Source organism: Pseudidiomarina indica, from assembly GCF_900104245.1.
GTDB classification, from domain to species: Bacteria; Pseudomonadota; Gammaproteobacteria; order Enterobacterales; family Alteromonadaceae; genus Pseudidiomarina; species Pseudidiomarina indica.
The window spans coordinates 57,672-115,342 of record NZ_FMXN01000007.1; the positions used below are offsets into that span (position 1 = coordinate 57,672).

Consider the following 57,671-nt stretch of genomic DNA (forward strand, 5'->3'; position numbering starts at 1 on the left):
AAGGAATTGTTGTACCCAGCACTCATCCCATGGATTTTGTTAGCTCTGACCGTGCCAACGGTCTTAGGCTTAAGCAAACTTTTTCGCTGGTCGCGGATGACCACCGGTGCGTTACTCATTATTGTGCCGTTGGGCAATACCTCCTTTGTTGGCTTCCCGATGGTGGAAGCATTTTTTGGCCCAGAAGGCATCCCTTATGCCTTACTGTATGACCAACTGGGGTCATTTTTTATCTTATCGATTTACGCGACTATTATTGTAGCTATTTACAGCCATGAACCCGGTGCTGCGACGCAACGACCGAGCGCAGTTGCGATTGCTAAGCGGATTGCCTGCTTTCCGCCATTTATTGCGTTAGTGGTCGCATTGCTGTTACGGGGCCATCCTTATCCCGCAGCAATTAGCGACTTCATTGATGCCTTAGCCATTACCTTGGTCCCAGTCATTATGGTCGCGGTTGGGTTCCAATTAAAACTACGGGTGCCCAAAGAAGACCACGCGCCCTTATTTTGGGCGCTGGGCTTAAAGTTGATAGCGATGCCAGCGGTTGCGTTGCTTATTTTGTACGGCTTTGGCCTGGATCAGTTGGTGGTGCAAGTCACCATTATGGAAGCCGCGATGCCTGCGATGATATCGGCTGGCGCCTTGGCCATCATGGCGGGGCTAGCACCCACGCTGACTGCTGCGGTGGTTGGCTACGGGGTGCTGCTGTGCTTTATTACGTTGCCTTTGTGGTATGCGTTGTTGCAGTTTTTAGTGCAGTAAATTCACCTTCCGCAACCCGTACCCGAAACTCTTGCTGCGGTGCGAGTTGATTCGGGTTGCGAACTACGTCTCCATCAAGTGTTTGCACGACTGCGTACCCACGTCCTATGGTCTCAAGAGGACTGACCAGTTGTAGATTTTGCATCAAATGAGCAAAACGCTGTTGCTGCTGTTTCACCGTGGCTGACGTGACGCGATAAAGGCGCTGCTGTAACTGTTCAAGCTCGTGCTGGTGGCGTTTTAATTGGCGTTCCGGATGCACCGTGGATAAACGAACCGCTAATTGTTGCTGGCGCAAAGTGGTTTGTTTCAGCGTTCGTTGCAGGCTGTATTGTGACCGTTGCAGCAGTTCATCAACGCGTTGTTGGTTCCGCTCAATTTGCCGTTGAGGATGTTGCTGCTGCAAACGATGGAACCAATAGCCTTGGGCCTGTTGGTGGGTACCCACCAACCGTTGCCACGCACGCAGGGCGCGTTGTTCTAGCTGGGCTAGCTGATGAATCCGTTCCCGTTGATCGCGGCTAATCAGTTCCGCTGCAGCAGAAGGCGTGGGAGCACGCACGTCTGCCACAAAATCGCTGATGGTGAAGTCCACCTCATGCCCCACTGCCGAAATGGTGGGAATGGGACATTGAAAAATGGCGTGAGCGAGAGCTTCATCATTAAAACACCATAAATCTTCGAGGGAGCCACCACCGCGTGCCAAAATCAGCACATCCACTTCATTACGGGTGACCGCTCGTTGCAGCATGTCGAGCAGTTCAGCTGTTGCGCTCTTACCTTGCACGGAGCTTGGATAAATAACCACCTCAATGCTGGGGTCACGACGGCGCAACACAGCTAGAATATCGCGCACTGCCGCGCCGGTCGGGGAGGTAATGACGCCGACTTTCCGAATCGTTGTAGGCAAGGCTTGCTTATGGGCTGGATCAAAGAGACCGGCTGCTTGCAGCTTTGTTTTGAGTTGTTCGTATTGCTGTTGCAGCAAGCCGAGTCCAGCGTCTTCCATATGCTCCACAATGAGCTGATAGTCGCCGCGTGGTTCGTAAATGGTGAGTTTTGCGCGCACCAACACTTGCATGCCGTGCTGTGGGCGCAATCGAATTCGTTGATTGGCTTGGCGGAACATGGCGCCACGAATTTGTGCCCGCTCATCTTTCAGCGTAAAGTACCAATGACCTGAGCTGGCGGCAGTGAAGTTGGAGATTTCACCAACGAGCCAAATGGAGCCAAAGCCCTGTTCTAATACCTGGCGAACTTCACTATTGAGCCCAAAAACAGTAAAGATATGTGCTTGCTGCATTCGCCTACCTCGGTAACAATAAAAAAAAGAGTTTACTGGAAAGCCATTTGCGAGTAAAATCTACCCGCAACATTAAGTCAGCTAGTGAGATGTTGCCATGCTACGAATTGCCCAAGAAGCCCTAACCTTTGACGACGTTCTGCTCGTCCCCGGACATTCTACCGTTCTTCCCCATAATGCCGATTTGCGCACGCGCTTAACTCGCACCATCGAATTGAACATTCCAATGGTGTCAGCAGCGATGGATACCGTGACTGAAGCGGCGTTGGCGATTGCTTTAGCCCAAGAAGGCGGTATCGGATTTATTCATAAGAACATGACCATTGAGGAGCAAGCTGCTCACGTTCGCCAAGTGAAGAAGTATGAAAGTGGGGTGGTGTCCGATCCGGTCACTGTGTCACCACATACGACCATTGGCGAAGTGCGAGCGCTAGCGCGGGAACACGGTTTTCATGGTTTCCCAGTCGTCGAAGAAAGCGGCGAGCTGGTGGGGATTGTAACGGGGCGTGACACTCGTGCAGAGCGCGACGATAGCCGCTTAATTAGTTCGATCATGACGCAGAAAGATAAACTGGTCACGGTGAAAGAACATACCTCCAGCGACGATATCTTAAATCTGATGCATCAACATCGAATTGAGAAAATCTTGGTGGTTGATGATGCCTTCCACTTACGTGGCATGATTACCTTAAAAGATTTCACCAAAGCAGAAAACAAACCCAACGCCTGTAAAGATGAGTTGGGGCGTTTGCGGGTGGGAGCTGCAGTAGGCGTTGGCGCAGGCACGGATGAGCGTATTGATGCTTTAGTGGATGCCGGGGTGGATGTATTGCTGATCGATACCTCCCATGGCCACTCACAAGGTGTGATTGACCGTGTTATTGCCACGCGTAAGCAATATCCAAACTTAGCCATTATTGCTGGAAACGTCGCCACTGGCGCGGGCGCGAAAGCGTTAGCAGATGCTGGCGTGGATGCTGTTAAAGTAGGGATTGGTCCTGGCTCAATTTGCACCACACGAATTGTAACCGGCTGTGGCGTGCCGCAAATTACGGCAATTTCTGATGCGGTTGATGCTCTGAAAGGCACCAATATTCCAGTGATCGCTGACGGTGGTATCCGTTACTCGGGTGATATCGCGAAAGCCATTGCTGCAGGGGCTGACTGTGTGATGGTCGGTAGCATGCTCGCGGGAACGGAAGAGTCCCCCGGTGAAGTTGAGCTGTACCAAGGGCGTTACTACAAATCCTATCGTGGCATGGGCAGTATCGGTGCCATGAACCAACGCCATGGTTCATCGGATCGTTATTTCCAAACCAGCAATGAAGCAGAAAAGCTAGTTCCAGAAGGGATTGAAGGGCGCGTTCCGTATAAAGGCCCGATTGCGGCCATCATTCACCAGCAAATGGGCGGATTACGCTCAGCCATGGGATTAACAGGCTGTGCCACCATTAAAGAAATGCGCACCAAGCCACAGTTTGTGAAAGTGACGGCGGCAGGAATGGGTGAATCCCACGTGCACGGTGTCCAAATCACCAAAGAAGCACCTAACTATCGGATGGGCTAAGATACCATGCAAGATATTCATGCAGATCGCATTTTAATTTTAGACTTTGGATCTCAGTTTACGCAGCTCATTGCTCGCCGCGTTCGTGAATTAGGGGTGTATTGTGAACTGTGGGCATGGGATGTCAGCGCGGAAGATATCAAAGAATTTCGCCCCAGTGGCATAATTTTGTCGGGTGGTCCTGAATCGGTCACTGCGCTTGACTCGCCACGTGCGCCTGAGTATGTTTTTGAAGCGGGCGTTCCTGTTTTAGGAATTTGCTATGGCATGCAAACCATGGCTGTGCAATTGGGTGGCCAAGTGCAAGGCTCTAGCGAGCGTGAATTTGGTTACGCCCAGGTTGAACGGATCGCTCCATGCCCGTTATTCCATCATATTGAGGACAGCGTGCACGCAAATGGCAATCCGTTACTCGATGTGTGGATGAGCCATGGTGACAAAGTCAGCGTGGTTCCTAAAGGGTTTCAAGTTGTGGCCCAAACGGAAACTTGCCCAATTGCCGCCATCGCCGATGAAACCCGTGATTTTTACGGTGTGCAATTCCATCCTGAAGTAACCCACACCCGTCAAGGGCTGCGCATGCTTGAGCATTTTGTGGTGGAACTGTGCGAATGTGAGCAGCGTTGGACTCCGTCACAGATTATTGATGACGCAGTGGCTCGAATTAGAGCGCAGGTAGGTGATAAAAAGGTGGTGTTGGGATTATCCGGCGGTGTGGATAGCTCGGTGACTGCCATGTTGCTACATCGTGCCATTGGTGATCAGCTTACCTGTGTGTTTGTCGATAATGGGTTATTGCGTTGGCGTGAAGCTGAGCAAGTGATGGAAATGTTTGGCGATCATTACGGCTTAAACATTATCCATGTGGATGCGGAAGACCGCTTCCTTGATGCGCTAGCCGGCGAGCAAGACCCTGAAGCAAAACGAAAAATCATTGGCCGCGTGTTCATTGAGATTTTTGATGAACAGGCCAGCCTCATTAACGATGTGTCGTTTTTGGCGCAAGGCACCATTTATCCCGACGTGATTGAGTCGGCAGGCTCAAAAACGGGCAAGGCCCATGTAATTAAGTCGCACCATAACGTTGGCGGCTTACCAGAAAATATGAAACTGAGCTTGGTGGAACCGCTGCGTGAACTCTTTAAAGATGAAGTGCGGAAAATTGGCCTCGAGCTTGGCTTGCCTTACGACATGTTGTATCGCCATCCATTCCCAGGCCCAGGCCTGGGCGTGCGGGTATTGGGTGAAGTGAAGAAAGAATATTGCGATATCTTACGTCGTGCGGACCACATCTTCATCAGTGAGCTGCGTGAAGCTGGCTTGTACCACGAAGTCAGCCAAGCGTTTGTCGTGTTCCTTCCAGTTCGCTCGGTAGGCGTGATGGGAGATGCGCGTAAATACGATTGGGTGGTGGCACTGCGTGCAGTTGAAACCATTGATTTTATGACGGCAAGGTGGGCACATTTGCCTTATGAGCTATTGGGCCGCGTATCGAACCGTATTATTAATGAAATCGATGGCATTTCCCGCGTGGTGTATGACATTTCAGGTAAACCTCCAGCCACGATTGAATGGGAATAAGCCGTGCTAAAAAGGTGCGCTAGCTGGTTGTTGTTATTGGTGTTAATTGGCTGTGCTCCTGAGCCTCAGCCAAGCCAGCTGGATGCCATCCAAGAGCGCGGCGTATTGCGGGTGGGCACCTTATTAGGGCCCACCAGCTATTATTTGGATGCCGAAGCCGAAGCTGGGCTGGAGTATCACTTAGCGCGTCGCTTTGCAGATCAACTAGGTGTTGAGCTCGAAATGGTCACGCGCTACAACATCAATCATTTATTTAATTTGCTGGCGCAGGGCGAAGTGGATTTATTAGCGGCTGGGCTGAATCGAACGCCACAGCGAGAGCAGCAATTTCGTTTTGGGCCACCCTATATGGAAGTGGCACAACGCATTGTCTTTAAACAAGGGGCACGGGATCGACCGCGCAGCTTAGCTGACCTTGATGCTGAGTTGGTGGTGGTCGATGGTTCCAGCCACCATGATTGGTTACTCGAATTAAGTGCCGAGAACCCGAACCTACGCTGGCGAACAACCGACGACTATGATGCCAACGAGTTGCTACGACAAGTCATTCAAGGGGAAATTGCCTACACCATCGCGGACAGTCACACCTTAGATATTCAGCGTCGCTATTACCCCGACCTCAGTGTTGCCTTCACCGTGATTGACCAAGCAGATATTGCTTGGTTGCTAAATCAACATATTGATGCCTCTTTGTACGCAGAAGTGATAAAATTCTTTGGTGAGTTACGTCACTCTGGACAATTGGTGCAGTTACTCGATCAACATTATGGCCATGTCAGTCAGTTTAACTACGTGGATACCAGTTTATTTATCGATGCGGTACAACGGGTGCTGCCTAAATATCGAGAGTTGTTCGAGCAGCACGCTGGCAGCTTGGATTGGCGCTTATTAGCTGCCATCAGCTACCAAGAAAGTTTATGGAACCCGCGTGCTGTTTCGCCAACGGGAGTGCGCGGGTTGATGATGCTCACCTTACCAACAGCGCAAGCCATGGGGGTGACCAGCCGCTTGAATCCTGAACAAAGTATTCAAGGTGGAGCTCGTTATTTTGAGCGGATGCTGCAACAAATTCCGGCGCGCATTGCCGAGCCGGATCGCACGTGGTTTGCATTAGCCGCCTATAATATCGGGTATGGGCATTTAGAAGATGCACGAATTTTAACGCAGCAGCAAGGTGGCGATCCGGATCGGTGGATTGACGTCCAGACTAGGCTCCCCTTATTGCGGCAGAAACAGTTTTACCGGCAAACCAAATATGGGTTTGCCCGTGGTGATGAACCAGTGCGATATGTAGGGAACATACGTCGTTATTATGACACCTTGGTTTGGCTTGATGAGCGCGGACGCATACCGGCTAAACCCATAGAAATCACTATTCCAGAGGGGAGTGGTGATGGAGTCGATTGATGCGTAAGTTAAAACGCAGGTTAGTTTCACCGGAGCGACGTCGTGCCTGGTTGCGCAAGCAACGCCATTTGCAGATTGATCGTCGACAAAAATGGTTTCGCTTAATCGAAAACGAATAAATATCCCCCCAATCATTATCGGAGACATGTTTGTGGAAATAGTACGCGGCGCCCCCGCCTTGTCTGAATTTCGAAACGAAAAGTTATTGCAGCGCATGCAACGTGCAGGTTTGCCTGTTACAGCGATCTATGCGGAGTTTGTTCATTTCGTTCATCTTGAACAAGCGCTCGATGACGACGCTCGTACTGTCTTGGGTAAACTATTGACCTATGGACCAGCGCTGACATCACATACGCCTGAAGGCGAATTACTCATTGTGGTGCCGCGGCAAGGAACGGTGTCTCCTTGGTCATCGAAAGCCACAGACATCGCTCACAATTGTGGGTTGACTCAAATCCAGCGAATTGAGCGAGGCACCGCGTATTACCTGAAAGGTGATTTCAGCGCTGAACAACTCAAGCAAGCGGCCGCGTTGATTCATGATCGAATGGCAGAAATGGTATTGCGTGACTTCCACGAAGGCGAGCGCTTATTCCATGAAGCAGAGCCAGCACCGTTGCAAAGTGTTGATATTTTGCAAGGCGGACGTGAAGCGCTAGAACGCGCTAACCATGAGATGGGACTCGCACTGGCCGATGATGAAGTCGATTATCTGTATGAGAACTTCTTGGCGTTGGAACGTAATCCAAACGACATCGAGCTGTATATGTTTGCCCAGGCAAACTCGGAGCACTGTCGTCACAAGATTTTTAATGCCGATTGGACCATTAATGGCATCGTGCAGCCAAAATCTCTCTTCAAAATGATTAAAAACACCTACGAAGTCACTCCGGACAACGTTCTTTCTGCTTATAAAGATAACGCAGCGGTGATGGTAGGTTCTGAAGCGGGACGATTCTATCCGCACCCTATTGGCAGCAATGCGGCAGGTGAATACAGCTATTTTCATGAGCCGATCCATATTTTAATGAAGGTGGAAACCCATAACCACCCGACTGCGATTGCTCCATATTCAGGTGCCGCGACTGGTTCAGGCGGTGAAATTCGCGACGAAGGTGCTACAGGGCGCGGTTCCAAACCTAAAGCCGGGTTGGTGGGCTTTACCGTTTCTAACTTACGTATTCCAGGCTATGAACAGCCATGGGAAGAAGATTTTGGCAAGCCAAGCCGAATTGTGAGCGCGCTCGATATTATGATCGAGGCCCCATTAGGTGGTGCGGCGTTCAATAACGAGTTTGGCCGTCCTGCGCTAACCGGGTATTTCCGTACCTATGAAGAACAAGTTGTCAGTCACAACGGAAAAGAAATTCGGGGTTACCACAAGCCAATTATGATTGCCGGCGGGCTTGGTAACATTCGTGAACAACACGTTGAGAAAGGTGAGATTCCAGTAGGCGCCAAGCTCATCGTGCTTGGTGGTCCTGCTATGAACATCGGTCTTGGTGGCGGTGCGGCATCGTCCATGGCGTCTGGGTCGTCCAATGAAGATCTGGATTTTGCTTCCGTCCAGCGTGATAACGCTGAAATGGAGCGACGCTGCCAAGAAGTCATCGACCGTTGTTGGCAGTTGGGCGATAAAAACCCGATCGCATTTATTCACGATGTGGGCGCGGGTGGCTTATCCAACGCCATGCCAGAGCTCGTCAATGATGGCGGGCGCGGCGGGCGCTTTGAGTTGCGTAAGGTTCCCAATGGCGAAGCAGGCATGTCGCCGCTGGAAATTTGGTGTAACGAAGCGCAAGAGCGTTATGTGTTAGCCATTGCTCCCGAAAACTTGGCGGTTTTTGATGAGATTTGCCGTCGTGAGCGAGCACCGTATGCGGTGATTGGTGAAGCGACGGAACAGCGTCAATTGGTCTTGAATGATGCCCACTTCGAGAATAAGCCAATTGATTTACCTCTGGATGTTTTATTAGGCAAGCCGCCGAAAATGCATCGTGATGTGGTGTCATTGCAAGCGCAAGGGGAACCTTTAGACCGTTCTGAGATGACCTTGAGTGATGCGGCAAAACGTTTATTGCGCTTACCAGCCATTGCTGAAAAAACCTTTTTGATCACCATTGGTGACCGCAGTGTGACGGGTTTAGTTGCGCGCGACCAAATGGTAGGGCCATGGCAAGTGCCGGTGGCCGACGTGGCGGTAACTGCAGCCAGCTATGATAGCTATGCAGGAGAAGCCATGGCCATGGGTGAGCGGACTCCGCTGGCATTGCTAAACTTCGCGGCATCCGCACGAGTGGCGGTGGGTGAGGCGCTGACCAACATTGCAGCAGCTGACATCGGTGATTTGAAGTTTGTGAAGTTATCCGCAAACTGGATGGCGGCGGCAGGACACCCAGGCGAAGATGCCGGCTTATACGAAGCGGTGAAAGCGGTGGGTGAAGAGCTTTGTCCAGCATTGGGAATTACTATCCCAGTTGGTAAAGACTCCATGTCGATGAAAACACAGTGGCAGGATGAGCAAGGCGATAAGTCGGTCACAGCACCATTGAGCCTCATTATTACTGCGTTCGGTCGAGTCCAAGATATTCGTCGGACCGTCACGCCACAGCTGCGCCTCGATAAAGGGGACAGCCACCTGCTCTTGATTGACTTGGGACATGGACAAAATCGCCTCGGTGGTTCGGCCTTAGCCCAAGTGTACCGTCAATTGGGCGATGTCGCGCCAGATGTGGATAGCCCGGAGTTACTTAAAGGCTTCTTTAATGCAACCCAACAGCTGATTCGTGATAAAAAGCTGTTGGCGTACCATGACCGCTCCGATGGTGGATTGTTTGCCACCGTGGCAGAAATGGCGTTTGCAGGACACTGTGGCGTTGATGTAGCGCTTGATTCGTTAGGGGACGACGACTTTGCGGCGTTATTTAGCGAAGAGCTTGGTGCCGTGATTCAAGTTGCGGCGGCAGATTTAGAAGCCGTCCAGCAGGTCTATGCAGAGCATGGGCTGGCCGACTGTGTGCACCGCATTGGTCGTCCGGTTGCAGAAGATGTGATTCGCTTCCACCGCAATGGTGAGGAAGTATTAGCTCACTTACGCAGCTTCTATCGTGGCGTGTGGGCAGAAACCACGCATCAAATGCAGCGCTTACGAGATAATCCAGCCTGTGCGGATGAAGAGTTCGAAGCCAAACAAACCTTAAATGATCCAGGATTATTTGCTGAGTTAACCTTTGATCTTAATGAGGACGTAGCGGCCCCTTACATTAATACGGGGCGTGATCCTATGGTCGCGATTGTGCGTGAGCAAGGCGTGAATTCGCAAACGGAAATGGCCGCGGCATTTGATCGCGCCGGTTTCGCTGCCATTGATGTGCACATGAGCGATATCTTATCAGGTCGAATCAGCTTAGATAAATTCGACGGGTTAGTCGCCTGTGGCGGCTTCTCATACGGGGACGTGCTTGGTGCCGGAGAAGGCTGGGCGAAGTCGATTCTATTTAACACTCGTGCGCGGGAAGAGTTTAGCCGTTTCTTTGAACGGGAGCGGACCTTCGCACTCGGGGTCTGCAACGGCTGTCAAATGCTTTCCAATCTGAAGGAATTAATCCCTGGTGCGGAAGCGTGGCCACACTTTGTGACCAACCGCTCAGAGCGTTTTGAAGCGCGCTTCAGTTTAGTCGAAGTCCAATCGAACCAATCACTGTTCTTCTCTGGCATGGCGGGGTCACGGATGCCAATCGCTGTTTCTCATGGAGAAGGGCGTGCAGAGTTTACTGGCACGAACTTAGCCACGGTCAACGAACAGGGATTAGTGACCTTGCGTTACATCGATAACTGGGGCAAGGTGACTCAAACTTACCCTGCAAACCCGAATGGTTCTCCGGAAGGAATCACCGGCTTAACCACCACCGATGGTCGCGTATCAATCATGATGCCGCATCCGGAGCGAGTGTTCCGCACTGTGGCGAACAGCTGGCATCCAGATGAATGGGGTGAAGATAGCCCATGGATGCGGATGTTCCGTAATGCACGGGTTTTCTTGGGCTAACTTCCTTCGTAATCTCATCCGACAAAACCCCAATCTGGTTATCAGGTTGGGGTTTTTTTATCGACGTCGACGGAAGAAATTACGGAGCAGGGATGCGCTTTGGTCGGCCAGTACCCCAGTAATGACTTCAACTTTATGATTCATGGCCGCATGGTTGAGAACCTCAACCGCCGTGCCAGCTGCACCAGTACGAGGATCAGCAGCGCCATACACCAAGGTTTTAACGCGTGCGTGGGTGATCAGGCCTGCACACATCGCACAAGGCTCTAAAGTGACATAAAGGGTGGTATCCACCAAACGGTAGTTGTTCAGGAATTGTCCCGCCGCCCGAATGGCTTGTACCTCGGCATGGGCAGAGGGGTCATTCAGGGTAATGACCTGATTAAAGCCTTCGCCAATAATTTCTTGCTGATGAACTAATACCGCTCCCACCGGAACTTCGTTGTGTTCTTCCGCCATGGCCGCAAGCTCAAGGGCTCGTGCCATAAAATACTCATGAGTCATTCGTGTTTATCAAGGTTGGTGATTCTTCAGGCTATGATAAAAAAAAGCCCCCGCAGATGCGAGGGCTTTCGTTTTTGTTTAACTAACAGTGTTCTTAGAACTTGTAGTTAAAGCCGATACGAGCTTGCCATACTGACGGCTCAACTTCACGAGTTTGACCACGGTCACCCAAGAAGTTCTCAAATACAATCTTGTTGTCTGCATCTAAAGAAGCGTCAACAACACGTTGGATTTGTGGGAAGCCTGGTTGATATAACACACCCCAATCGCTGTTCAACAAGTTACCTAAGTTTTCGATAACGAAGAACATGCTGGCTTTGTGGCCATCAGCAAATGCTGGCAATTGTTGCGTGATTTTCAGGTCAAACTTGTTCCACCAGCTGCCATAGAAAGCGTTACGTGGAGCGATTTCACCAGCATACTTATCTAAGCCTGACTCGTTAAGGAAGGCAAAGAATGCGTCGGTGTCAAAGCCATTAGCAAAAATAACGTTCGCATCGTCAAGGCCGGTAGGAACGTAGAGTAATTGACGACCAAACGCTGGGTCACCGAACAGGTCTGAACCGTTAAAGCCGTAGCTGTATGGACGACCTTTGTTCGCTTGACCGAACAAGCTGAAGCGTGTTTCGTAACCTGGGAAGAACTCAACACCATAGTTTACACGTAACGTGAAACGATGTGGGATTTCGTAGTTCGCAGGTGCTGCGGCGTAGTGGCCCATGTCGCTGGTTGCAGTTTGAACGAAGTTCGAGTTCGCAACAGACGAAGACATGCTCTGGCTTTCTTCAGACTCGGTGTACGCGTAAGCAAATGACCAATCTAAACCGAAGTCATACGCTTGGCTTAAGGCAAATGACACGTTTAACTGGCTGCCTGCATCAGGCGCGTTCGTTAACATGTAGTCACCTTCACGACCATTTGGGTTGTCATACACTGGGCGACCGTCAGATGCAGTACCTACTTGCTCGTAAGCAAGGTCAACTAGCATCGCAGTGTTTTTACGCTTGGTGTATAAGATGTCACCCATCAAGATCAAGTCGTTGTCGAAGGTGTAAGTTGCACCTAAGGCATACTTCCACTCACTTGGGATTTTGAAGTTCGGATCCAGTGAGTTAACTGGGCTGTTACCAGAAGCGTTGGTGACTTGGTCATACAATGATGATGGGACATCATACAATGGACGGCCGGCACCGCTTAACGGATCGTTGAACAAATCAATGTTACGTTGGTTCACTTGAATTTGAGTGATACCGTCGTTTTGGTAGTTGTTCGCGATCCAAACGTTCGGGTTACCACCAGAGTACAAGCCAATACCACCGCGAACTTCTAGGTTGTAGCTTGGTTTCCAGTTAAAGCCGATACGTGGTTGTAACAAGCCTTCGCCATCAAAGTTAGTGCGGTTGCTGTAACCATACTCGTTAATGAAGTTCGGGTTTTCACGTGGTAGGTCGCTGCTGGTATACCAGTCATAACGTAAACCATAGGTGATGGTTAGGTCATGTTCGAACATGTAGTATTCGTCTTGGAGGTATACAGTGTTGATAGCGTAGTCAAACGCACCAGCTGCTTCGCGTGGGTTGTGGGTGCCAGCAGCATTACCGTACCAAACGCGAGCGGCTAGACCGTTTTCGAAATCATCGATAGAGCTAAACTCGTATTCACCACCGCGGGCGTGCTGTACGAACATGTTGAACACAGACAATTCTTCACGCTCGAAACCACCGGTAATAACGTGATCACCAATGAAGTAGTTACCAGCGAATTTGAAGAACGTTGTGTCATAGCTAAGTTCGTTCGCCTGACGAGAGTCGTCTGCACCTAGGAATACACGCGCACCACCTGGAGTGAAGATACGGATTTCACCGATATCTTTTGGACCTAAAGTGATTTGGCTGTTAATGACTTCTGAGTAACCAGCACGAATCTCAGTTGAGAAGTTATCGGTCCAGTTTGAGTACAATTCACCAACCACAGAGGTTAATTCGGTTGCACGGTTATAGTAGTGGTTTGAGAACTCATAGGTATCGCTACCACCGTCCGACTCACGTAAGTTACCGCCGTCGTTCCAGTTATAGGTGATGGCTGCACGGTGTGCGTCGTTGATATGCCAGTCCAGTTTGATCAGGATCTTTTCGTCTTCAACCGGTGCAGAAGAAATCGGAGCACCTGGCTCGTAGCCGTAGACGTCACGAGCGATTTGAGCAATACGGTCTAATTCTGCTTGAGTTACGCCGGAAACAGGAGTACCTGCATTTGGATCATCAGATGCGCCGCGGTCAAACTTCACTGCGCCTTCGTATTTTTCATAAGCAGTAAAGAAGAACAATTTGTCTTCAATAATCGCACCACCCACGTTGAAGCCGTAACGACGCTCATTGAACTTGTCGTTGGATAATTTGGTGTCTTCAATTTTGTCACCACGTAAGTCTTGGTTGGTGTAGTCAAAGAACAAACCACCAGATAGTTTGTTTTGACCAGACTTAGTGACCGCGTTGATGTTACACGCGGTGAAACCACCGTATTTAACGTCAAAAGGTGCTAATTCAACGGCCACCTGCTCAATCGCGTCATATGCGAATGGCATCCGCTCAGTCGGGTACCCGTTAGTGTTCAAACCAAAGTTGTCGTTCATCCGAACGCCGTCAACAGTTAAGCTGTTGAAACGTGGGTTAGCACCACCACACTGAATACCGTCACCGTATGACTCGTCGATGTAGACACGAGGGTCGATACGTACGATATCTTTAATATCACGGTTGATGGCAGGTGACTCTTCTAAATCAGCTAAGCTAAAGTTAGAAGCTGGACCAGTACCACCGTAGTTGTTGTTCAGCATGACAGTACCGGTTACTGCAATGCGTTCAACGTTACTTTCAACCACAAGGTTCACGTTTTCCGTGGTACCCAAGGTTAAGTAGACTTCTTGTGTTTTTGTTGCGCCAGTTGCAGGGTCGGTTACCTTAACAACGTATGGACCACCAACAGCCAGACCACGGGCTGAGAAGGTTCCTGTTTCGTTGGTCGATAACGTACGTGACACACCAGTACGAGTGTCAGTAATAACAACTTCAGCATTAGCAAGTGTATTGCCAGTATCAGAAGTAATGACCCCACGCAGAGCAGAAGCTGTATCTTGCGCATAAGCAGCGGACGAAATGCCCATTGCGATCGCAACAGCTGCTGCAATACGGGTACGTTTAGCATTAAACATGTTGATGTTTCCCTTGGGTTGTGGTTTTACAGTAAGAACAAAAAATATAGAAAAGTTGTTTGAATGTGGCATTCAAAACAATATTAAATTTGTTGCGGGCGGTTACAGGGAGAGAAAACGAGCAGAATAGAAGTTGATCAAATAGCGAGGCACACCAATACGAACGATACGGATGCTGCCGATATCGTTTCAAAAAGGATGTGAAATTTCGCCAACAATGACTCATTTGATCGCCCTATCACCTAAACCATGATGACAACATGCCGGTTCGTTTTATAATGGCCTGGCGTCATCGGTGTGGATTTATAGCATCGTAGTGTGTCAAAAATATGACAGTATTTTACGCAATCTAAAAATAAATTGCATCGAATAAATTGAACCTTTCGCAAATTATGTTGTCCGAGGGGTCCCCAGTAAGGATGGTTTACTCCTATGAATCTTCGTTTAACCCTTGCGCTATCAGCGATTGCGCTTACTCTGGTCGGATGCGACATGCCCCCTAAAAAAGATCATCTTGTCGAACCTGTGGCATTACGTGTGGCTACCTTTAACGTTAGCATGGATGCCAGTAATTACCTCCCTTATGATCAACTTCAGGCTCAGGGTGCTCAAGCATTAAGCACAGCCTTAGCTGATCAACACCCACAAATTCAAGCGATTGCGGAAATTATTCAGCACGTTCGGCCTGATATTTTGGTGCTCAATGAATTTGATTATTTACCGGAAGAGCGGGGGATAAACGTGTTTATGCGAGATTATTTGCAGCAGAGTCAGCGCGGAGAGTCCCCCATCGAATACCCTTATGTTTACTTAGCGCCAGTGAATACAGGAGTGGCGAGCCCCTATGATTTAAATGGTGATGGCCTTGCGCAAGGGGTGGGTGACGATGCTTGGGGCTTTGGTTGGTACCCGGGGCAATACGGTATGGCTATCTTATCTAAATACCCTATTGTAGCTGAGCAAGCCCGCACCTTTCAGAATTTTAAGTGGAAAGACATGCCCGGAGCGTTAGCACCGGTGAACCCTCATACAAATGAACCTTTCTACTCAGCCGACATCTGGCAAGAATTTCCATTGAGCTCAAAATCTCACTGGGATGTTCCGGTGCAGGTGGGCGGTCATCAATTGCATGTATTGGTGAGCCATCCGACTCCCCCGGTGTTTGACGGTGAGGAAGATCGCAATGGCCGTCGTAATTTTGATGAGATTCGGTTTTGGGCGGATTATATTAACCCACTCTTGAGCTCCTATATTTATGATGATCAGGGCCAGCACGGTGGCTTAGGCGAGCAACGCGCCTTCGTGATTGCCGGAGACTTGAATGCTTCGGTTGAAAGCGCTGACAACGTGCCAGGTGCCATTGAGCAGCTCTTAGAGCATCCACTCATTGATGCGCGCGATATCCCTACCAGCCGTGGTGGGGCATTGCATACGCCGGATAATCCACTGGCAGCAACCCATACCGCAAGTTGGCGTAAACGTGTGGATTATGTGTTGCCTTCTGTGCATGGGATGGAGGTGATCCAATCGGGCGTGTTCTGGCCAACTCCAGACGAACCAAAGGCTCATTTGGTCGAAAATCGTGAAGCTTCCTCCGATCATCGCTTGGTGTGGATAGACATCCAATTGAAATAAATGACAGATTATTGGTGGTTTTCATAAAAGTGTCATAATGTAAATGGATAATCCGTACCGCCATAAGTCAAATTAGGTGATGCAGATGTCCAGAAAGATACTAATCGTTGAGGATGAGGCTCCAATTCGCGAGATGCTGAGTTTCGTCATGGAGCAGCATGGTTATCAAGCGATTGAAGCAGGTGATTACCAGTCCGCACTCGAAAAAATTGTGGAGCCATTCCCAGATATGATTCTGTTGGATTGGATGATTCCAGGAGGGACTGGCATCCAGCTCGCCAAGAAATTAAAAAGCGATGATTTTACCCGGGCAATCCCGATCATTATGCTTACTGCACGAGGCGAAGAAGAAGATAAGGTTCGCGGCCTGGAAGTTGGTGCGGATGATTACATGACCAAGCCGTTTTCTCCGAAAGAGCTGATGGCTCGAATTCGTGCAGTATTTCGTCGGGTATCACCCACTTCGTTGGATGAGCCGATTGAAGTTGAAGGGCTACGTTTGGACCCTGTATCACACCGAGTCACAGCGTTTAACGACCCGCTAGATATGGGCCCAACAGAATTTAGACTATTACATTTCTTTATGTCACACCCAGAACGTGTGTATAGTCGTGAACAATTATTAGATAACGTGTGGGGCACCAATGTTTATGTGGAAGACCGCACTGTTGATGTCCATATTCGACGGCTCCGTAAAGCGCTCGAATTACATGATCATAGTCGACTGATACAAACCGTACGAGGGGTTGGCTATCGTTTTTCGAAAAACTAATTCAGGTAAGTCGACCCTATGGATCGTCGCTTCTCAGCCATCTTTATTTTCAAAAGCCTGTTGTGGTTTATTGCCCCAATCGGCTTTTTAGGCTGGCTCTTGGGCTATTTTTGGCCAGTGTTAGCGCTTGCTCTGGTGGCGGTTCTGGCGTGGCATTATTTTTACCAATACAAATTAGTCGACTGGTTGTGGCATCGCCGCGCCATGCTCCCCCCTCGAGCTCCGGGCAGTTGGAGCTATATCTATGATGGCATTTATCGAACCCAACGCCGCAGTCAGCAACGGCGCCGTGCGTTGGTTCGTTTATTGCGTCGTTTTCGTGAAGCCGCTGAAGCGATTCCGGATGCAGCCATTGTGTTTAGCCGCACCGGCGGGCTGATTTGGTGTAATAAACTCGGGCAGTTCTATTTTGGTCTGAAATGGCCATCTGACGCAGGCATTCGCTTATCCAACTTGATTCGCCATCCTGAATTTATTGCTTACTTACGCCAAGGCGACTTCACCCATGAAATTCACTTGCCTTCACCGGTGAATGCTGACGTTGAGCTTGAAGTCCGAGTGATGCCGTATAGCGATGAGCAATTTCTACTGATTGCGCGTGATGTCACACAGCTGAAGCAATTAGAGCAGATGCGGAAAGACTTTGTCGCTAACGTTTCCCATGAATTAAAAACACCGCTGACGGTGTTGCAAGGCTATTTGGAGCTCTTGGAGCAATCGGATGCGCTGCCGCCGGCAATGTTGAACAAAGCAATCACCGAAATGCAGGGCCAAAGTGAACGGATGAGTCATTTGGTCAACCAACTGTTATCGTTATCGCGCATGGAAATCAGTCGTTATGACTTATTTGAGCGGGTGGTTGACATGCCGCAGTTACTGAATGTGATCGCGACTGAAATGAATCAATTGAATCAAGCGAAGCAGCATCAGTTAAGTTTTCATATTGACCCGATCAAGATTCATGGCTTTGAAGATGAGCTGCGAAGTGTGGTGATCAATTTAATTGCGAATGCCATCCACTATACGCCTGCTCAAGGAGTTATCGAAGTCAGTTGGCGGCAGGTGGGGGATGAAGCGGAATTTACGGTCACCGATAACGGACCTGGGATTGCCGCTGAGCACCTCGGCCGACTCACTGAAAGATTTTACCGAGTGGATAAAGACCGGAATAGTAAAACCGGTGGCACTGGGTTGGGGCTGGCGATTGTTCAGCAAGCCCTGGATCATCACCATAGCCGACTTGAAATTGAGTCGACGCCGGGCCAAGGCTCACGCTTTTCATTCCGTATTTCGCAAGAGCTAATCATTAAAGCATGAATGCTTTATGACGACTGTCATATTCATGTCACAAAGCGAAATTAAACTATGTTGAAGATGACAATATGACTGGAGTCAACAATGAAATTGAACGCTACTTTCCTTAGTTTAACGTTAGCGGGCTTGGTAAGTTTCAATGCGACGGCACAAAGTGTGACGGACGGCTTACCAGAGTACGAAAAAGTGAGCGGCCTGTCAGGCAACCTTTCATCGGTTGGCTCTGACACGCTTGCAAATATGATGACCTTTTGGTCCGAAGAATTTAAGCGCATGTACCCGAATGTGAACATGCAGATTCAAGCCGCGGGTTCTTCAACTGCGCCGCCTGCACTCACGGAAGGCACGTCTAACTTTGGGCCAATGAGCCGTGCGATGAAAGCACGCGAAATTGAATCATTTGAGCAACGCCATGGTTACAAGCCGACCCCTATTCGGGTTGCAATTGATGCCTTGGCGGTGTTTGTCCATAAAGATAACCCCATTCAAGGGTTAACGATTCCTGAAGTGGACGCGATTTTCTCAAGCACTCGGTTGTGTGGAGAAAGTGATGAAGTGCGTCGCTGGGGTGACTTAGACCTAACCGGTAGTTGGGCGAATCGTGATCTTCAGTTGTACGGTCGTAACTCTGTGTCTGGCACTTATGGTTACTTCAAAGAAGCCGCACTGTGCGACGGTGACTTCCGTAATAGTGTGAACGAGCAACCGGGTTCAGCATCGGTGGTGCAATCGGTAGCAACGTCTTTGAACGCCATTGGCTACTCAGGAATTGGCTATGTTACCTCTGGGGTAAAAGCAGTCCCATTAGCGGTTGAAGAAGGCTCGGAGTATATTGCTGCGACCACGGAAAACGCCTTGGCTGGCCAATATCCATTAGCGCGATTCCTCTACATTTACGTGAATAAACACCCGAACAAGCCGTTAGACCCAACGACGGGCGAATTTATCAAGTTCATGCTGTCGAAAGCGGGTCAGGAAATTGTCCTGAAAGATGGCTACATTCCAGTGCCTCAGGTTGTTGTGGAACAAGAGCTGCAACGCTTAGGCCTCCAGTAAAGAACGACCAAAACCCCGCGCCAGCGGGGTTTTTTATTGGACGGGAACTGGGCGTTGAATCGGTTGCTGTAGCGAAATCAGGGTTTCGGTGGCCTGTACTTCAGCAATGGATTGAATTTTATGAATAAGGAGCTGTTGTAAGTCGTCGATGGACGGCACCATCACTTTCACGAAGATGCTGTATTTGCCCGTGGTGTAATGAGCCTCAATGACTTCGGGCAGGGCTTGTAGTTTGGCTAAGGCATTTGGGTAGTCCCCAGCCCGTGCCAAATTAATCCCAATAAAGCAGCAGACGTCATATCCCAGCTTACGAGCATCCACCCGAATATGAGTGCCGGTAATAATGCCCGCCTGTCGTAGTTTTTCAACCCGCACATGAATGGTTGCAGGGCTCACGCCAAAGGATTTAGCCATCTCGGCGTAAGAAACTCGAGCATTATCCTGCAACGTGGAAATGATCAATTTATCTAAATTGTCGATCATCTACTTTACCTCCGGTTAATTGATCTTGTTTTAAATAATATCTAATGAAAGCCAATATATAAAGATTAAATATATTCCTTATGAGTAAGTTTGCCTGATGGTGTTGATTCATTGGTTTTAATTGGTAGATAGTATTGATATTGATAGGGTTGGCAGATGGATTTAGGAGATAATCATGCTACGGCAACAACAACGGGTTGCTCACATTAAGCAACGTTATACTGAGCTACTGAGTGACGCGTTAAACTTAACTGAAATTCAGGCACCGTTATTCGTGCCGCAACATTCAGGGTTACAGGATACGCTGAGTGGTCATGAACCTGGGGTGTTGGTGCATGTTCCTGCCAAGCAACAAAATTACGAAATTGTTCATTCATTGGCGAAATGGAAGCGCTCTGCACTGAGCTATTTTGGCTGCCCGACAGGTACCGGGATCGTCACTCAAATGAAAGCGATCCGTGCCCATGAACCTGAGTTAACTGGTCGCCATAGCATTCTTGTTGAGCAGTGGGATTGGGAACAAGTTATCGCTCCAACTGACCGTACCCTGACGAAACTGAAGCAAACGGTGTCTACTATTTATGCCAGTCTGTTACAACTTTATGCGGAGTTTGGACAAGCGGAAGCTGGCGTGGCTCCTGCCTCTGAAGTGGTTTTTATTCATGCCGAACAGTTACGACAAATGTACCCCCAATTAACTCCCAAACAGCGTGAGTATGAATTCACAAAATTACATCGAGCGGTATTTATTATCGGTATCGGTGCACCATTAGCGGATGGCACAACCCACGATCAGCGTGCGGCAGATTACGATGACTGGAGCAGTGGCGATGCACCGCTGCAGGGGCTCAACGGTGATTTACTGGTTTGGCATGCAGGGTTAGCCGATGCCTTGGAGCTATCCTCCATGGGAATTCGGGTTGATGCCGAAGCTTTAATCCATCAACTGACGTGCTGTAAGCGACTCAGTGATCTGCAACAACCCTGGCACCAGCAGCTGTTACAAGGCATGCTGCCTGCCTGTATTGGCGGAGGAATTGGCCAGTCCCGAGTGATTATGTGGTTACTCAACCTCGTGGATATTGCGGCAACACAAGCACCGGAAATCAGTACAGAAATGAAGGTCAAGCGGCCTGCTGCCGTTGAGGTTGCATGACACCTTGATGTCAGAAATATGACACCCCTGTAACAATACTGTCATAGTTCCTGAATATACTATAGTTAGTAAAAACTATGACCTAACTATTAGTATCAAGGGGCAGCCATGGCGGCATCACAGCGAGCACAGTTGGAAGCCAGTAATGTACGTTTAGTCAAAGATAAAGTCGCTCGTTGGGGAATCACCTTCGGCGGCGGTCTGGTACTGATCGCTCTGTTACTGATTTTCTTCTATTTACTCTATGTAGTAGCACCAATTTTCCGAAGCGTTAGTATTGACCCCATGCATAATTTTGCACTGGCAGGCTCAGGACAAACTGTCGCGTTAGGAATGGAAGAGCAGTCAGAAATTGGTTTTCGATTTGATGATACCGGTGAGCTGACATTTTTCGCGTTAAAAGAACGAATTGGAACCTCCTGGCAACCCGGTGATGTCTTATTGCAGCAGCAAGTCGCATCACAGCCTACAGCGTTCACAGCCACTCAACCACAAAATAAACGTTATGCTTATGCCTTGGCTGAAGGTGCTGTGCAGGTGGTGGAACCTAAGTTCCGCTCTCGCTTTGAACATGGAGTTCGTTATACCACCCCTTATATCGATCCAGCAGAGCACCCTGTTATCGCAATCGATCCTCAGCAACGGACGCTGGTGAAACTCGCCTATGAGTATCAGGGCAATTCGCAGCTATTTGCTGCGGTCACCGACGATCAGCGAGTGATTGTCAACTTACTGCAAGCCAGCCGTAGTTTTCTGACAGGGACCACCGAGTTAAAGCCTAAGTTTACTGAATTACCGTTGCAAGGCAGCGTGGATGATCTTTTGGTCACACCGGATTTGCGGCAAGTGATTGTGCGCCAAGGCAACCGCCTATCAATTTTTTCTGTATCACGAACAGGAACTGTGACAGAGCAACAAACCTTAACGGTTGATCGCCGTCAGTTCGGGCCTATCACAAGCATGTCGCTGTTAGCGGGAGCAAGCTCGATCATGATTGGTCATGATAATGGCAGGATCACCCAATGGTTCGAAGTGGCGACCGAAAATGGTCGTCAGTATAAATACATTCGCCAATTCCAAGCTGGGCAAAGTGCGATTGAAAGCATTGTTAGCGAGTTCTATCGACGCACGTTCTACACGATTTCGGCAACAGGTGAAGTCGGGGTGTTCCACACCACGTCAGAGGCTGATTTGTATTTCGAAAAAGTAGGGCAACTCCACGCTGAGCATTTGGTGATTGATCCGCGTGCGAATACCGTCCTTATTGAATCAAATAACCAGTTGCATACCTTTGAGCTACATAACGAACATCCAGAAGTGACGTGGAGCGGCTTATGGCAAGAAGTTTGGTACGAAGGGTATCCAGAACCGCAATACGTGTGGCAATCGACGTCCGGCTCCGATGCCTTTGAACCTAAGTTTAGTTTGGTTCCTATTTCGTTCGGGACCATTAAGGCAGCTGCTTATGCCATGATTTTTGCCGTACCAATTGGTCTGGCTGCCGCGGTCTATACCGCCTATTTCATGTCGCCGCGGGCGCGGAAAGTGGTGAAGCCTACGGTCGAGATCATGGAAGCCTTACCCACGGTGATTCTCGGCTTTTTAGCCGGCTTATGGTTAGCGCCCATTATCGAGCAATATCTGCCTGGCTTTGTTGCGACTCTCATTTTGGTACCCACATCAATTATTGTGGTGGCAGCGCTCACCAGCGTGTTGCCCAAAGAATGGCGGAATCGATGCACCGATGGCCGTGCCGCAGTGATTCTTGTCCCCATTGTTGTCGTTGTGGGGTGGTTATCATTTGAGTTGTCCCCTTGGGTGGAGCAGACCTTCTTTGGTGGTAACGTGCGAGAGTACATCACCAACGAATTGGGGATCACGTTTGACCAACGGAATTCGTTGGTGGTGGGCATTGCCATGGGCTTTGCCGTGATTCCGACCATTTTCTCTATTGCAGAAGACGCGATTTTCAGTGTTCCAAAGCACCTTTCACAAGGCTCACTTGCATTGGGAGCGACCACCTGGCAAACCCTGACCAAAGTTGTGCTGCTGACGGCCAGCCCAGGAATTTTCTCTGCGGTCATGATGGGGCTAGGGCGTGCCGTTGGGGAAACCATGATCGTGTTGATGGCGACCGGGAATACGCCAATTCTGGATTGGAACATTTTTGAAGGGATGCGGACGTTGTCAGCCAACATCGCGATTGAAATGCCGGAATCAGAAGTAGGCAGCTCTCACTACCGAATCCTGTTCTTGGCAGCCTTTGTGTTGTTTATTTTTACCTTTGCGTTTAACACGCTGGCCGAACTTGTGCGCCAACGGTTGCGTGATAAATATAGTTCAATGTAAGTGTGGGGATAGCCATGAATCATTGGTTTAAATCAGGAAAACCCTATATTTGGCTCACTGCTGGCGCAGTCAGTGTCAGCCTTATCGCAGTATTAGGGTTGCTTGCTCTCATTGCTTGGCGGGGATTGTCTTACTTCTGGCCCGCAGCAATTTATGAACTGGAAGTAACGGCGCAAGATGGCTCCACACAAGTCATCATCGGTGAAATTTATGATCGCGAAGAGGTCTCCTATGAGCGTCTTCAAGAGTCCGGTCTGGCGATTGCGGGCGATGGCGATGAGATGTTAGAGCGCTGGCTGCTGAAAGTTGGTAACCGCGAGTTGGTGCCCTTGGATTTTATGTGGGTGCTGGCGCCGCAGGTGGTCCGTCAGGATACTCCTAAAGATCTTGCAGTATTGGAACGTGCGAAAGACGGTAACTTTTATGGTTACATTGTTGATGTGCTTGAAAATGGGCAGTCAGTAGTGACCGCAGATCACTCCATTCGGGACGTGCTCGCAGAACGAATCGAACGAGCGGTTCAACTGAGTGAGCAAGCTGCCGATCTGCAACAAGGCGATATTGGCGCCATTAACTATCAACTGAATCGTTTGCGGTTGGAACGTCGTTCGTTGGGCTTAGAAGAACAATTGACGCCTGCGGAAGAACAACGGATTCAAGCAGAAGAAACCGCTCTGCAACAACAATATCAGGAACTTGAAAAAGTCCTATTCACCTATCGCGAAGAAGCCAATCGCGATAGTGTGGTGGTTCGTGATATGCGGGGAATCGATGTCGAAATTCCGATGTATCGGGTGCTGGATGTCGCTTATCCAAATGATATGGGCGTGTTCAGTAAGCTGGGGCACTTTTTCGGTCAAGTCGGTAAGTTCGTGACAGAAGATCCGCGCGAAGCCAACACCGAAGGTGGGGTGTTCCCAGCCATCTTTGGTACCGTGTTTATGGTGCTATTGATGTCGGTGATTGTGACTCCTTTCGGTGTTATTGCTGCTGTATATCTGCATGAATATGCGGGTAAAAACACCATTACTCGGTTGATTCGGATTGCGGTGATTAACTTAGCTGGGGTGCCTTCCATTGTTTATGGGGTATTTGGCTTAGGTTTCTTCGTATACATGGTGGGCGGCAGTCTCGACCAAATCTTCTACCCGGAAGCGTTACCTAGCCCAACGTTTGGAACGCCTGGGGTGATGTGGTCTGCCATTACCCTAGCAATTTTAACCTTACCGGTGGTGATTGTTTCCACCGAAGAAGGCTTGTCACGCATTCCGAGTAGCTTGCGTGAAGGAAGTTTAGCGCTGGGGGCAACGAAGGCTGAAACCTTGTGGCGCATTATTCTGCCGATGGCATCGCCAGCGATTATGACCGGGTTGATTCTTGCTGTCGCACGTGCGGCAGGTGAGGTCGCGCCGCTGATGTTGGTTGGGGTGGTGAAGTCAGCCCCAATGCTACCTGTGGATGGTAACTTCCCTTACTTCCACCTGGATAGAAAGTTTATGCATTTAGGCTTCCATATTTATGATGTTGGTTTCCAAAGCCCCAATGTGGAAGCAGCACGGCCGCTCGTTTATGCCACGTCATTACTGTTGGTGACAGTCATTGTCGGCTTGAACTTAACTGCCATTGGGGTCCGTAACCATTTACGTGAAAAATACCGCTCTCTGGAAAGTTAAGCGAGCAACGGAAAACAATTTGATTAGTGCAAAAGGTTGATACATATGATTTCGGTCACTCCAACTAGCAGTCATACCGAGAATTTAGACTTGGCAAATTTAACGGCAGAACAGACGGCGTTGTCGATTCGTCATTTAAATTTGCATTACGGGGACGCGCAAGCGTTGTACGACATTTCGATGATGATTCCCAAGAATCAGGTCACCGCGTTTATCGGCCCGTCAGGGTGTGGTAAGTCAACGTTGCTGCGTTGCATTAACCGCATGAACGATTTAGTTGAAATCTGTCGCGTATCGGGTGAGATTTTATTGCATGGAAAAAACATTTATGACAAAGATGTTGATGTGGCAGCGTTGCGACGTCAGGTAGGGATGGTGTTCCAGCGTCCTAATCCGTTTCCTAAATCCATCTATGAAAACGTGGTGTATGGCATGCGCTTACAAGGTGTCAACGATCGCCGCACGCTGGATGAGGTGGTTGAGCGCTCACTGAAAGGCGCAGCCTTATGGGATGAAGTCAAAGATCGGTTAAATGAATCGGCATTTGGTTTGTCGGGCGGGCAACAACAGCGGTTGGTGATTGCCCGAGCCATTGCTATTGAGCCAGAAGTGCTCTTGTTGGACGAACCAACCTCGGCCTTGGACCCCATTTCGACACTAACGATTGAAGAACTCATTACCGAGTTGAAGAAACAATTCACCGTCGTTATTGTGACGCATAACATGCAACAGGCTGCGCGTGTGTCGGACCAAACTGCGTTTATGTATATGGGCAAGCTCATTGAGTATGCAGATACTAACACGCTGTTTACGACGCCCGCACAAAAGCAAACGGAAGATTACATTACCGGTCGTTATGGTTAATAGGAGTCGGATATGGATAAACTGAATATGAGCCGGCATATTTCCGGTAAGTTTAATGATGAGCTGGAAGCGGTTCGTAACCAAGTGCTCAACATGGGCGGACTGGTGGAACAGCAGTTACGTGATTCCTTGCGTGCCATTGAAACCTCTGATCATGACTTAGCTGAGCAAATTTTGCAGCGTGATGCGGCGATTAATAAGTTGGAAATGCAAATTGATGAAAGCTGTGTGCAAATCATTGCTAAGCGCCAACCGGCGGCCAGTGACCTGCGTTTAATCATCGCCATTTTCAAAACCATTTCTGACTTAGAACGGATGGGGGATGAAGTTGAGCGAATTGGTCGGGTGGCGCTAGAAAGTTTCAGCAACGACCAGCAGGATTTCTTGGTCAGCCTAGAGAATTTAGGGCAGCAAGTCTTGGCCATGCTCCAAAAAGTATTGGATGCATTCGCTCGCATGGATCTCGATGCGGCGGTTGAGGTGCACCAAATGGATGCCCTGGCAGATCGGCAGTATGAGGCTTTAACTCGCCAGTTGATGACTTATATGATGGAAGATCCGCGCGGCATTCCGAAAGTCATGAATGTGTTATGGTCCGCCCGTTCATTAGAACGTATTGGTGACCGTTGCCAGAACATTGCTGAATACATTATTTTCTTTGTGAAAGGCAAAGACGTACGGCATGTGTCTTCTGATGCATTACGCCAGGCGTTAACAGGGCAACAGTAATTTCATGGAAAGACCCGCCTCGAAGAGAAGTTGAGGCGGGTGTTCAACAGGGACTAGGTGGGTTAAGCCAAGCTTAGGTCAAGGTCACTTTTTCGATGCCGTTGCTACCAGCAATCAGAGCGATATCAGCACCACGTTTGGCGAACAAGCCGTTGGTGACGACCCCGACAATCCCATTCAATTGTTGTTCGAGCTGGACCGGATCAACAATATCAAAGTTGTGCACATCTAAGATCACATTCCCATTATCGGTGGTAATGCCTTGGCGCCACACCGGGTCGCCCCCTAATTTCACGATTTCTCGTGCAACGTAAGAGCGAGCCATGGGAATGACTTCGACCGGAATTGGGAATGCTCCCAGCCGTCCCACCACTTTGCTGTTATCGACAATACAAATGAACTTATCAGCGACCGCGGCAATGATTTTCTCGCGCGTCAATGCGCCGCCCCCGCCTTTTACCATGCGCAAGTGCGCATCAATTTCATCTGCACCATCAATATAGACAGGTAAGTCCGCCACATGGTTGAGCTCTAATACCTCAATGCCATGGGCTTTGAGCCGTGCGGTTGACGCTTCCGAACTGGAAACGGCCCCTTCGATGTCGTGCTTACGTGTGGCGAGAGCATCGATAAAATAGTTCACAGTGGAACCTGTGCCGACGCCAATAATGGTGTTGGGCTCAATGAAATCTAAGGCAGCTTCAGCAGCTTGGCGTTTCAGCTCATCTTGGGTGCGGGACATGCTAATTTCCATGGTTGGGGGGAACATGGCGCTAAAGTATACCCAGTCACTGACGAAAATCCCATACTTTCGATGGGGTAATGACCATCGCTAATGGAATATCCCAGGGTTGCGTGGGTAAGTGGTCAATGAATTGTTGGTCATAAGCCAAGCCGATCGGCAACAGCTGATGTCGGCCTTGATACCAATGCTGCAAGGTGCGATCGTAATACCCACCGCCCATTCCCAAGCGGTTGCCTTGCGCATCAAAGGCAACCAGCGGGACTAAGATAATCTCTAATTGCTGGATGGGCACCACCTCTTGCACGTTCAGCTGGGGTTCAGGAATGCCGAATTGATTGGTGTTCCAGCGGGTCTGGGAATGGAGTTTAAGAAAGAGCAAATGGCCGCGTCGAAATGGATGCAACACCGGTAACGATATTTGATGACCGTGATGTTGCAGTTGTTCGTTCAGCACGGCAGTTGGCAGTTCCGCCTTCACGCTGTAGTAACTGGCAATGGTGCGAGGAACCTGCAGTTCAGGCAGTGCGAGCAGGTGCTCACTCACTTGCTGCGCGGCGAGTTGTCGTTGAGCGTTGGTTTGACTGGCTCGTGCGTTGAAATACTGTTGGCGTAATTGCTGTTGGCTCACGGCGCTGTTATCCTTTTGAAACACGACCGATAATAATAATTAGATAATAGAGAGTGCCTTTATGATACGCCAACTCACGCAGTTGTTAACCCTCCTTCTTATCAGCATGTCGACGGCACTTGCCGCTCCACCCAAAGCTCCGCCACGAGGCGACCAAGGCGAAGGACCTTTCCCACGTTTGATCATCCGCGGAGCCACCTTAATTAATGGGGAAGGCGCGCCGGCACGAGGACCGGTTGATATCGTGATTGAGCAAGATCGTATCGTGAATGTGGTGAGCGTGGGCTATCCAGGCGTTGCCATTCGGGAAGCTCAGCGTCCGCACGCCGAGCACGGTGATAAAGAAATCGATGCCAGTGGTCATTATGTCTTGCCTGGCTTCGTCGATATGCATGGGCATATTGGGGGGTCTGCGAAGGATATTCCAGCAGAGTATGTGTTGAAGTTGTGGCTGGCACATGGGATTACGACAGTGCGCGAGCCGGGCAGTTTCAATGGGCTCGAATGGACTCGCTGGCATCAATTACAAGCCCAAGACAATGCCATAGTGTCGCCCCGAATTATTCCTTATGTCGGTTTTGGTATGGGAGCCGAAAACCCTATTTTTAATGGGGAACAAGCCCGAGACTGGGTGCGTCAGGTGAAACAACAAGGCGCTGCGGGGATTAAGTTTTTTGGCGCCACCCCGAAAGTAATGGCGGCGGCCCTCGATGAAGCGCAGCAACAGCAGCTAGGGACTATGATGCACCATGCGCAATTAAACGTGATGCGCACTAACGTGCTTGATTCCGCGCGCTTAGGGTTGGACAGCATGGAGCACTGGTATGGCTTACCAGAAGCACTATTTACTGACCGCACCATTCAAGATTATCCGCCTCATTACAATTACAACAACGAGCAAGACCGGTTTAGTGAAGCCGGCAAGCTGTGGCAGCAAGCGGCTGCTCCTGGCAGTGAAAAGTGGCAGGCAGTACGTGATGAATTAATCGCGCTCGATTTTACCATTAATCCAACCTTAACCATTTACGAAGCCAGCCGCGATCTCATGCGTGAACGGCGCGCAGTTTGGCACGATGAATACACCTTGCCTCAGTTGTGGGACTTTTTTACCCCCAGTCGCTATGCCCATGGCTCGTATTGGTTTGACTGGACCACCGATGAAGAAGTGGCATGGCGTAAAAATTATCAGCTGTGGATGACCTTCCTCAATGATTTTAAGAATCATGGTGGCCGTGTGACCACCGGGTCGGATGCAGGATATATCTATAAAATTTACGGCTTCGGCTTTATCCGTGAATTGGAGTTGCTGCGTGAAGCAGGGTTTAACGCTTTGGAAGTGATTCAAAGTGCGACCTTAAATGGTGCTGAAGCACTCGGATTAGCCGATGAGATTGGAAGTATCGTGCCGGGGAAAAAGGCCGACCTGATTATCGTGAAAGAAAATCCGCTAGCGAATTTTAAAGTGCTGTATGGAACTGGCCATTATCGTTTAAATGAAAACAACGAGCCGATTCGTACCGAGGGTATTCGGTATACCATAAAAGACGGCATCATTTATGATGCGCAAGAGTTGCTTGCTGATGTGCGGCGGATTGTTGCGGCGGAAAAAGCGGCGCGTGAATCACAATAAGGGGTGACTACCCAGAATGCCGCTGCGGTGCCTTGGCCCTTGAACCCACTGGTTCAAGGCGGGGCGCAATAAGCGTGACTTAAGGCTTCTCGATACTGGTCGAGCTTGCACAATGGTCACGCAGTGAACCCCTAGATTACTAGCATCGGCTCAGGGACATCGGCTTGCTGGCGAACATCCCAGGTAGTCATAGTAACTAGTTTAACGTCTTGGTCGCTGCTCTGCCATGACTTGCTCGAGCGTTTCTTGCAGAATTTTTAGTTTTTCTTCGAGATCTGCGATGCGTTGTTGTAAACGCTGCTCATGTTGCGCAAATTCATGACACAAGTTTAATCCGGCCATGACAGCAATTTGCTCTGGATTCGATAACTTGGTGTTATTCCGAATCGTTTCTAGTTTCGCATTCAATCGGTCGGCAGCGTGCTGCAAGGCGACTTCTTGCCCGGCTGGACAATTAACCTTGTAATGACGTTCCATCAAACGAATATCCATGGCGCGTTGAGTCATGCCGAATCCTCTACAATAATACGAATTTAATCGATCTTATTTACGACTATTATGCACCGAACGGCGGCGTTTGTCAGCTAGCCTGAGAAGCTTTGCGATGTTAGGATGACAGGACTGAAACGAGAGAGTAAGAGATTATGTCAGAACAAGGGGGCGATCGAGCCCAACTGCTCAACTATGAGCACCTTTCCGAATTATTGGAGCAGCAAGATATTCTTCCCTCGGCTGCAGAAGTTCACGGCATCATGACCGGAATGATTGCGGGTGGGGCACAAATCCATCAGCCTGAATGGCTGGTATTGCTGAGTGACTTAATTCATGAGGGCGAATCATTCAAACCTCAGTCGCGTGATTTATTGCAACGTTTGGCCGAGTTGGTTATGACTGACCTGCAGGATACCGACCTGAGCTTTAACATCCTGTTGCCCAAAGACCATGAGTCTTTAGCCGAACGTTTAAATGCGCTCATTCATTGGGTGCAATCATTTTTGGTAGGGTTTGGAGTGAACCAAACGCACCTGACCGAGCTTTCCAGTGATGTTCGCGAAGTGATTGATGATTTTGTTGAAATTGCCAAGTTAGATTTTATGGTTGATGAGGACGACGAAGCCGAGCGTGCTTACTTTGAGGTAGTCGAGTATTTACGGATGTCGGCTCTGCTATGCTTTAACGAGCTCGGACTCCGCGGGGATTCCCCGCGAGACACGAATCGTACGCTTCATTAATCTCTGACATCGATATAACGTGGTGAAGAACATGCTCATTCCTTTAAGTGAGTTTCAGCAACGCCGTGAGCAACTGTTAAAGCGCCTTGCCGCAACTGGAACGAAAGCCATCGCCGTGCTTGCTAGCGCGCAGTTACAAACGCGTAGTCGTGATACGGAATTTCCTTTCCGCCAAGACAGTGATTTTTATTATTTGACCGGCTTCAATGAGCCCAATGCTTTGTTAGTGTTGGTACCTCATGCAGACCATCCGGTGCAATTGTTTTGTCAACCGAATGATCCCCAAGCCGAGGTGTGGCAGGGGCGTCGACTCGGTACCGAGCGTGCCGTGGCTGAGCTTGGGGTGGATTATTGCGCATCTATTGAGGATGTATCGCAACACTTACTGCGCCTGCTAGACGGGGTCGAGCGGGTTTATCATGATCACCAAAACGAACGCTTGACCCAACAGCTCTTGGGCGCAGCAGCAGAATTGCGCCAAGCACCGAAGCGCGGGTTACAAGCCCCGCAAGGATGGCTTGATTTACAACCTTGGTTGGCCGATATGCGCATGATTAAGAGCGAGCAAGAGCTTGCGGTGATGCGCAAGGCAGCAGCAATCAGTGTATTAGGTCATCAGCGCGCAATGCGCTTTGCACAGCCCCTGCGGTATGAATACCAAGTGGCAGCAGAAATCCATCATGAATTTGCTATGCATGGCGCGTTATCACCAGCGTACAATACCATTTGCGGGGCCGGTGAAAATGCCTGTATTTTGCACTACACGGATAACAATGCTCAGCTGCAGGACGGTGATTTGTTGTTGATTGATGCCGGGGCTGAATACTTAGGGTATGCGGGTGATATTACGCGAACTTTCCCAGTAAACGGCCGTTTTACCCCGCCGCAACGCGACCTTTATAACGTGGTATTGGCCGCACAAGAAGCAGCCCTACAAACGTTGCGGCCCGGCAGCGATTTGGCCGCAGCATTATCGGCCGCTGGCGCCCAACTCACGGAAGGGCTCTACGAGCTCGGAATTTTGCAAGGCTCCTTAGCCGAGCTGCAAGCCACACAAGCGTATCGGCCATTCATGATTCATGGATTGGGGCATTGGCTCGGGTTGGATGTTCATGATGTTGGCACCTATAGTTCAGCAGGGAAGAATCGTACTTTTGAACCTGGCATGGTGCTTACCATTGAGCCGGGAGTCTATATTCCGCATGGCATGCCGGGGGTTGATTCCCAATGGCATGGAATGGGCATTCGTATTGAGGATAATGTGATCATTACCGCATCAGGGTACGAGAATATGACCTCTGATGCCCCTAAAACAGTCGCTGAGATTGAACAATGGATGGCACCGTAAATTATCCCATCGTGATAGCTGGTGGCGGCCTGGTCGGCGCCTTGACCGCATTGCTTATCGCACGGCAACGGCGAGATTGGCCGATTTTGGTGTTGGAGCCCAGTGCGGCTGGGCCTGCTCAGGATAAACGCACCTTGGCGCTGGCGGCGGCGACGGTGCAGGTGTTGCGTAACTTGGGTGTATGGGAGCCGATTGCCCCGCATGGGTGTGCCATCGAGCACATTCACGTGAGTGATCGCGGCCACCTAGGGATGACTCGTTTGCATGCCCATCAGCATGGTGTACCAGCAATGGGTGAAGTGATTGCTGCCGCAACCCTGAACGAGGCTCTCTATCAAGCTTGTTTAGCCGAACCCAATATCCATTGGTGTGGAGGAGCTCGGTTCACTGCGGCGACACCTCATGAAGCATTGATTGACGTTAGCTACCAACAAGGTGAGCAAGCCCAGCATTGCACAGCGCAACTGTTGATCGGTGCTGACGGGCAACGCTCGCAAGTACGGCAGGATGCCGGCATACCGGTACAGGTGACCGATTATAAACAGTTTGGCATTATCGCGACGTTGAGTTTATCTGAGGACTTAAATGGCTGGGCGTACGAGCGGTTTACAGAATCCGGCCCGCTAGCCTTATTACCGCTGCCAAACCAACAAGCCAGTTTGGTCTGGAGTTTAACCCCGGACGTAGCTCAGCAAGTGATGAGCTTCACTGATGCAAAGTTTTTAGCAGCCTGCCAAACGGCGTTTGGCTATCGAGCGGGGGCATTTTTAGCGACCACGGAGCGGGTTCAGTACCCGTTGCAGCTACACTTAGCCGAACGTCACATCAGTCATCGCCGCGTGATTATTGGCAATGCCTCGCATACTTTGCATCCCATTGCGGGGCAGGGGTTTAACTTAGGGGTTCGTGACGCCATTGCCTTGAGCGAAATGCTCGTCCCCGCCGATGATCCAGGACGTTATCAGTATCTTGGAAATTATCAACGCCAGCGCCAGCAGGATTATCAGCATATTATTGGCCTCACGGATAGTTTAGTTCGTGGTTTTTCCAATCACTATGCGCCTCTTGTGATGGGGCGGAACTTGGCGTTGATGGGGCTGGATTGGTGTTATCCATTGCGCCATCGTTTTGCACGACAAACCATGGGATTTCAAGACGCATGAAGCAAACCAATAAACGTCAGGTCATCGCCGTGATTGGCGGTGGAATGATTGGGCTCAGTGCCGCCGTAGGCCTTCGCCAACAAGGGCACCACGTGTATTTGATTGAACGTGGAGCAGCACCTCAATTTGGCGACGAGCCAGAACTACGGGTGAGCGCATTGGCGCATCACAGTCGAGCCTTATTGAATCAGCTTGGTGTTTGGCAACAATTACCTCAGGAACGGCTTGGCCCTTACACGGGCATGCAAGTATGGGATACCGATAGCTTTGGTGCGATTGAGTTTCATGCCGCCGAAGTGGCGGTGGACGATTTAGGGGCCATTGTAGAAAACAAAGTGTTAGAACATGTGCTCTGGCAGCATGCGCTTGCGGTTGGGGTCCAATTGTTGGCAGGCGAAGAGGTTATCCAGCACCAACGGCAACAGGAGCAAATGGTATTAACCCTAGCATCACAACGGCAAATGACAGTTGATTATGTGATTGCGGCCGATGGTGCGGCGTCCCCAACCCGCGAGCGGGAAAAGTTACCCCTGACCTTTTGGAGTTATGAACAATCAGGCATTGTCGCAGTGCTGCGTACTGAATTACCGCATCAAGGGGTCGCCCGCCAAGTCTTTTTACCCACCGGGCCAGTGGCGTGGTTGCCGTTGGGAGATCCGCATTTAGTGGGACTAGTTTGGTCAGCCGATCAGCCAGCGGCAGAGCAATTACTGGCGTTGCCGGATACTGCCTTCATGCACCAACTACAGGCTTCGAGTGATCAGTGTTTAGGGCGCCTTGAATTGGTGTCTGCACGTGCTGCGTTCCCGCTAAAAATGCAATATGCCCAGCGCTGGGTAAGTGATCGCTTACTTGTTATCGGAGATGCGGCTCATGCGATCCATCCATTAGCAGGGCAAGGGGCCAATTTAGGATTTGGCGATGTGATCGACTTGTTGCAGGTGTTTGAGCAAGGTGTTTCACCACGCTCATTGCGCGCTTGGGAACGGCAACGCAAGGCCGCTGCGGTCACCATGATCGCAGCGATGGAAGGGTTTAAACGCGGTTTTTCAGGCAGTCATCCAGCGCTTAAATTAATTCGCGGGCTCGGCCTGAAAGCGGGGCATCATATTCGCCCGTTAAAACGCTTTCTTATTCAAACCGCACTGGGTCACTAGAACTAAATTCGTTCTTGAATAAACTGAGCCAGCTGGCGTGCTGACGGGTTGGTGCCATCCGCACGCCACATGACCACACTGACGTCACCGAGCTCTGGGAGCAGGGTGTGTCCGTACCGTTGAATACGAATCAGTCGATCGGGCACTGTGCTGTGGGCTAATACGGTAACTCCTAGACCACTTTCTATCGCGGCAGCCAGCCCCGTAAAGTCAGCATTGGTATAACTAATGCGGGCCGCAATATTTGCGTGGCGGAGCGTATTGAGTGCGCGCCGTCGATAGATGCAGCCGTCAGGGGCGGCGACTAATGGCAGGGCTTCCGCTGGCGTGACCGTGTCCGTTTCTCGGGCCACCCAAACTAATGGCTCTTTTTTTAAGACCACCAGCCCTGGACGTGTTAACGGTTTGTCGGGCTCTTTTAATGCAATCACCAGGTCAAAGTGCGCTTGTTCGTCTTGGAGTAAGTCTTTACTTAAGGCCGAGGTCACTGATAACGAGACGTTCGGATATGCATGGGCAAATTGGCCGAGCACTTGTGGCAGGACTTTACTGGCAAACTCGCTGGGAATACCTAACCGGACTTGCCCGGATACGGCAGGTTCAGTAAAGCGCGCAAAAATATGGTCATTTAATGCAAGTAACGAACGCGCCTGCTCTAGTAACTCTGTCCCGGTCGGGGTGAGCATAATCCGCCCGCGATTGCGCGTGAGTAACTGGGTTTCGAGTAACTCTTCCAGGCGTTTGACCTGGAGACTAATGGCCGGTTGCGAGCGGTTCAGTTGTTGCGCTGCTGCCGTATAACTTTGCAGTTCATACACGCTGATAAAGGCGCGTACGGATTCAAGAGGAAGATGCTGCATGACATGGCTCGAATGTGATATTGCGTTGATAAATATATAGTAGCGTATTATTTGCAATTTTTATAAACATATAAGTATTATTCATTTGTTGCAAGTATCGATGACCACTATAATTTAAGAATGGGTTTATCGATGCTTCAATGAGCATTCTTGTTTCTATTTGAAAGGACAATAACGACATGGCAAATCGCACACCTTTGTACGATGCGCACTTGAAAGCTGGCGCTAAGATTGTAGATTTCCACGGCTGGGATATGCCAATTAACTACGGCTCACAAATCGAAGAGCACCACGCAGTCCGTAAAGATTCAGGTGTCTTTGATGTGTCTCACATGACCATCATTGATGTGTCTGGCATCGACGCAAAAGCATTCTTGCGTTATTTGTTAGCGAATGACGTGGCGAAAGTAAATACGCCAGGGCAAGCGATTTATAGCACCATGCTGAACGAGCAAGGCGGCATCATTGATGACTTAATCGTGTATTACTTCAGCGATGAATCCTACCGTTTGGTGGTGAACTCAGCCACTCGCGAACGTGACCTCGAGTGGTTGCATGCGGTGTCAGCCAATTACAAAGTGACACTGACTGAACAAACACAATACGGCATGGTGGCCTTACAAGGTCCGAATGCTGCGGATAAATTACAGCAAGTGATTGGCGCAGAAGCCTTTGCAGAAGTTGCTAACATGAAGCCGTTCGTTTCTGTGCAAGTGGGCGATTACTTCATCGCAACCACTGGCTATACCGGCGAAAAAGGCTACGAGATCATTGTCACTGCTGATAAAGTTGTGGCCCTTTGGGACGCACTACTAGCCGTGGGTGTTCAGCCTTGTGGGTTGGGTGCGCGCGATACGTTGCGTCTCGAAGCCGGAATGAATCTGTATGGCCAAGATATGGATGAGTCGGTGACTCCGTTAGAATCCAACTTAGGCTGGAGCATTGCATTTGAACCGAGCGACCGTTTGTTTATTGGTCGTGATGCATTAGAGCAACAAAAAGCGGCAGGCCATGCCAAGTTGGTAGGGCTGGTGATGCGTGAAAAAGGCGTGTTACGTCACGGCTTAAAAGTAGTGACTGCGAACGGTGGTGAAGGGCTCATTACGTCAGGAACATTTTCACCGACTTTAGGTTTTTCCATTGCGCTTGCGCGAGTCCCGGCGGACATTGGCGAGACAGCAGAGGTGGAAATTCGTAATAAATTAGTTACAGTAAGCGTGGTAAAACCAGGCTTTGTACGGCAAGGCAAATCGCTGCTTGCTTAATCAATTAATAATCCGTTTTCATGAATGAGGAAGACAACATGAGCACTATTCCAAAGGAACTAAAATATGCATCAACTCACGAGTGGGTGCGTCATGAAGGTGATGGAATCTATACTGTTGGTATTACTGAGCATGCGCAAGATTTGCTAGGCGACATGGTATTTGTTGAGCTGCCTGAAGTAGGTGCTCAAGTTGCAGCTGGGGATGATGTTGCAGTGTGTGAATCAGTAAAAGCTGCGTCAGACATCTATGCACCAATTGCTGGTGAAATTGTTGAAGTAAACGAAGAGTTAGAAGACGCTTCTGAGTTGGTGAACAACGACCCATATGGTGACGGCTGGTTATTTAAAATCAAAGCTGAAGACCCAAGTGAAGTTGATAACTTGCTTGATGCAGACGGCTACCAAGCAAGCATTGACGAAGAATAACGACTTGTATTGTACCCAAGCCCCGGTCATCCATGCCGGGGTTTTGTGTTTCAATCGTCTTGTATCCACCCGCCAGTTAGGGGACTTGAAGTAAATGACTATGACTACGTTGAAGCAATTAGAAAACCACGGTGAATTCATTGCACGCCATATTGGTCCAAGTGCCGACGAAACCACAGAAATGTTGGCAGAGTTGGGGGTGAGTTCGTTAGATGAGCTCATTCACGATACCGTGCCTGGTGCCATTCGTCGTGACCCATTCTTGTCAATTGGTGCACCAATGACCGAGCGCGATGCGTTAGCAAAGCTAAAGAAAATTGCGCAAAAAAATAAAGTTTATACGTCATTCATTGGTCTGGGTTATTACGACACTCTTGTTCCTAACGTGATTCTCCGTAACGTGTTAGAGAATCCGGGTTGGTACACTGCGTACACCCCATATCAGCCAGAAATTGCCCAAGGGCGTTTGGAAGCCATTCTGAACTTCCAACAAATGACCATGGATTTAACCGGGCTTGATTTAGCCAGTGCCTCGTTATTGGACGAAGCCACCGCTGCCGCAGAAGCCATGGCCATGGCGAAGCGTGTAAGTAAGAGTAAATCAAACCTCTTTTACGTGGCCGATACCGTGTTCCCACAAACCATTGACGTGGTTAAAACTCGCGCCGAGCAGTTTGGTTTTGACGTGATTGTTGGGCCAGCTCAAGCAGCGGTTGAGCACGATATTTTTGGTGCCTTATTACAGTATCCAGACCGCTTTGGTCAGGTGGATGATATCGAGTCATTAATTGCCGCGATTCAAGCGAAACAAGGCATCGTTGCCGTTGCTGCAGACATCATGAGTTTAGTCATGTTAAAAGCGCCAGGCGAAATGGGCGCCGATATGGTCTTAGGTTCTGCCCAACGCTTTGGTGTACCAATGGGCTACGGTGGTCCACACGCGGCCTTCTTTGCAACTCGTGATAAATACAAGCGTTCACTGCCAGGCCGTATCATTGGTGTGTCGAAAGATAGCCGTGGTAACTTGGCATTACGGATGGCGATGCAAACCCGTGAACAGCATATTCGTCGTGAAAAAGCGAACTCCAACATCTGTACCGCACAAGTTTTGTTAGCCAATATGGCATCCTTCTATGCGGTGTATCATGGCCCCCAAGGCTTGAAAAGCATTGCTGAGCGCATCCATCGGTTGACTGATATCGTTGCGCTGGGCCTGCAAGAAAAAGGCGTTGAAGTTACGAACAAGCATTGGTTCGACACCTTAACCTTCCGTTTGGCAGGAGACACAGCAGCGGTCTTAGCCCGCGCTGATCAAGCAGAAATCAACTTACGCGTGGACGGTGATGGCCAGTTCGGCGTGAGCTTAGACGAAGCAAAATCCCGCCATGATGTGGCGGCATTATTTGCGGTGTTATTCGGTGACGATCACGGCCTTGATATTGATGCCTTAGATGCACGAGTGGCAGCGGGAGAAATCCAATCAATCCCAGCAGCCTTGCAACGTGAAAGTGCCATTCTTGAGCACCCAGTGTTCAACAGCTACCACTCAGAAACTGAGATGCTGCGTTATATTAAACAGTTAGAAAATAAAGACTTGTCCCTTAACCACAGCATGATTTCACTGGGTTCTTGTACCATGAAATTGAATGCCACGGCAGAAATGATTCCAATCACTTGGCCTGAGTTCGGTCAATTGCACCCATTCTGCCCAGTGGAACAAGCGCAAGGCTATGCGGAATTAATTCGTACCTTGTCTGATTGGCTCGTCGATATCACTGGTTATGATGTGATGTCACTGCAACCTAACTCAGGGGCGCAAGGTGAATACGCAGGATTACTTGCCATTCAGAAATATCACCAAAGCCGCGGTGATGCCCATCGCAATATTTGCTTAATTCCAAGTTCAGCGCACGGCACCAACCCAGCGTCTGCACAGATGATGAGCATGAAAGTGGTGGTGGTTGATTGTGACAAGAATGGCAACATTGATTTAGATGACCTGAAAGCCAAAGCGGCGGAAGCAGGTGACAATCTGTCTTGTATCATGGTCACTTACCCATCCACGCACGGCGTGTATGAAGAAGGGATCAAAGAAGTGTGCGAAATTGTTCATGCGCATGGCGGCCAAGTGTACTTAGACGGTGCCAACATGAACGCGCAAGTGGGCGTGACTTCACCAGGTTATATTGGTGCCGACGTTTCCCACTTAAACTTGCACAAAACTTTCTGTATTCCACACGGTGGTGGTGGCCCAGGCATGGGACCGATTGGCGTGAAAAAACATTTAGCGCCGTTCTTACCGAACCACAGCATGGTCACCATTGAAGGCACGGGAGCCAATAATGGTGCTGTTTCTGCGGCACCGTTTGGCAGTGCGAGTATTTTGCCCATTTCATGGATGTATATTGTCATGATGGGCAGCGAAGGCTTACGGAAAGCAACTGAAGTGGCGATTATGAATGCTAACTACATTGCAAGCCGCTTAAGCAAGCACTACCCAATTCTTTATAAAGGTCGTAACAACCGTGTTGCGCACGAGTGTATTGTTGATTTACGCCCGATTAAAGAAAGCTGTGGTGTCACTGAGCTGGATATTGCCAAACGCCTTCAAGACTACGGATTCCACAGCCCAACCATGAGCTTCCCTGTTGCGGGGACACTGATGGTGGAGCCGACAGAATCCGAGTCAAAAGCGGAGCTGGATCGCTTTATTGAGGCAATGATCAGCATTCGTGAAGAAACCAAGCGGGTTGAAGCGGGCGAATGGCCACAAGACAACAACCCATTGTATCATGCTCCACATACCTTAGCCGATATTGTGGATGCTGAATGGGATCGTCCTTACAGCCGTGAAGTGGCAGCCTTCCCAGTGGCCGCAGTGAAAGTCAATAAATTCTGGCCAAGCGTCAACCGCGTGGATGATGTCTATGGCGACCGGAATTTAATGTGTAGCTGCCCGACCATCGATAGCTATCGTTAATCGGCTTGCTTGAGTCGCTAAAAGCCCGCTGCGTGCGGGCTTTTTTGTTGCTCTTGCAGTAAAAAGTTGGGAATGCTCGTGATTGACAGGAATGTCTATGGATCGATATACTGCTTTGCTTTGTATGCATCTCGCCCCAATGACTTTCCATCATTAAGAGCTGTTGAAGCCCGCTGATCAGGGCACTCGGTTGCTGTGAGCAGCGAGTTTAAAAGGTGAGCAAAGCTCGTCTTTTTGTTGATCATACAACTATAGTAAAGAAGGTTAGAACAAGATAACGCTTAATAAATCAGACAGATGATCGTATCTTAGATTAAGCGTGTGGCGAGTAAGAGGCGATTATGGAATTACCTGTTCTCATAGAAACTCTGCGTGATGCCCTTGAGCATGACCAGACCGAACAGCTCATTGATAAGCTAGAGGACGTGCATCCGGCGGACTATGCAGCCGCGATCAGTAATTTCTCGAGTCCGGACTTATGGTCCTTATTAACCTTCTTACCGACCCATACCCAAGCGAAGATTTTTGGCTATTTGCCTCCTGAAACTCAGGTTCAGCTCGCGATTCGAGTGAGCCGCCGGAGTCTTTCACCTATTATCCGCCAAATGTCGTCGGATGAACGGGCTGACCTATTTAATCGCTTAACAGAAGAGCAAAAAGATGCCTTACTGCCGGCCTTGGCCCAGGCAGAGCGTGAAGACCTGCTCCTGCTAAGTTCCTATGAAGAAGGAACTGCGGGGTCGATCATGACTTCGGACTATGCGATTCTCCATCCGGAATTAACGGTTCGAAATGCCATTGATGTATTACGCCGTGAAGCACCCGATAAAGAAACCATCTACTCAGCCTATGTGGTCGACAACGATCGCAAGCTGATTGGTGTTATTACGTTGCGTGAATTGATTATCGCGCCCGCCAATGCGCGTATTCACGAAGTCATGAACCATGATCCCATTTTTGCGCAAACCTCCATGCTGCAAGAAGAAGTCGCGGCGTTAATTTCGCACTATGACTTACTGGCGCTGCCAATTGTGAATGAAGAGCAGCAAATGGTGGGTATTGTGACCTATGACGACGCCATGGACGTGGTCGAAGAAGAGACCACGGAAGACTTCCACAAGGCAGCCACCGTTGGTAAGTTAGAAACCAGCGTCAAACACGCTGGCATTGGCTTGCTGTATCGCAAACGGGTATTGTGGCTGGTGATTTTGGTGTTCGGTAATATTTTTTCCGGAGCGGGCATCGCTTATTTTGAAGAAACCATCGCCAGCTATCTCGCTTTACTGTTCTTTTTACCTCTGTTGATCGCCAGCAGTGGGAACGCCGGCGCACAGTCAGGCACCTTGATGGTGCGGGCTTTAGCCACGGGGGATGTGAACATTCGAGACTGGAGCTACTTACTTGGCAGAGAAATTCTCGTTGCTGGACTGTTGGGGCTAACCATGTCCGCTGCGGTGGTGGGGTTAGGCATTTGGCGTGGCGGCATGGATATCGCGGTGGTGGTGGCCCTGACCATGATGTTGGTCGTGGTTGCCGGAAGTTTGATAGGGTTATCCTTACCTTTCTTGTTAAGCCGTTTTAATCTTGACCCGGCCACAGCCAGTGGTCCCTTAATCACTTCCATTGCTGACGTGACAGGGGTTGTGCTGTACTTTTCTATCGCCACTTGGTACCTCGGCCTGTAATTTATATCCAGAATAAAATTAAAACCTTAGTCGCGTTTTGTCGCGACTGATGTGACCATCTTAAAATTTCAGCAATTTGGCTCACCTGCCTTGTGCTTTGTCACAGCTTTGCCTTTAATGGGACGACGATAACAATAGAGGAAGTCTCCATGAAGGGTATGAAAAAACTCATTTTAGCGGCCATGATTGGTGCCAGCTTTAGTGTACCTATGGGCGCTATGGCGGCCGTTGACGTGCCAGAAGCGCGCATTCAAGCGGATGAAGTGGTGGTCACTGAACACAGTGCCAACATTAACGGGCAGCGCTTTAAATATAAAGCAACCACAGGAACACAACCGGTCTTCAACGAAAATGGCGATGCGATTGCAGCATTGCATTTCACTTATTACGAGCGGCAAGGTGTTAAAAATACTGAAGAACGTCCGTTATTGATTTCATTCAATGGGGGCCCAGGTTCAGCGTCGGTATGGATGCATATTGCTTACACTGGCCCTAAAGCCTTACGGGTGGATGATGAAGGCTTCCCAATCATGCCTTATGGGGTGAAAGACAACCCGCATTCGGTTCTTGATGTGGCCGACATCGTATTTGTGAACCCAGTGAATACAGGTTACTCACGTGCGCTGCCGAAAAAAGATGGCACTCCATACAGCCGTGACGAACTGCAGAAAATGTTCTTTGGCGTCAATGCGGATGTTAAATATCTTGCCGACTGGATCAACACCTTCGTGACCCGCCATGAGCGCTGGCGTTCACCAAAATATTTAATTGGTGAAAGCTATGGCACCACGCGTGTTTCAGGCTTAGCTCTGGAATTACAAAACCGCCAATGGATGTACCTGAATGGCGTGGTATTAGTGTCACCCACCGATATCGGGATTGAGCGTCAAGGCCCTGTGAAAGCCGCTAACCGCCTTCCGTACTATGCGGCAGCAGCTTGGTACCACAATGCCTTAAGCAGTGACTTGCAAAGCAAAGACTTGCTGGATGTGCTGGCTGAAGTTGAACAGTACACCTTGGATGTTTATTTACCAGCGCTGGCCAAAGGTGCTCACCTTTCTGCGGCAGAGCGTGATCAAGTGGCGACCCAAGTGGCCAAATACTCCGGATTAGATAAGCAAGTGGTGTTGGGGTCTAACCTCGATATCAGCACGTCATTTTTCTGGAAAGAATTATTACGTGATCGAGGCCAAACCGTGGGTCGCCTAGACTCTCGTTACCTCGGGATTGATCGCGATAATGTGGGCTCACGCCCTGACTACAATGCGGAGTTAACGTCGTGGCTGCATTCCTTTACGCCAGCGATTAACTACTACTTACGTGAAGAATTGGGTTACAAAACCGACGTGAAATACAACATGTTCGGACCGGTTCATCCGTGGGATCGTAGCAATGACAATACCGGTGAGAACCTCCGTCAAGCCATGGCACAAAACCCGTACTTGAACGTGTTAATCCAGTCTGGTTATTACGACGGTGCGACGAACTACTTTGATGCGAAGTACAACATGTGGCACCTCGATCCAAGCGGTAAAATGGCAGATCGGATCGACTTCAAAGGCTATCGCAGTGGTCACATGATGTATTTGCGAGCAGAAGACCTGAAGTTGGCGAATGACGATTTACGCCAATTTATCCAGGCAACAGTGCCTGCCAAAGGTCAAGCGGCTAAGTACTAAGTTAGCGGTCGATTATCGGCATACAACGCCCACCCCTGGTGGGCGTTGTAACATTTCAACAAGGTTTTGTTATGAGAAAATTATCTGCACTGACCCTTGCCATGACCTTGGCATGTGGCTTTTCAACCGTGGCATTCGCGAGCTCGTCGTGGAATGTCAACGAACCTCTTGGTGAATTCAAAGAAGTTCAAATCAAGACCAACGAAGGGACTTGGATGAACGTCGATATGAGTCCCGACGGTAAGTACATTGTTTTTGATATGCTGGGTGATATTTACCGAATTCCAGCCAGCGGTGGGGACGCGGAATTATTAATTGGCGGCATTGCTTGGCAAATGCAGCCGGTGTATTCCCCGGACGGAAAGTATATTGCCTTTACCTCAGACGCTAACGGCGGCGATAACATCTGGATTATGAATGCGGATGGCAGCGAACCACGGCCGGTCACCAATGAAACCTTCCGGCTATTGAATAGCCCAGCGTGGAGCCCCGATGGCGAGTTTATTGTGGCTCGTAAACACTTCACTGCACGTCGTTCATTAGGTGCTGGGGAAGTTTGGATGTACCACCGTTCTGGGGGTTCGGGCGTGATGTTAACCGAACGTGCGAACGATCAAAAAGACCTGGGGGAGCCAGCATTTTCACCGGATGGTCGGTATATTTACTTCTCTCAAGACGACACCCCAGGAAAAACCTTCCACTACAGTAAAGATTCATTGGAAGGCATCTATAACATTAAGCGCTTTGACCGTGAAACCGGTGAAATCAAAGTGATTCTAGGCGGTGCGGGTGGTGCAATTCGTCCGACCCCATCACCGGATGGTAAATACTTAGCCTATATCAAGCGCGAAGACTTCAATAGTGTGTTGTATCTCTATGATCTACAAACCGGAGAGAAAACGCGCTTATACCAAGACCTTGATCGTGATATGCAAGAAACGTGGGCGATTCATGGCGTGTATCCCACCATGGATTGGACCCCGGACGGCAAAGCACTCGTTTTCTGGGCGAACGGTAAAATCATGCAGTTAACGGTGGCAGATCGCAGCACTCGCGTGATTCCGTTCAGCGTTGAAACCACCAAGAAAGTTCAACACGCATTGCAGTTCAAAACCCATCTGGAAGATGACCAATTTAAGGTCAAAATGTTACGGATGGTGCAAGTGGCACCCAATGCGAAGCAGGTGGTTTATGAAGCCTTAGGTAAGCTCTATGTTCGTGACTTACCGAACGGTGAACCAAAACGCCTGACGAAACGTGATAGCGCTTGGGAACTGTATCCAAACTTCTCCCGTGATGGTCGAAAACTGGTCTACGTGACCTGGAATGATCAGCAGCAGGGGCAAATTATTGTCCGCGACCTGCGGTCCGGCAAAGAAACCGTGCTGCCGACTGGTAAGGGGAAGTTTGTTGAGCCTGTCTTTACGCCAGATGGCCAAGCCATTGTTTATCGTAAAATTCGTGGCGGCTATATTACCCCCGATACCCATGGCTTAAACCCAGGGGTTTATCATTTGCCGCTCACGAAGAATGCTACGCCTCGGTTAATCAGTGAAACGGGCAGTTCACCGCAGTTCGGTGACCGCAGTGACCGCGTGTATTTGATGGCATTCCGTGGTGGTCCATCACTGATTAGTGTGGATTTAACCACCCGTGAATCACGCACCTTGTATACCTCTGAGCATGCAACTGAGTTCCGCATTTCACCGGACGGTCGCAATCTTGCCTTTGCGGAGCGGTTTAAGGTGTTTGTTACTCCGTTTGTAGAACGGGGTGCACCAATCAAAATCAGCCCAACGGATAAGCAGTTCCCAGTTGAGCAGTTGTCCGTGCGGGCCGGCGAAAACATTTCGTGGACGGGCGATGGTCAAGCTCTTTATTGGTCGTTGGGACCTGAGCTGTACCATACGTCGGTTAAAGGACTGTTTGGCATTGATGGCGATGGGGCACTGAGCAAGGTGGAAAATGGCCTTGATATTAGTTTCACAGCGCCGGTTGCAGTGCATGATGAAACGGTGGCCTTTGTTGGTGGTCAGGTTGTTACCATGAACGGTGACCAAGTGATCGAGCAGGGCACCGTGTTAGTGCGTGGCAATAAAATTATTGCGGTAGGTGCCAGCGCCGATGTGCAAGTACCAAGCAATGCTGTGGTGATTGATACCACCGGGAAAACAGTGATGCCAGGGCTGTTCGATGCGCATGCTCATGGACCGCAAGGTGATAATGAAATTATCCCGCAACAGAACTGGAAAACTTATGCGACTTTAGCATTTGGGGTGACGTCGATTCACGATCCATCCAACGATACCAGTCAGATTTTTGCGGCCAGTGAATTGCAAAAAGCCGGTTTAATCGCTGCTCCGCGAACCTTCTCCACGGGAACCATTTTGTATGGTGCCAATGGTCCGGGCTACACCGCACACGTGGATAGCTTAGACGACGCGAAGTTCCACTTAGAGCGACTCCAAAAAGTTGGGGCGTTTTCGGTGAAAAGCTATAACCAGCCACGCCGTAACCAGCGTCAGCAAATTATCCAAGCAGGACGTGAGTTAGGCATGATGGTGGTACCGGAAGGGGGCTCACTCCTCCAGCACAACCTAACCATGGTGGTGGATGGCCATACCACGATTGAGCACTCGATTCCGGTGGCAAAAGTCTATGCCGATATCGAGCAATTGTGGAGTCAGACGGATGTCAGCTATACCCCAACCTTGGGGGTTGCCTACGGCGGGATCTGGGGCGAGAACTATTGGTATGCTGAAACCGATGTTTGGCAGCATCCAAAGCTGTCGAAATTTGTTCCGCAAGATGTGTTAGTGGGCTCAGTGCGCCGTGAAAAAGCTCCGCATAATCACTACAACCACTTCCATAACGCCGCGGTGGCGAAGCAGTTGCTTGATTTGGGCGTGAATGTGGTGGCCGGTGCTCACGGTCAGCGTGAAGGCTTGGCTCAACATTGGGAAATTTGGATGATGGTGCAAGGTGGCATGAGCCCGCTTGAGGCATTAGCCACTGCGACCATTAATCCAGCCAAAGAGTTTGGTATGGCAGACTACATTGGGTCACTGGAAGTTGGCAAATTGGCTGACGTGATTGTCATCGATGGTGATCCACTGACTGACATCTCGGTGTCTGATCGTGTGACTCATACCATGGTCAATGGTCGCTTATACGATGCAGAAACCATGAATCAGTTGGTGCCAAAAGCCAAACCACGGCACCCATTTTTCTGGGAATAAATATCGAACATTGTCGATGATTGGTGTTTCATAGAAAAATAACGTATATAATCCCGCTATATTCGTATAGCGGGATTTATTTTTTCTATGAATAACATTAAAGATATCGATCTCAACCTGCTGGTGTATTTAGATGTCTTATTGCGTGAGCGAAATGTTACTAAAGCCGCCGCCCAATTAAATATTACCCAGCCCGCCATGAGTAACGGTTTAAAGCGGTTACGCACCTTGCTAAATGACCCCATTTTGGTGCGAACCAGCAGCGGCATGATGCCCACTGAAGCGGCATTACGCATGCAAGAGCCGGTGCGAGAAATTCTGTATGCCATTGAAGAAATGGTTCAGCCATCGCGTGAATTTGACGCAGCAACCAGTGATCGGGTATTCCGTATCATGGCCTCGGATTACGCTGCCTCAACCCTGATGCCACGGTTGTTGGAGCAACTGAAAGTTCATGCTCCTAATGTGGCACTGGATATTATGACCCCCAGTGACATCAGTTTTCATGATGTTGATAATGGGAAGGTGGATCTTGCCATCAACCGCTTTGAGAAGTTACCCCAGTCATTTCATCAGAAAAAGCTCTGGGAGGATCGCTTTAGCTGTTTGATTCGCCATGATCACCCTTTGGTGCAAGAGTATACGTTGGCAAACTATCTAAAAGCTGAGCACATTTGGGTGAGTAAAACAGGGTTTGGTGTTGGGGTAGGCATGGATACCCATGATGTGCAAAAACTCGGTTGGGTGGATGAAGCGCTCGCTCATTTGGGACATAAGCGAACCATCAAAGTCTTTACCCGTAACTATCATGTGGCCATGCATTTAGCACGCCAAGGCTTAGTGGCCACGTTGCCGCGTCAAGCTGCGTTGATCTATCGTGATGACGCCGAGCTGGTGTTGCGGGAGCCGCCCTTTGAAATTCCACCGGTGGAGCTTACCATGATTTGGAGCCCACTCTTGCAACATGATGCGGGGCATCGTTGGTTCCGTCAGTTGGTGACAGATACGGCTGCGCAAGGGCAGTATGAATAGGGTTAAAGCTGAGTGCGTCCCCCGAGGATGAGGACGCACTGGTTATCTCTGCTAAGGTTAGAAAAATACTTGAAACAGGGCATCATTGAGCCACAGGTGTGAGACAATCCCTGCGATATAACCTAAAGCGATGGCAGGCGTCCATTTTAAATGGCTCATAAACGTGTAGTAACCACGAGCCTGCCCCATCAGTGCCACGCCTGCAGCAGAACCAATGGATAACAAACTACCACCTGTGCCCGCAGTGAGGGTAATCAGTAACCATTGACCGTGGGACATATCAGGTGCCATGGACAATACGGCAAACATGATGGGAATGTTGTCGATCACAGCAGAAAGTACGCCCAGGAAAATATTGGCAGAGGTTGGATTCCAATCCACATATAAGGTGTTGGAGAGCAGGGAGAGGTATCCCATAAAGCCAAGCCCGCCAACACAAATTACAATCCCGTAGAAAAATAATAAGGTATCCCATTCGGCCCGTTGAACACGGCTAAAAACATCAAATGGCACCACACTACCGAGTTGTTTGAGACGCTCTTGGTCGCCATTTTTTTCGGCAAGCGCACGCTTCCGAGCCAGTGAACCTGGCAATGACATCCGCAGAAAATATCCAAAAAACTGTAAGTAGCCAAGCCCCATCATCATCCCTAGTACGGGGGGTAATCCCAGCCACATGTGACAAGCAACGGCCGTCATAATGGTGAGTAAAAATATCCCAGTAATCCGATAAGCCCCACGTTTTAGCTCAACGGTTTCCATCACCGCATTCGGGCGGCGGTTTTCGATGAAAAAGCTCATAATAATGGCGGGTACCAAATAATTAAGAAGGGATGGCACAAAGAGGACAAAAAACTCCTGAAAATCGAGGATCCCAGCTTGCCATACCATCAGGGTGGTAATATCTCCGAAGGGGCTAAAAGCACCGCCGGCGTTTGCTGCAATAACAATACTGACACACGCTATGGCGATGAACTTTTTGTCATTTTCAGCCACCTTAGTGACCACGGCGCACATCAATAGTGCAGTGGTAAGGTTATCGGCAAAGGGCGAAATGACAAAGGCTAACATTCCCGTGAGCCAGAATAATTGTTTGTAGGTAAACCCTTTACGAACCATCCACGCCCGTAATGCATCAAATAACCGCCGTTCTTCCATGGCATTGATATAGGTCATTGCCACCAATAAAAATAGTAGTAGCTCAGCAAACTCCAGTAAGTTGTGACGGAATGAGGCCTCGGCAACGGAAGAGAGCTCATGGTTTGCATACACCACGCCAATCATGATCCAAATGATTCCCGCAGCAACGAGTACGGGTTTGGATTTACGCATTTGCAAACGCTCTTCGCCAATCACCAAGAGGTAAGCAATCACGAAAATGACGAGGGCAGCCACCCCCACTCCTGACATGGTTAAATCAAGGGGAGAACTGGCGGCCCATGCACTGGGGATGGTGAATCCGAACAATAACGCAGCAATGACAAACTTCAGCATAAATAACGTTCCTCCTAGCGGAGATGTGCAATAACGAATGAGTGATTAAGGAATCGAATTGATTGATACTTTCTAGATGCATGTTACCACAAGGGGCGCCTCTAAGCAGGAGGAATAAGGGCAAGCAGGCATTGATTATCCGAGGTAACTCTTTGGGGGTAGGCGGGTTTATGTGAATTTTTAATGACAATTTTGATACTTAATAAAAGTGTCATACCTGATCTCTACCCTCCTCTCCGTATTAACAACTTTGTTAAATCCAGGAGAGAACCTAATGAAATTGCAAGCGCTCTATAAAATCACCGCAGTCGCAGCTGCATTAGTTTTAGCTGGCTGTGGTGGTGATATCAATGTCAGCCCTACCGTGAACGACAATAGTACGATCAACAACCCACCTCCAACTGGTGGTGGTGGCGACGGCGGCGGGAATGGCGGCACCCCGAATGAAAATTTATGTGCCGTTCATAATGGCATCCAAGGTGCGTTTGACGGCCGTGACTGCGAATACAACCTCGAGTTTGCCAGCCGTAGCGTTGAAGTCACAGAAGATTTAACCTTTGTTGAATTACCCAATGGCGGTGTGCACGTATTTGATGGTGCGTTATTGATCGGGAAAGACTGTGATACCACCACCTCTTGTACCATTGACGAAAATGGCCCAGTGGTGACGGTTGAGCCGGGGGCAACCTTGGCATTTACCAGCGGTGAGGCCATTGTTCGAGTTGCCCGTGGTGCCAAATTAAATGCCATCGGTACCTTTGATAAACCAATCACCTTTACTTCAGCCAACGCCTTTACCCGTTTTGACGTGGTTGGCGATGGCCCGCGTTTTGCCGACTGGGGTGGCATTATCGTGAACGGTCAGGGCATCACCAACCAATGTACTGATGCACAGCGCGATGCCAATACCTGTAACGTTCCTTCAGAAGGGATCGTGAGCTACTACGGTGGTAACGATAACAGCGATGACAGTGGCTCCATGAAGTACGTCAAGATTTGGTACGCGGGTTCAGGCCCACGCGCTGGTGGTGACGGTGATGACCTCAACTCATTAACCTTGAATGCGGTAGGCGGTGGTTCATCTTACGAATTCATCCACGTGCATCAAGGCTATGACGACGGCATCGAGTTCTTCGGTGGCGCAGCCAACATCAAGCATATTGTTGTGACCGATACCCAAGATGACTCCATTGATATTGACTCGGGCTGGCAAGGCAATGCGCAGTTTATTTACGTGAAGCATGGCACCGTGAATATTGATGGGGTGGATGTTTACATGGGGAACGGTGGGTTTGAGTCAGACGGTGAATCAAACGCTGGCCCTGATTACTCACAAGCTCCAGCCTCGCGCCCAACCATCGCTAACGTGACTGTGGTCACCACCGATGGTCTTTCAACGCGGGATAACGACCCTTCAACAGCGATGAAGTTTGACGATAACTTCCAAGGCCAATTGTACAACTTCTTATTGGTGAAAGAGGACGTTTCAACCAACGACACTCGTTGTATTTTATTCACTGGTGACGGTGAGAAAGGCGTGGTTGATGGTGATTTGAACTTCTACAACTCCGTGATGGCGTGTGTGGCCGAAAACGAGTTTAACTCAAATCAACTCTTCGCAGACGGCACCAGCCGCCAAGAATGGTTCGATAACGATGGTCTGAATATTCGTGTAGGCGGTAACGCCAGTGTGTTTGCGGCAGATGGCTTCGCAACCGACATGAACTCATCAGATATCAGCATTGCTGCGAACGATTTGAGTGAGCTGGATGCGAGCTTCTTTGACTCAGTTGATTACATTGGTGCGGTTTCTAGCACTGATACAGACTCAGAGTGGTACCAGTGGGTTCAAGCTGCGTTAGCCGTAGCAGAACAAGACTAACTGACTGTTAGCCGGCAGGAGTTATTTAATGACTACTCATTTTAAACTCACGCCGCTGGCGCTCGCACTGAGTTTTGCATTCATGCCTGTTGCTGTGGTTTCGGCCCAGGAACAGGCAGCCGAGGAACAACCGTCGACCACTTCTTCAGCCATTGAAGAAGTGGTAACGACGGCAACTCGTTTGCAGGGCAGTGCGGCAGCAGTGGTGGATGAGCGAAAAAACCAAGCGTTTGTTGCCGATATTATCGGAACGGAGCAATTATCACGGACCGGTGATGGTGATGCAGCTTCTGCGTTGCGCCGAGTCACTGGGCTTACCTTAGTGGATGGGAAATATGTGTATGTGCGTGGGTTAGGGGAGCGCTACTCCAGTGCTCGACTGAACGGCGCCAGTATTCCTAGTCCCGATTTAACCCGCAACGTGATTCCACTCGACATTATCCCTTCGAGCATTATCGAAAGCATGGCCGTGCAAAAGGTATTTTCACCGACCATGCCAGCCGCCTTTGGTGGGGGCAATATCGACATTCGAACCAAATCACTCCCGACTGAATTCCAAGCGAATATCGAAGTGGGAATTGGGCAGAACATGAATGCCCGCGATGGCTTTACCTATCACCGCAATGAAGCAGGCGTGGCGCCAGCGATTAGTGATGCAGTGGTGCGGTATCGTGGTGATTTGAGCTTACGTAATATCATCCGTCGCGATGGTCTGATGAGCAATGACTTGGGGTCTGCAAGCGAACAAGCGCGCGCCATTAACGCTCAACTAGCCCAAGCACTCCCCCGCGACATTGCGTTAAAAGAAGCATCGTTAGATCCTGATTACAGTATTAAGGGAAGCATTGGAAATCAGTTCAAGGAAGATTGGTTTGGCGGCAGCATCGGGGTGTTGTTGGCTGGCTCCTATGATACTAAATGGGATGTCTCTGAGCGTCGTAATGCGGTGATCAGTCCCAACGCCGAAGCAGGCTGTAGCACCACCTTAAACTCAGTGGAAGAGGTGAATGCATCGTGTTACAACACCTTGCGGGAAACGACACAAACCACAGAAACTGAACGCTTAAATGGGGTGTTTAGTGTGGGCTATGAGCTCGATACTCACCGCATCAGTTACACCAAATTGTATTTGGAAGATGCCGAAGATGAATCTGAATTCGGTATCATGCAAAGCCCCAACGGCAGTAACCTAAAAACGATTTTTGGATCGGGCTTAGCGAACCGCGAACATCAGTTTAGATATGAAGAGCGGACGCTCGATATTGACCAATTCCGTGGCCAACATACCTTCCTCGATTACTGGGGCATTGGTTTTGATTGGCAGTACACGGAATCGAAAGCGACCACCGACATCCCCACCGATATCTCTTATCGGTTTGATGATCTCTACGGTACGAACGGCCAATACCACAGCACTGTGGTGACCGGTGATGAAAACCGTGCGGTGTATCAGTACGTGGACATGGAAGATCACGTGAAGTCGTACAGCGGTAATTTCAGCTTGCCAATTCGTATTGGCGGAATGGAAATTGAGTTCCGCGCTGGGTATGACTTTACCGATAAAGCTCGGACCTACAGCACCGATCGTTTCACCTTGGATAACGGTTCTGGATTACGTTTAACGGTGAACGAACAGTTATCGTCTGTGTTAGGCGCAACAGGTTATTTGACGGACGAGTTTATTGAGCAGAACCAGTTCCTATTATCCTATCGGGAACCGACTGCTCCTGGCGCTGATGACTACCTTGCGGTGCAAAAAACCGATGCATTTTATGGTGCGTTTGATGCCTATTTAAATGACCATTGGCGACTTGCGGGTGGGGTTCGTTGGGAAGAGTTTAAGCAGGTGTCGTTAGCGACCTCTAGCTTGATTTTCACGCCTGAAGACCTGGATAAGTTCTACTCGGTGGAGCGTATTCTTGATGGTACGACGGTTGAGGATGACTTTTATCCAGCGTTGTCGGTCACCTACATGAGTGACAATAACTATCAGATCCGCTTTGGTTTCTCTGAGACGGTGGTACGCCCCGATATTCGTGAAACGGTTCCAGTGGCTTATTTTGACCCGTTAACGGATATTCGCACCATTGGTCGGGCAGGTCTGCAAAGTAGCCCGATGACCAATATCGATGCTCGGTTTGAGTACTTCGCCGATAACGGGGATAACTACACCATCTCGGCGTTCTATAAAGAAATCGATAATCCTATTGAGTCGGTGTTAAGCGTTGGTGACGAAGAATACACCTTAACTTATGTGAACGGTGTTTCGGCTGAAATCTACGGTGTCGAATTTGAGTGGCTGCATGACTTAAGTTACCTGAAGAGTGGTCTCTTCAGTGCGGGTAACTTGACCTTAAGTGACTCAGAAGCCGTCATTGACCCAGCGTTAGCAGGGAACTTAAGCAACCCAACTAAACGCATGACAGGGCATTCTAAGTACGTTGCTAACTTCCAGTTGGGGTATGACTCCTTGAATGGCAATCACTCAAGCTCGTTAGTCTATAACGTGTTTGGTGAGCGGATTCTTGCTGCTGGGGTAGGCGGTCGAGGGGATGCGTACGAACAGCCATTCCACTCACTGGATTTGGTGTACAACTACTATCCGGACTTCAACAGTAAAATCACCTTCAAAATTCAAAACTTGCTCGGTGAGGACCAAGAAGTGCTGCAAAGCGGTGTTCCGGTGCAGACTCGTGAAGTCGGTCAAATTCTAAGTCTGAGCTATAGCTACGATTTCTAAACAGTAAATAGCTCTTGGAACGCATGACAAAAAGGCACATGGAGGTGCCTTTTTTATTGCGCGTTTGCTGGTCTCAGGCAATTTGCCATAAAAAAAAGCCCCGCTATTGCTAGCGAGGCTTTCTGAATGATGGTGCCCAGAGGCGGAATCGAACCACCGACACGGGGATTTTCAATTAGTTATGAGATGACATTTAGTTATTAAATTTCATTAAATAACAACCAGTTGCGGTAATTCACAAAATCCATTTTTACGGTCAAATTGGTACAATTACGGGTGTTTTGGTACAAAATTGGTACAGTTACAATGTGTCTAGTCCGACGGAGGTTAAGTACGGCTCTGCTTGGCGCGCAGACTTTAATTTGGTAGATTAAATTTTATTATTTACTCAAATGTGAAAAAGACAATAACAGAACGAGAAATAACCAATATGAAGCTATCGATGATAGACGCAGTCGAAATGTTAAGAAGCGAATTTGCTGGACAAGAGTGTAATGTGCGTATTTCTGACTATGGGACACGGCTAAGTTTCTCTGTTTATGATGAGCAAACCCAAACACAAGTATGGGTGACTGACCTAAATGAAGATCAAGTTACCTCAGTTCGTCGATTTAAATTTATAATCGAATCAGTAAGAAGCACGATTACTAATACAATTCACTGATGTTTATTCATCCAATGGGAAAGGGACTTTAGTATGGTTTTAGCACTCATAATAATGTTATCGGGCTGGGGAATAGCCGCCCTTATCAAAATTTATATGATAAAAGAAAGTGGCAAATTATTATCTGGTCTCGTCGCTCTAGGTCTTGCTGTTCCTATGTCAATATTACATGTTTATTTTTTAGCTACATGGAATGAAGAAGCAGGAATACAAACAGATGGAACGGGATATGTAAGAGCAATGTTTTTGACAATGGCGATAATTTATATAGCCGCATACGTAACGATGAAGAAGCCCGTAGAAAAATAAAAAACGCTAATAACTAACGGGTTTTAAGATGCTCTAGTACTGTCAACTTAACATGGTCTGTTATGATTTACTCAACCCTGCATGGAAATGTAATGTAATTTGCATCGATATTTTCGTACTCGCCAGATATATTCTTATGCACAAATTTGGGCTGAGTAACAACATTTGTAAACCAAGAAAGAAGCCCGCCTCCTTTTGATTTCGTGGTAATCCAACAGCGGTTAAGTTCTGGCTTATAATCGCTTACCTGGCTGTAGCATTCTTTAGCATTATATAAATTGCCATTGTCATCTAATACAGCATCAACACGAATGAATTTACATGACTCAATGATGAATCCGCTGCATTCGACAGCTTCAATTTTACCAGCGACGCAATATTTAGCGTACGCAATTGAGGGTACTAGCAAGGAGTAAGTTAAGAGTGCAGCTAATACTATTTTCATTTACTTTTACCTTTGAAGTAATTTATGAAGTCAACGGTAGCATCGAATTCCTCTAGGGTATTTGATTCTAAATCATTGCGCTACTCAATTATGGGGTGACGTCGTTTGGATAAAAGAAAAGAGATACTGCATCAAGTCAAAAAATTGCGAGAGCTGACTTTCGAGGGTGAGCGTGAAATATATGATGCGCTGCGAGACAGGAAGCTACCAACTGATAAATTGCTAAGTCACTTGGGTAGTTGGTCAGAGCTTTACTCGCTTTCATTTATTGAATTTTTAGCACGATTAGTTGTTGTTGGTGGGCTTTATCCGATGGTCGAGCAATCGACAGAGAATGTTGACCCACTAGATGCAAAAATGGCGTTCTTGGAGCGGATGAAAGATTTCGAGTTTTCGACAGAAATTTTAGAACAACACATGGACAAACAAGAGGCTGAAAAGAAGCTTGCAACCTATTTAATAGCGTTAATGTTCAATATGAAAGCCTTTGCTCATCGTAACCGCCCTATCAACATAATGATTGAGCAGATTCGTAATCGAGTTGATGACTATGAAGAGATCATTTTTGAGGCGGTATCTATTGATGCATCGGTTGTCAGTAATCCAGAGATAGCAGAGTTTATTTCGGTTTGGAGTTTCGAAAGAAATGAAGAAATGTTGGGCAAGCTGTCCAAGGCTATCGTTGGTAAGTATCCGCGAGGAAAGCGAACGGTTGGTCTTGATGACCTTCGTATTATGACAGCCATTCTCGAAGAAGTGGACGGTAAAGTTGATGTGGAAACAGTCTATGAAATGAGTCAGCTGTTCAACCTAATAGCCGAGGGCAAGGATCTCGGAGCAGCAATCCAGAAGCACTTGCAGACGCGCAAGAAAGATACAAGGAAGTCAAAAGCGAAAACGACCTCCTAAACATTTTGCTGGTGATGCATAAAGTAGGAAACCTCTATTCAACTATGAGGTTTCAGCAATGCCGATAAGTGAGCCAGTCCAAAAAACCGCAGACGCCGATAATCGGTTTGCTTCGCAGAAGCGAACGGATTTCGGGGTCAATGCCAATCTAGCCGATGTGCAGGGTGCGCCACCTTGTAACACAGCACCCTCAAAATACAGTGAAACAGAAGTTCTTCGTGCAGGTGTTGATAGTTTGTACCTGTCCTTTCATGGTGAATTGCGTGTTTCGTTGTTGCATAAACTTGACCAACTCAAAGAGATTGCCAAAGGCGCGAGATGCGGGGAGGAGCGACAGCCCACGCTGCAGCTCGCGGGCGTATCGTTCAAAGTCCATGCTAAAGGTCGTCATGTTTATCCGTTCGTGATATCCAATAAACACTTTAGCGTATGCATTGCGGGGAATTCTGGCTTCAAAGCACCTCCTGCTTATATCGAAATATCCAGTGAGCTATTGACCAAGTACGGGTATGAGAACTGTCTTGATATGGCACGAAAACTAGCAAAGCAGCTTTTCAAAGAGTGTGATGGCGGCTCGATTAGTCGATTTGATCTGTGCTGTGACTTTATCACTGAATTGGATTGGTTATCCGTTGATCCGTTGGCATGGGTTTGTCGTTCGAAGAAGCGAAGCGAATATCGAGAGTCGAATATTCTCACAGGGTATGTATTCGGGGCAGGTGGCGATATTGTCGGTCGCCTGTACGATAAAACGCATGAAATTAAGCTAAGTGAAAAAGCTTTCTTTAAGGAAGTCTGGCGTGAATTTGGATGGGATGGTGAGCAGTCTGTTTGGCGATTAGAGTTCCAAGTTCGTCAACAAGTGGTCAAGAGTATTGGTTGTGTAATCCCAGAAATGTTCGTTGAGTTGATGAATTCAGTTTGGCGGTACTTAACTGAAGATTGGCTTTCGCTGCGTGATGTATTATCAAAAGACAAAAACCGTTCTCGTTGGCCTCTCAACTCAAACTGGCAAACACTAAAGCAGGCTAGTTTCAATCTTGTCGGTATTGAAGACATCAACCGCGCTCGGTTTGATATGTGTCCGACTGATTATGCCATTTTCACTGGCGCACTTGGCTACCTTACGTCATTTATGGCAAAGAATGAATTTAGCTCGCTTGATGAAGCACTAAAGCATTTTGAACACTCTGCACAGCAACATTTTGAACGTGACGAAAAGCGCACAGGTACACTTGATCAGTACGTCGGTAAGAAGCTTGCGGAGAAGCTCACCAAATTTGTTATGCCAAATCAGGACTTGGAGGCGGGGGAATGAGTTATGAAAACTTACGATCTTCACCAAGCGGCAAAATACCTGTGTATGTCGGCATCCCATTTGGGCGAATTAGCGCGTTGCAAACGAATCAAAGCAGCGAAGCCTGGCAAGCGTTGGGTGTTCCTCGAAAAAGACCTTGTGGAATATCTGGATGCTTTATACTCTTCTGGTGTGAACACGCCGCAACAAGGTTGTGATGAGGAGGAATCATCATGGCATTGTATAAACGTGGGAACATCTGGTGGACTCGCTTCACGTCGCCAAGTGGTGAAAGAGTACAACAAACTACTGGCACCGAAGACAAGAAGCAGGCACAAGAGTATGAAGACAACCTAAAGAGTGAAGCTTGGCGGGTATATAAACTGGGAGAAAAACCAAGACGGACATGGCAGGAAACTGTGGTTCGTTGGTTACATGAGAAA

Annotated in this window: 42 protein-coding genes and 1 other RNA gene (1 of these 43 only partly in view); 32 read left to right on the plus strand and 11 right to left on the minus strand. The window is 49.0% G+C overall.

Annotation, left to right across the window (positions count from 1 at the left end):
* On the plus strand, positions 1-765 hold the 3' portion of the coding sequence (locus BLP64_RS07070) for an AEC family transporter (RefSeq protein WP_092593134.1). It extends 162 nt beyond the left edge of the window; 765 of the gene's 927 nt are visible here — the last part of the coding sequence; the start codon falls outside the window, past its left edge; its stop codon occupies positions 763-765.
* Here the strand turns inward: BLP64_RS07070 and xseA are convergent.
* A complete protein-coding gene (gene xseA, locus BLP64_RS07075; protein WP_092593136.1) occupies positions 719-2,068 on the minus strand; it encodes an exodeoxyribonuclease VII large subunit in 1,350 nt (449 codons plus the stop codon). The two genes, BLP64_RS07070 and xseA, sit on opposite strands and share 47 nt — an antisense overlap.
* A gap of 97 nt (positions 2,069-2,165) precedes the next feature.
* Between xseA and guaB the strand changes: the two genes are divergently transcribed.
* The 4 genes from guaB to purL all read left to right on the plus strand — a co-directional run bounded on the left by guaB (position 2,166) and on the right by purL (position 10,671).
* A complete protein-coding gene (gene guaB, locus BLP64_RS07080) occupies positions 2,166-3,635 on the plus strand; it encodes an IMP dehydrogenase (protein WP_092593138.1) in 1,470 nt (489 codons plus the stop codon).
* 6 nt (positions 3,636-3,641) lie between these two features.
* Complete coding sequence (guaA, locus tag BLP64_RS07085) at positions 3,642-5,216, plus strand: glutamine-hydrolyzing GMP synthase (protein WP_092593139.1); 1,575 nt, start codon at positions 3,642-3,644, stop codon at positions 5,214-5,216.
* A gap of 3 nt (positions 5,217-5,219) precedes the next feature.
* Entirely contained in the window at positions 5,220-6,623 is a 1,404-nt protein-coding gene (mltF, locus tag BLP64_RS07090; RefSeq protein WP_092593141.1) for a membrane-bound lytic murein transglycosylase MltF, read from the plus strand.
* 151 nt (positions 6,624-6,774) lie between these two features.
* The gene (gene purL, locus BLP64_RS07095) at positions 6,775-10,671 is read left to right on the plus strand and encodes a phosphoribosylformylglycinamidine synthase (protein WP_092593240.1); all 3,897 of its coding nucleotides are present in this window, start codon (positions 6,775-6,777) and stop codon (positions 10,669-10,671) included.
* 57 nt (positions 10,672-10,728) lie between these two features.
* On the opposite strand, the gene tadA is transcribed toward purL, so the two are convergent.
* On the minus strand, positions 10,729-11,175 hold the full coding sequence (gene tadA, locus BLP64_RS07100; protein WP_092593143.1) for a tRNA adenosine(34) deaminase TadA: 447 nt from the start codon (positions 11,173-11,175) through the stop codon (positions 10,729-10,731).
* Positions 11,176-11,269: 94 nt separating this feature from the next.
* On the minus strand, positions 11,270-14,386 hold the full coding sequence (locus BLP64_RS07105) for a TonB-dependent receptor (protein WP_092593145.1): 3,117 nt from the start codon (positions 14,384-14,386) through the stop codon (positions 11,270-11,272).
* A gap of 432 nt (positions 14,387-14,818) precedes the next feature.
* On the opposite strand from BLP64_RS07105, the gene BLP64_RS07110 reads away from it, so the two are divergent.
* The 4 genes from BLP64_RS07110 to BLP64_RS07125 all read left to right on the plus strand — a co-directional run bounded on the left by BLP64_RS07110 (position 14,819) and on the right by BLP64_RS07125 (position 19,163).
* Positions 14,819-16,021 carry an endonuclease/exonuclease/phosphatase family protein gene (locus BLP64_RS07110; RefSeq protein WP_092593147.1) on the plus strand — a complete coding sequence of 401 codons (1,203 nt, stop codon included), beginning with the start codon at positions 14,819-14,821 and terminating at the stop codon, positions 16,019-16,021.
* A gap of 85 nt (positions 16,022-16,106) precedes the next feature.
* Positions 16,107-16,793, plus strand: coding sequence for a phosphate regulon transcriptional regulator PhoB (gene phoB, locus BLP64_RS07115; protein WP_092593149.1), 687 nt, complete (start codon positions 16,107-16,109; stop codon positions 16,791-16,793).
* An 18-nt stretch (positions 16,794-16,811) separates the two neighbouring features.
* Entirely contained in the window at positions 16,812-18,110 is a 1,299-nt protein-coding gene (phoR, locus tag BLP64_RS07120) for a phosphate regulon sensor histidine kinase PhoR (protein WP_092593151.1), read from the plus strand.
* 81 nt (positions 18,111-18,191) lie between these two features.
* Positions 18,192-19,163 carry a PstS family phosphate ABC transporter substrate-binding protein gene (locus tag BLP64_RS07125; RefSeq protein WP_092593153.1) on the plus strand — a complete coding sequence of 324 codons (972 nt, stop codon included), beginning with the start codon at positions 18,192-18,194 and terminating at the stop codon, positions 19,161-19,163.
* 33 nt (positions 19,164-19,196) lie between these two features.
* Here the strand turns inward: BLP64_RS07125 and asnC are convergent, their stop codons facing one another.
* Positions 19,197-19,646 (minus strand): transcriptional regulator AsnC, encoded by a 450-nt coding sequence (gene asnC / locus BLP64_RS07130; protein ID WP_092593155.1) that lies wholly within the window; start codon positions 19,644-19,646, stop codon positions 19,197-19,199.
* Between the two features lie 175 nt (positions 19,647-19,821).
* On the opposite strand from asnC, the gene asnA reads away from it, so the two are divergent.
* The 5 genes from asnA to phoU all read left to right on the plus strand — a co-directional run bounded on the left by asnA (position 19,822) and on the right by phoU (position 26,417).
* Positions 19,822-20,802: an aspartate--ammonia ligase gene (asnA, locus tag BLP64_RS07135; RefSeq protein ID WP_092593157.1), complete on the plus strand. Its 981-nt coding sequence runs from the start codon at positions 19,822-19,824 to the stop codon at positions 20,800-20,802.
* Positions 20,803-20,910: 108 nt separating this feature from the next.
* Positions 20,911-23,151 (plus strand): ABC transporter permease subunit, encoded by a 2,241-nt coding sequence (locus BLP64_RS07140; protein WP_092593159.1) that lies wholly within the window; start codon positions 20,911-20,913, stop codon positions 23,149-23,151.
* 14 nt (positions 23,152-23,165) lie between these two features.
* The gene (pstA, locus tag BLP64_RS07145) at positions 23,166-24,824 is read left to right on the plus strand and encodes a phosphate ABC transporter permease PstA (protein ID WP_092593161.1); all 1,659 of its coding nucleotides are present in this window, start codon (positions 23,166-23,168) and stop codon (positions 24,822-24,824) included.
* Between the two features lie 45 nt (positions 24,825-24,869).
* Positions 24,870-25,688, plus strand: a complete 819-nt coding sequence (gene pstB, locus BLP64_RS07150) for a phosphate ABC transporter ATP-binding protein PstB (RefSeq protein WP_092593163.1) — start codon at positions 24,870-24,872, stop codon at positions 25,686-25,688.
* A 12-nt stretch (positions 25,689-25,700) separates the two neighbouring features.
* On the plus strand, positions 25,701-26,417 hold the full coding sequence (gene phoU, locus BLP64_RS07155; RefSeq protein ID WP_092593165.1) for a phosphate signaling complex protein PhoU: 717 nt from the start codon (positions 25,701-25,703) through the stop codon (positions 26,415-26,417).
* Between the two features lie 73 nt (positions 26,418-26,490).
* Here the strand turns inward: phoU and rpiA are convergent, their stop codons facing one another.
* Entirely contained in the window at positions 26,491-27,159 is a 669-nt protein-coding gene (rpiA, locus tag BLP64_RS07160) for a ribose-5-phosphate isomerase RpiA (protein ID WP_092593167.1), read from the minus strand.
* 46 nt (positions 27,160-27,205) lie between these two features.
* A complete protein-coding gene (locus BLP64_RS07165) occupies positions 27,206-27,790 on the minus strand; it encodes a 5-formyltetrahydrofolate cyclo-ligase (RefSeq protein WP_199286052.1) in 585 nt (194 codons plus the stop codon).
* 61 nt (positions 27,791-27,851) lie between these two features.
* On the opposite strand from BLP64_RS07165, the gene BLP64_RS07170 reads away from it, so the two are divergent.
* Positions 27,852-29,420: an amidohydrolase family protein gene (locus BLP64_RS07170; RefSeq protein ID WP_092593171.1), complete on the plus strand. Its 1,569-nt coding sequence runs from the start codon at positions 27,852-27,854 to the stop codon at positions 29,418-29,420.
* Positions 29,421-29,424: 4 nt separating this feature from the next.
* Here BLP64_RS07170 and ssrS read toward each other — a convergent pair.
* Positions 29,425-29,609, minus strand: a non-coding RNA gene (gene ssrS / locus BLP64_RS07175) — 6S RNA.
* 12 nt (positions 29,610-29,621) lie between these two features.
* Entirely contained in the window at positions 29,622-29,927 is a 306-nt protein-coding gene (locus tag BLP64_RS07180) for a cell division protein ZapA (protein WP_092593173.1), read from the minus strand.
* 137 nt (positions 29,928-30,064) lie between these two features.
* Between BLP64_RS07180 and BLP64_RS07185 the strand changes: the two genes are divergently transcribed.
* The 4 genes from BLP64_RS07185 to BLP64_RS07200 are packed head-to-tail and all read left to right on the plus strand — an operon-like array spanning position 30,065 to position 34,320.
* On the plus strand, positions 30,065-30,652 hold the full coding sequence (locus BLP64_RS07185; protein WP_092593175.1) for a UPF0149 family protein: 588 nt from the start codon (positions 30,065-30,067) through the stop codon (positions 30,650-30,652).
* A gap of 31 nt (positions 30,653-30,683) precedes the next feature.
* Positions 30,684-32,000: a Xaa-Pro aminopeptidase gene (gene pepP, locus BLP64_RS07190; protein WP_092593177.1), complete on the plus strand. Its 1,317-nt coding sequence runs from the start codon at positions 30,684-30,686 to the stop codon at positions 31,998-32,000.
* Positions 31,985-33,163, plus strand: coding sequence for a 2-octaprenyl-6-methoxyphenyl hydroxylase (ubiH, locus tag BLP64_RS07195; RefSeq protein WP_092593179.1), 1,179 nt, complete (start codon positions 31,985-31,987; stop codon positions 33,161-33,163). The genes pepP and ubiH overlap by 16 nt, the downstream gene beginning before the upstream one ends.
* Positions 33,160-34,320: an FAD-dependent oxidoreductase gene (locus tag BLP64_RS07200; RefSeq protein WP_092593181.1), complete on the plus strand. Its 1,161-nt coding sequence runs from the start codon at positions 33,160-33,162 to the stop codon at positions 34,318-34,320. Before ubiH ends, BLP64_RS07200 begins: the two co-directional genes overlap by 4 nt.
* A 2-nt stretch (positions 34,321-34,322) precedes the next feature.
* On the opposite strand, the gene BLP64_RS07205 is transcribed toward BLP64_RS07200, so the two are convergent.
* Entirely contained in the window at positions 34,323-35,180 is an 858-nt protein-coding gene (locus tag BLP64_RS07205) for a LysR family transcriptional regulator (RefSeq protein ID WP_092593183.1), read from the minus strand.
* A 179-nt stretch (positions 35,181-35,359) separates the two neighbouring features.
* On the opposite strand from BLP64_RS07205, the gene gcvT reads away from it, so the two are divergent.
* From gcvT to BLP64_RS07240, 7 genes are all read left to right on the plus strand, one after another.
* Positions 35,360-36,445 carry a glycine cleavage system aminomethyltransferase GcvT gene (gene gcvT, locus BLP64_RS07210; RefSeq protein ID WP_092593185.1) on the plus strand — a complete coding sequence of 362 codons (1,086 nt, stop codon included), beginning with the start codon at positions 35,360-35,362 and terminating at the stop codon, positions 36,443-36,445.
* Between the two features lie 38 nt (positions 36,446-36,483).
* Positions 36,484-36,873, plus strand: a complete 390-nt coding sequence (gcvH, locus tag BLP64_RS07215) for a glycine cleavage system protein GcvH (RefSeq protein WP_092593187.1) — start codon at positions 36,484-36,486, stop codon at positions 36,871-36,873.
* 94 nt (positions 36,874-36,967) lie between these two features.
* The gene (gene gcvP, locus BLP64_RS07220) at positions 36,968-39,853 is read left to right on the plus strand and encodes an aminomethyl-transferring glycine dehydrogenase (protein WP_092593189.1); all 2,886 of its coding nucleotides are present in this window, start codon (positions 36,968-36,970) and stop codon (positions 39,851-39,853) included.
* A gap of 341 nt (positions 39,854-40,194) precedes the next feature.
* Positions 40,195-41,538 carry a magnesium transporter gene (gene mgtE, locus BLP64_RS07225; protein WP_092593191.1) on the plus strand — a complete coding sequence of 448 codons (1,344 nt, stop codon included), beginning with the start codon at positions 40,195-40,197 and terminating at the stop codon, positions 41,536-41,538.
* A gap of 209 nt (positions 41,539-41,747) precedes the next feature.
* Entirely contained in the window at positions 41,748-43,217 is a 1,470-nt protein-coding gene (locus BLP64_RS07230; RefSeq protein WP_407681264.1) for a S10 family peptidase, read from the plus strand.
* Positions 43,218-43,288: 71 nt separating this feature from the next.
* A complete protein-coding gene (locus tag BLP64_RS07235; RefSeq protein ID WP_092593193.1) occupies positions 43,289-46,456 on the plus strand; it encodes an amidohydrolase family protein in 3,168 nt (1,055 codons plus the stop codon).
* 87 nt (positions 46,457-46,543) lie between these two features.
* Entirely contained in the window at positions 46,544-47,488 is a 945-nt protein-coding gene (locus tag BLP64_RS07240) for a LysR family transcriptional regulator (protein ID WP_092593195.1), read from the plus strand.
* Between the two features lie 57 nt (positions 47,489-47,545).
* On the opposite strand, the gene nhaD is transcribed toward BLP64_RS07240, so the two are convergent.
* The gene (gene nhaD, locus BLP64_RS07245) at positions 47,546-48,982 is read right to left on the minus strand and encodes a sodium:proton antiporter NhaD (RefSeq protein ID WP_092593197.1); all 1,437 of its coding nucleotides are present in this window, start codon (positions 48,980-48,982) and stop codon (positions 47,546-47,548) included.
* A gap of 274 nt (positions 48,983-49,256) precedes the next feature.
* Between nhaD and BLP64_RS07250 the strand changes: the two genes are divergently transcribed.
* The 3 genes from BLP64_RS07250 (at position 49,257) to BLP64_RS07260 (ending at position 54,577) form a co-directional block, all read left to right on the plus strand.
* Positions 49,257-50,864, plus strand: a complete 1,608-nt coding sequence (locus BLP64_RS07250) for a hypothetical protein (RefSeq protein WP_092593199.1) — start codon at positions 49,257-49,259, stop codon at positions 50,862-50,864.
* A gap of 28 nt (positions 50,865-50,892) precedes the next feature.
* Entirely contained in the window at positions 50,893-53,604 is a 2,712-nt protein-coding gene (locus tag BLP64_RS07255; protein WP_092593201.1) for a TonB-dependent receptor domain-containing protein, read from the plus strand.
* Positions 53,605-54,301: 697 nt separating this feature from the next.
* Entirely contained in the window at positions 54,302-54,577 is a 276-nt protein-coding gene (locus BLP64_RS07260; protein WP_092593203.1) for a hypothetical protein, read from the plus strand.
* A gap of 67 nt (positions 54,578-54,644) precedes the next feature.
* On the opposite strand, the gene BLP64_RS07265 is transcribed toward BLP64_RS07260, so the two are convergent.
* Entirely contained in the window at positions 54,645-55,022 is a 378-nt protein-coding gene (locus tag BLP64_RS07265) for a hypothetical protein (protein WP_092593205.1), read from the minus strand.
* Between the two features lie 105 nt (positions 55,023-55,127).
* Between BLP64_RS07265 and BLP64_RS07270 the strand changes: the two genes are divergently transcribed.
* The 3 genes from BLP64_RS07270 to BLP64_RS10920 are packed head-to-tail and all read left to right on the plus strand — an operon-like array spanning position 55,128 to position 57,585.
* Positions 55,128-55,931: a hypothetical protein gene (locus BLP64_RS07270; protein WP_092593207.1), complete on the plus strand. Its 804-nt coding sequence runs from the start codon at positions 55,128-55,130 to the stop codon at positions 55,929-55,931.
* 58 nt (positions 55,932-55,989) lie between these two features.
* Positions 55,990-57,249 (plus strand): hypothetical protein, encoded by a 1,260-nt coding sequence (locus tag BLP64_RS07275; protein ID WP_092593209.1) that lies wholly within the window; start codon positions 55,990-55,992, stop codon positions 57,247-57,249.
* 3 nt (positions 57,250-57,252) lie between these two features.
* Entirely contained in the window at positions 57,253-57,585 is a 333-nt protein-coding gene (locus BLP64_RS10920) for a helix-turn-helix domain-containing protein (RefSeq protein WP_092593211.1), read from the plus strand.
* Positions 57,586-57,671 lie beyond the last annotated feature (86 nt).

Excerpts from the sequence above, each read along its gene's own strand:
- xseA (WP_092593136.1), bottom strand. The coding sequence starts at position 2,068 with ATGCAGCAAGCACATATCTTTACTGTTTTTGGGCTCAATAGTGAAGTT.
- guaB (WP_092593138.1), top strand. The coding sequence starts at position 2,166 with ATGCTACGAATTGCCCAAGAAGCCCTAACCTTTGACGACGTTCTGCTC.
- guaA (WP_092593139.1), top strand. The coding sequence starts at position 3,642 with ATGCAAGATATTCATGCAGATCGCATTTTAATTTTAGACTTTGGATCT.
- tadA (WP_092593143.1), bottom strand. The coding sequence starts at position 11,175 with ATGACTCATGAGTATTTTATGGCACGAGCCCTTGAGCTTGCGGCCATG.
- BLP64_RS07105 (WP_092593145.1), bottom strand. The coding sequence starts at position 14,386 with ATGTTTAATGCTAAACGTACCCGTATTGCAGCAGCTGTTGCGATCGCA.
- BLP64_RS07110 (WP_092593147.1), top strand. The coding sequence starts at position 14,819 with ATGAATCTTCGTTTAACCCTTGCGCTATCAGCGATTGCGCTTACTCTG.
- phoB (WP_092593149.1), top strand. The coding sequence starts at position 16,107 with ATGTCCAGAAAGATACTAATCGTTGAGGATGAGGCTCCAATTCGCGAG.
- phoR (WP_092593151.1), top strand. The coding sequence starts at position 16,812 with ATGGATCGTCGCTTCTCAGCCATCTTTATTTTCAAAAGCCTGTTGTGG.
- BLP64_RS07125 (WP_092593153.1), top strand. The coding sequence starts at position 18,192 with ATGAAATTGAACGCTACTTTCCTTAGTTTAACGTTAGCGGGCTTGGTA.
- asnC (WP_092593155.1), bottom strand. The coding sequence starts at position 19,646 with ATGATCGACAATTTAGATAAATTGATCATTTCCACGTTGCAGGATAAT.
- asnA (WP_092593157.1), top strand. The coding sequence starts at position 19,822 with ATGCTACGGCAACAACAACGGGTTGCTCACATTAAGCAACGTTATACT.
- BLP64_RS07140 (WP_092593159.1), top strand. The coding sequence starts at position 20,911 with ATGGCGGCATCACAGCGAGCACAGTTGGAAGCCAGTAATGTACGTTTA.
- pstA (WP_092593161.1), top strand. The coding sequence starts at position 23,166 with ATGAATCATTGGTTTAAATCAGGAAAACCCTATATTTGGCTCACTGCT.
- pstB (WP_092593163.1), top strand. The coding sequence starts at position 24,870 with ATGATTTCGGTCACTCCAACTAGCAGTCATACCGAGAATTTAGACTTG.
- phoU (WP_092593165.1), top strand. The coding sequence starts at position 25,701 with ATGGATAAACTGAATATGAGCCGGCATATTTCCGGTAAGTTTAATGAT.
- rpiA (WP_092593167.1), bottom strand. The coding sequence starts at position 27,159 with ATGTCCCGCACCCAAGATGAGCTGAAACGCCAAGCTGCTGAAGCTGCC.
- BLP64_RS07170 (WP_092593171.1), top strand. The coding sequence starts at position 27,852 with ATGATACGCCAACTCACGCAGTTGTTAACCCTCCTTCTTATCAGCATG.
- BLP64_RS07180 (WP_092593173.1), bottom strand. The coding sequence starts at position 29,927 with ATGACTCAACGCGCCATGGATATTCGTTTGATGGAACGTCATTACAAG.
- BLP64_RS07185 (WP_092593175.1), top strand. The coding sequence starts at position 30,065 with ATGTCAGAACAAGGGGGCGATCGAGCCCAACTGCTCAACTATGAGCAC.
- pepP (WP_092593177.1), top strand. The coding sequence starts at position 30,684 with ATGCTCATTCCTTTAAGTGAGTTTCAGCAACGCCGTGAGCAACTGTTA.
- ubiH (WP_092593179.1), top strand. The coding sequence starts at position 31,985 with ATGGATGGCACCGTAAATTATCCCATCGTGATAGCTGGTGGCGGCCTG.
- BLP64_RS07200 (WP_092593181.1), top strand. The coding sequence starts at position 33,160 with ATGAAGCAAACCAATAAACGTCAGGTCATCGCCGTGATTGGCGGTGGA.
- BLP64_RS07205 (WP_092593183.1), bottom strand. The coding sequence starts at position 35,180 with ATGCAGCATCTTCCTCTTGAATCCGTACGCGCCTTTATCAGCGTGTAT.
- gcvT (WP_092593185.1), top strand. The coding sequence starts at position 35,360 with ATGGCAAATCGCACACCTTTGTACGATGCGCACTTGAAAGCTGGCGCT.
- gcvH (WP_092593187.1), top strand. The coding sequence starts at position 36,484 with ATGAGCACTATTCCAAAGGAACTAAAATATGCATCAACTCACGAGTGG.
- gcvP (WP_092593189.1), top strand. The coding sequence starts at position 36,968 with ATGACTATGACTACGTTGAAGCAATTAGAAAACCACGGTGAATTCATT.
- mgtE (WP_092593191.1), top strand. The coding sequence starts at position 40,195 with ATGGAATTACCTGTTCTCATAGAAACTCTGCGTGATGCCCTTGAGCAT.
- BLP64_RS07230 (WP_407681264.1), top strand. The coding sequence starts at position 41,748 with ATGGGCGCTATGGCGGCCGTTGACGTGCCAGAAGCGCGCATTCAAGCG.
- BLP64_RS07235 (WP_092593193.1), top strand. The coding sequence starts at position 43,289 with ATGAGAAAATTATCTGCACTGACCCTTGCCATGACCTTGGCATGTGGC.
- BLP64_RS07240 (WP_092593195.1), top strand. The coding sequence starts at position 46,544 with ATGAATAACATTAAAGATATCGATCTCAACCTGCTGGTGTATTTAGAT.
- nhaD (WP_092593197.1), bottom strand. The coding sequence starts at position 48,982 with ATGCTGAAGTTTGTCATTGCTGCGTTATTGTTCGGATTCACCATCCCC.
- BLP64_RS07250 (WP_092593199.1), top strand. The coding sequence starts at position 49,257 with ATGAAATTGCAAGCGCTCTATAAAATCACCGCAGTCGCAGCTGCATTA.
- BLP64_RS07255 (WP_092593201.1), top strand. The coding sequence starts at position 50,893 with ATGACTACTCATTTTAAACTCACGCCGCTGGCGCTCGCACTGAGTTTT.
- BLP64_RS07260 (WP_092593203.1), top strand. The coding sequence starts at position 54,302 with ATGGTTTTAGCACTCATAATAATGTTATCGGGCTGGGGAATAGCCGCC.
- BLP64_RS07265 (WP_092593205.1), bottom strand. The coding sequence starts at position 55,022 with ATGAAAATAGTATTAGCTGCACTCTTAACTTACTCCTTGCTAGTACCC.
- BLP64_RS07275 (WP_092593209.1), top strand. The coding sequence starts at position 55,990 with ATGCCGATAAGTGAGCCAGTCCAAAAAACCGCAGACGCCGATAATCGG.
- BLP64_RS10920 (WP_092593211.1), top strand. The coding sequence starts at position 57,253 with ATGAAAACTTACGATCTTCACCAAGCGGCAAAATACCTGTGTATGTCG.